This is a genomic window from Flintibacter muris, from assembly GCF_943192995.1.
GTDB lineage: Bacteria > Bacillota > Clostridia > Oscillospirales > Oscillospiraceae > Lawsonibacter > Lawsonibacter muris.
The window spans coordinates 1-57,671 of sequence record NZ_CALPCP010000007.1 but is presented as its reverse complement, the minus strand read 5'-3'; the positions used below and the strand labels follow the sequence as shown (position 1 = coordinate 57,671).

54 protein-coding genes, 1 pseudogene and 1 other annotated feature (1 of these 56 running past the window's edge) are annotated in these 57,671 nt (G+C 58.1%); of the genes and pseudogenes, 36 read left to right on the top strand and 19 right to left on the bottom strand.

Annotated features, from left to right (window positions below; all coding sequences use genetic code 11):
* The 16 genes from rny to ptsP form a co-directional block, all read left to right on the top strand.
* Nucleotides 1-1,500 carry the 3' portion of a ribonuclease Y gene (rny, locus tag NFS22_RS08190; protein ID WP_251317230.1) on the top strand. The gene continues 48 nt to the left of window position 1, outside the view, so 1,500 of the gene's 1,548 nt are visible here — the last part of the coding sequence; the start codon falls outside the window, past its left edge; it ends in the stop codon at nt 1,498-1,500.
* Nucleotides 1,501-1,799: 299 nt separating this feature from the next.
* Complete coding sequence (gene lspA, locus NFS22_RS08185; RefSeq protein WP_251317229.1) at nt 1,800-2,291, top strand: signal peptidase II; 492 nt, start codon at nt 1,800-1,802, stop codon at nt 2,289-2,291.
* Complete coding sequence (locus NFS22_RS08180; RefSeq protein WP_251317228.1) at nt 2,266-3,174, top strand: RluA family pseudouridine synthase; 909 nt, start codon at nt 2,266-2,268, stop codon at nt 3,172-3,174. The genes lspA and NFS22_RS08180 overlap by 26 nt, the downstream gene beginning before the upstream one ends.
* 326 nt (nt 3,175-3,500) lie before the next feature.
* Nucleotides 3,501-3,724: a binding site (T-box leader), on the top strand.
* A 43-nt stretch (nt 3,725-3,767) separates the two neighbouring features.
* Nucleotides 3,768-4,724, top strand: coding sequence for a YwqG family protein (locus NFS22_RS08175; protein ID WP_251317227.1), 957 nt, complete (start codon nt 3,768-3,770; stop codon nt 4,722-4,724).
* Nucleotides 4,725-4,739: 15 nt separating this feature from the next.
* Complete coding sequence (locus tag NFS22_RS08170; RefSeq protein ID WP_251317226.1) at nt 4,740-5,492, top strand: hypothetical protein; 753 nt, start codon at nt 4,740-4,742, stop codon at nt 5,490-5,492.
* A 23-nt stretch (nt 5,493-5,515) separates the two neighbouring features.
* Nucleotides 5,516-5,875, top strand: coding sequence for an Imm51 family immunity protein (locus NFS22_RS08165; RefSeq protein WP_251317225.1), 360 nt, complete (start codon nt 5,516-5,518; stop codon nt 5,873-5,875).
* Between the two features lie 17 nt (nt 5,876-5,892).
* Nucleotides 5,893-6,495: a hypothetical protein gene (locus tag NFS22_RS08160; RefSeq protein ID WP_251317224.1), complete on the top strand. Its 603-nt coding sequence runs from the start codon at nt 5,893-5,895 to the stop codon at nt 6,493-6,495.
* Between the two features lie 14 nt (nt 6,496-6,509).
* Nucleotides 6,510-6,764, top strand: a complete 255-nt coding sequence (locus tag NFS22_RS08155) for a PF20097 family protein (RefSeq protein ID WP_251317223.1) — start codon at nt 6,510-6,512, stop codon at nt 6,762-6,764.
* A gap of 28 nt (nt 6,765-6,792) precedes the next feature.
* The gene (gene ileS / locus NFS22_RS08150) at nt 6,793-9,561 is read left to right on the top strand and encodes an isoleucine--tRNA ligase (protein WP_251317222.1); all 2,769 of its coding nucleotides are present in this window, start codon (nt 6,793-6,795) and stop codon (nt 9,559-9,561) included.
* 252 nt (nt 9,562-9,813) lie between these two features.
* Nucleotides 9,814-10,782: a LacI family DNA-binding transcriptional regulator gene (locus NFS22_RS08145; RefSeq protein ID WP_251317221.1), complete on the top strand. Its 969-nt coding sequence runs from the start codon at nt 9,814-9,816 to the stop codon at nt 10,780-10,782.
* Between the two features lie 114 nt (nt 10,783-10,896).
* Complete coding sequence (locus NFS22_RS08140) at nt 10,897-12,783, top strand: PTS sucrose transporter subunit IIABC (RefSeq protein ID WP_251317220.1); 1,887 nt, start codon at nt 10,897-10,899, stop codon at nt 12,781-12,783.
* A gap of 60 nt (nt 12,784-12,843) precedes the next feature.
* A complete protein-coding gene (locus tag NFS22_RS08135; RefSeq protein ID WP_251317219.1) occupies nt 12,844-13,779 on the top strand; it encodes a carbohydrate kinase family protein in 936 nt (311 codons plus the stop codon).
* A gap of 20 nt (nt 13,780-13,799) precedes the next feature.
* Nucleotides 13,800-15,668 (top strand): alpha-amylase family glycosyl hydrolase, encoded by a 1,869-nt coding sequence (locus NFS22_RS08130; RefSeq protein WP_251317218.1) that lies wholly within the window; start codon nt 13,800-13,802, stop codon nt 15,666-15,668.
* Nucleotides 15,665-16,498 (top strand): MBL fold metallo-hydrolase, encoded by an 834-nt coding sequence (locus NFS22_RS08125; RefSeq protein ID WP_251317217.1) that lies wholly within the window; start codon nt 15,665-15,667, stop codon nt 16,496-16,498. The genes NFS22_RS08130 and NFS22_RS08125 overlap by 4 nt, the downstream gene beginning before the upstream one ends.
* Nucleotides 16,499-16,551: 53 nt before the next feature.
* Complete coding sequence (locus tag NFS22_RS08120; protein WP_251317216.1) at nt 16,552-16,815, top strand: HPr family phosphocarrier protein; 264 nt, start codon at nt 16,552-16,554, stop codon at nt 16,813-16,815.
* Between the two features lie 75 nt (nt 16,816-16,890).
* Nucleotides 16,891-18,546: a phosphoenolpyruvate--protein phosphotransferase gene (gene ptsP, locus NFS22_RS08115; RefSeq protein ID WP_251317214.1), complete on the top strand. Its 1,656-nt coding sequence runs from the start codon at nt 16,891-16,893 to the stop codon at nt 18,544-18,546.
* Between the two features lie 116 nt (nt 18,547-18,662).
* Here ptsP and NFS22_RS08110 read toward each other — a convergent pair whose 3' ends face one another.
* The 4 genes from NFS22_RS08110 to NFS22_RS08095 form a co-directional block, all read right to left on the bottom strand.
* A complete protein-coding gene (locus NFS22_RS08110) occupies nt 18,663-20,108 on the bottom strand; it encodes an alanine/glycine:cation symporter family protein (RefSeq protein ID WP_251317213.1) in 1,446 nt (481 codons plus the stop codon).
* Nucleotides 20,109-20,128: 20 nt separating this feature from the next.
* Nucleotides 20,129-21,079, bottom strand: a complete 951-nt coding sequence (gene glsA / locus NFS22_RS08105) for a glutaminase A (protein ID WP_338147951.1) — start codon at nt 21,077-21,079, stop codon at nt 20,129-20,131.
* A 258-nt stretch (nt 21,080-21,337) separates the two neighbouring features.
* Nucleotides 21,338-22,063, bottom strand: coding sequence for a FadR/GntR family transcriptional regulator (locus tag NFS22_RS08100; protein ID WP_251317212.1), 726 nt, complete (start codon nt 22,061-22,063; stop codon nt 21,338-21,340).
* Between the two features lie 299 nt (nt 22,064-22,362).
* Complete coding sequence (locus NFS22_RS08095; protein ID WP_251317211.1) at nt 22,363-23,754, bottom strand: GntP family permease; 1,392 nt, start codon at nt 23,752-23,754, stop codon at nt 22,363-22,365.
* Between the two features lie 363 nt (nt 23,755-24,117).
* On the opposite strand from NFS22_RS08095, the gene ilvD reads away from it, so the two are divergent.
* From ilvD to NFS22_RS08070, 5 genes are all read left to right on the top strand, one after another.
* Entirely contained in the window at nt 24,118-25,866 is a 1,749-nt protein-coding gene (gene ilvD, locus NFS22_RS08090; protein ID WP_251317210.1) for a dihydroxy-acid dehydratase, read from the top strand.
* A 57-nt stretch (nt 25,867-25,923) separates the two neighbouring features.
* Nucleotides 25,924-26,955 carry a zinc-dependent alcohol dehydrogenase gene (locus NFS22_RS08085; RefSeq protein WP_251317209.1) on the top strand — a complete coding sequence of 344 codons (1,032 nt, stop codon included), beginning with the start codon at nt 25,924-25,926 and terminating at the stop codon, nt 26,953-26,955.
* A 2-nt stretch (nt 26,956-26,957) separates the two neighbouring features.
* Complete coding sequence (locus NFS22_RS08080) at nt 26,958-27,731, top strand: SDR family oxidoreductase (protein ID WP_251317208.1); 774 nt, start codon at nt 26,958-26,960, stop codon at nt 27,729-27,731.
* Between the two features lie 265 nt (nt 27,732-27,996).
* Complete coding sequence (locus NFS22_RS08075) at nt 27,997-29,187, top strand: MalY/PatB family protein (RefSeq protein ID WP_251317207.1); 1,191 nt, start codon at nt 27,997-27,999, stop codon at nt 29,185-29,187.
* Between the two features lie 12 nt (nt 29,188-29,199).
* Nucleotides 29,200-30,012: a 4Fe-4S binding protein gene (locus tag NFS22_RS08070; protein ID WP_251317206.1), complete on the top strand. Its 813-nt coding sequence runs from the start codon at nt 29,200-29,202 to the stop codon at nt 30,010-30,012.
* Nucleotides 30,013-30,157: 145 nt separating this feature from the next.
* Here the strand turns inward: NFS22_RS08070 and NFS22_RS08065 are convergent, their stop codons facing one another.
* Nucleotides 30,158-30,310: a hypothetical protein gene (locus NFS22_RS08065; RefSeq protein ID WP_251317205.1), complete on the bottom strand. Its 153-nt coding sequence runs from the start codon at nt 30,308-30,310 to the stop codon at nt 30,158-30,160.
* 446 nt (nt 30,311-30,756) lie between these two features.
* On the opposite strand from NFS22_RS08065, the gene rpsO reads away from it, so the two are divergent.
* From rpsO to NFS22_RS08050, 4 genes and pseudogenes are all read left to right on the top strand, one after another.
* Entirely contained in the window at nt 30,757-31,023 is a 267-nt protein-coding gene (gene rpsO, locus NFS22_RS08060; RefSeq protein WP_251317204.1) for a 30S ribosomal protein S15, read from the top strand.
* A 279-nt stretch (nt 31,024-31,302) separates the two neighbouring features.
* Nucleotides 31,303-33,453 carry a polyribonucleotide nucleotidyltransferase gene (locus NFS22_RS08055; RefSeq protein WP_251317203.1) on the top strand — a complete coding sequence of 717 codons (2,151 nt, stop codon included), beginning with the start codon at nt 31,303-31,305 and terminating at the stop codon, nt 33,451-33,453.
* 238 nt (nt 33,454-33,691) lie between these two features.
* A pseudogene (locus NFS22_RS24060) lies at nt 33,692-33,865 on the top strand (helix-turn-helix transcriptional regulator); the annotation flags it as partial.
* A gap of 16 nt (nt 33,866-33,881) precedes the next feature.
* Nucleotides 33,882-34,373 (top strand): hypothetical protein, encoded by a 492-nt coding sequence (locus tag NFS22_RS08050; RefSeq protein WP_251317202.1) that lies wholly within the window; start codon nt 33,882-33,884, stop codon nt 34,371-34,373.
* Nucleotides 34,374-34,429: 56 nt separating this feature from the next.
* Here the strand turns inward: NFS22_RS08050 and NFS22_RS08045 are convergent, their stop codons facing one another.
* The 9 genes from NFS22_RS08045 to NFS22_RS08005 form a co-directional block, all read right to left on the bottom strand.
* A complete protein-coding gene (locus NFS22_RS08045) occupies nt 34,430-35,839 on the bottom strand; it encodes an MATE family efflux transporter (RefSeq protein WP_251317201.1) in 1,410 nt (469 codons plus the stop codon).
* Between the two features lie 214 nt (nt 35,840-36,053).
* Nucleotides 36,054-38,054, bottom strand: coding sequence for an ABC-2 transporter permease (locus NFS22_RS08040; protein ID WP_251317200.1), 2,001 nt, complete (start codon nt 38,052-38,054; stop codon nt 36,054-36,056).
* Nucleotides 38,051-39,271 carry an ABC transporter permease gene (locus tag NFS22_RS08035; RefSeq protein ID WP_251317199.1) on the bottom strand — a complete coding sequence of 407 codons (1,221 nt, stop codon included), beginning with the start codon at nt 39,269-39,271 and terminating at the stop codon, nt 38,051-38,053. Before NFS22_RS08035 ends, NFS22_RS08040 begins: the two co-directional genes overlap by 4 nt.
* Complete coding sequence (locus NFS22_RS08030; protein ID WP_251317198.1) at nt 39,249-40,136, bottom strand: ATP-binding cassette domain-containing protein; 888 nt, start codon at nt 40,134-40,136, stop codon at nt 39,249-39,251. The genes NFS22_RS08035 and NFS22_RS08030 overlap by 23 nt, the downstream gene beginning before the upstream one ends.
* Before the next feature lie 248 nt (nt 40,137-40,384).
* Nucleotides 40,385-41,551 (bottom strand): hypothetical protein, encoded by a 1,167-nt coding sequence (locus NFS22_RS08025; protein WP_251317197.1) that lies wholly within the window; start codon nt 41,549-41,551, stop codon nt 40,385-40,387.
* A gap of 2 nt (nt 41,552-41,553) precedes the next feature.
* Nucleotides 41,554-42,588 (bottom strand): hypothetical protein, encoded by a 1,035-nt coding sequence (locus tag NFS22_RS08020; protein WP_251317196.1) that lies wholly within the window; start codon nt 42,586-42,588, stop codon nt 41,554-41,556.
* Between the two features lie 137 nt (nt 42,589-42,725).
* Entirely contained in the window at nt 42,726-43,199 is a 474-nt protein-coding gene (locus NFS22_RS08015) for a GNAT family N-acetyltransferase (protein WP_251317195.1), read from the bottom strand.
* 9 nt (nt 43,200-43,208) lie between these two features.
* Entirely contained in the window at nt 43,209-44,492 is a 1,284-nt protein-coding gene (locus tag NFS22_RS08010) for a sensor histidine kinase (RefSeq protein ID WP_251317194.1), read from the bottom strand.
* The gene (locus NFS22_RS08005) at nt 44,480-45,154 is read right to left on the bottom strand and encodes a response regulator transcription factor (protein ID WP_251317193.1); all 675 of its coding nucleotides are present in this window, start codon (nt 45,152-45,154) and stop codon (nt 44,480-44,482) included. Before NFS22_RS08005 ends, NFS22_RS08010 begins: the two co-directional genes overlap by 13 nt.
* A gap of 272 nt (nt 45,155-45,426) precedes the next feature.
* Here NFS22_RS08005 and NFS22_RS08000 point away from each other — a divergent pair, with 272 nt between their 5' ends.
* The 3 genes from NFS22_RS08000 (at nt 45,427) to NFS22_RS24055 (ending at nt 46,600) form a co-directional block, all read left to right on the top strand.
* On the top strand, nt 45,427-45,873 hold the full coding sequence (locus tag NFS22_RS08000) for a helix-turn-helix domain-containing protein (protein WP_251317192.1): 447 nt from the start codon (nt 45,427-45,429) through the stop codon (nt 45,871-45,873).
* Between the two features lie 65 nt (nt 45,874-45,938).
* Nucleotides 45,939-46,355: a transposase gene (locus NFS22_RS07995; protein WP_251317191.1), complete on the top strand. Its 417-nt coding sequence runs from the start codon at nt 45,939-45,941 to the stop codon at nt 46,353-46,355.
* 5 nt (nt 46,356-46,360) lie between these two features.
* On the top strand, nt 46,361-46,600 hold the full coding sequence (locus NFS22_RS24055) for a transposase (protein ID WP_420908853.1): 240 nt from the start codon (nt 46,361-46,363) through the stop codon (nt 46,598-46,600).
* A gap of 10 nt (nt 46,601-46,610) precedes the next feature.
* On the opposite strand, the gene NFS22_RS07990 is transcribed toward NFS22_RS24055, so the two are convergent.
* Nucleotides 46,611-47,576, bottom strand: a complete 966-nt coding sequence (locus NFS22_RS07990) for a LysR family transcriptional regulator (protein ID WP_251317190.1) — start codon at nt 47,574-47,576, stop codon at nt 46,611-46,613.
* Nucleotides 47,577-47,747: 171 nt separating this feature from the next.
* Here NFS22_RS07990 and NFS22_RS07985 point away from each other — a divergent pair, with 171 nt between their 5' ends.
* The 6 genes from NFS22_RS07985 to NFS22_RS07960 all read left to right on the top strand — a co-directional run bounded on the left by NFS22_RS07985 (nt 47,748) and on the right by NFS22_RS07960 (nt 53,565).
* Nucleotides 47,748-48,746, top strand: a complete 999-nt coding sequence (locus NFS22_RS07985) for a beta/alpha barrel domain-containing protein (protein WP_251317189.1) — start codon at nt 47,748-47,750, stop codon at nt 48,744-48,746.
* 13 nt (nt 48,747-48,759) lie between these two features.
* Nucleotides 48,760-49,737, top strand: coding sequence for a 2-hydroxyacid dehydrogenase (locus NFS22_RS07980; RefSeq protein ID WP_251317188.1), 978 nt, complete (start codon nt 48,760-48,762; stop codon nt 49,735-49,737).
* Between the two features lie 145 nt (nt 49,738-49,882).
* Nucleotides 49,883-50,440, top strand: coding sequence for an HD domain-containing protein (locus tag NFS22_RS07975; protein WP_251317187.1), 558 nt, complete (start codon nt 49,883-49,885; stop codon nt 50,438-50,440).
* A 51-nt stretch (nt 50,441-50,491) separates the two neighbouring features.
* Nucleotides 50,492-51,505: a tripartite tricarboxylate transporter substrate binding protein gene (locus NFS22_RS07970; RefSeq protein ID WP_251317186.1), complete on the top strand. Its 1,014-nt coding sequence runs from the start codon at nt 50,492-50,494 to the stop codon at nt 51,503-51,505.
* Between the two features lie 86 nt (nt 51,506-51,591).
* On the top strand, nt 51,592-52,038 hold the full coding sequence (locus NFS22_RS07965; RefSeq protein ID WP_251317185.1) for a tripartite tricarboxylate transporter TctB family protein: 447 nt from the start codon (nt 51,592-51,594) through the stop codon (nt 52,036-52,038).
* 18 nt (nt 52,039-52,056) lie between these two features.
* Nucleotides 52,057-53,565 carry a tripartite tricarboxylate transporter permease gene (locus tag NFS22_RS07960; protein WP_251317184.1) on the top strand — a complete coding sequence of 503 codons (1,509 nt, stop codon included), beginning with the start codon at nt 52,057-52,059 and terminating at the stop codon, nt 53,563-53,565.
* 27 nt (nt 53,566-53,592) lie between these two features.
* On the opposite strand, the gene NFS22_RS07955 is transcribed toward NFS22_RS07960, so the two are convergent.
* A complete protein-coding gene (locus NFS22_RS07955) occupies nt 53,593-54,549 on the bottom strand; it encodes a LysR family transcriptional regulator (protein ID WP_251317183.1) in 957 nt (318 codons plus the stop codon).
* Nucleotides 54,550-54,688: 139 nt separating this feature from the next.
* Here NFS22_RS07955 and NFS22_RS07950 point away from each other — a divergent pair, with 139 nt between their 5' ends.
* A complete protein-coding gene (locus tag NFS22_RS07950) occupies nt 54,689-55,390 on the top strand; it encodes an RraA family protein (protein WP_251317182.1) in 702 nt (233 codons plus the stop codon).
* A 29-nt stretch (nt 55,391-55,419) separates the two neighbouring features.
* The gene (locus NFS22_RS07945; RefSeq protein ID WP_251317181.1) at nt 55,420-56,379 is read left to right on the top strand and encodes a hydroxyacid dehydrogenase; all 960 of its coding nucleotides are present in this window, start codon (nt 55,420-55,422) and stop codon (nt 56,377-56,379) included.
* A gap of 621 nt (nt 56,380-57,000) precedes the next feature.
* Here the strand turns inward: NFS22_RS07945 and NFS22_RS07940 are convergent.
* The 3 genes from NFS22_RS07940 to NFS22_RS24050 form a co-directional block, all read right to left on the bottom strand.
* Complete coding sequence (locus NFS22_RS07940; RefSeq protein ID WP_251317314.1) at nt 57,001-57,087, bottom strand: hypothetical protein; 87 nt, start codon at nt 57,085-57,087, stop codon at nt 57,001-57,003.
* A gap of 44 nt (nt 57,088-57,131) precedes the next feature.
* Nucleotides 57,132-57,503, bottom strand: a complete 372-nt coding sequence (locus NFS22_RS07935) for a PP2C family protein-serine/threonine phosphatase (protein WP_251317180.1) — start codon at nt 57,501-57,503, stop codon at nt 57,132-57,134.
* 3 nt (nt 57,504-57,506) lie between these two features.
* A partial coding sequence (locus NFS22_RS24050) for an FHA domain-containing protein (protein ID WP_420908854.1) occupies nt 57,507-57,671 on the bottom strand: 165 nt, incomplete at its 5' end.

Genomic DNA, 57,671 nt, shown 5'->3' with positions numbered 1-57,671 from the left:
CTGGGCGGCGCTCTCTTCGGCTGGAACCGCCGCAAGGCCACCGCCGAGCGGGAGATCAAGTCCGCCGAGGATGAGGCCACCCGCATTGTCAACGAGGCCTACAAAAGCGCCGAGAGCAAAAAGCGCGAGGCCCTGGTAGAGGCCAAGGAGGAGATCCTCAAGGCCAAGAACGAGCACGAAAAAGAGGTAAAAGACCGCCGCAGTGAGCTGCAGCGCCAGGAAAACCGTCTGCAGCAAAAGGAAGAGAACCTGGACCGCAAGATGGAGAACATCGAGCGCAAGGAGGAACAGCTGTCCGCCAAGATTGCCAAGCTGGACGCCACCCAGGCCGAGGCCGAACAGCTGAAGCAGCAGCAGGTGACCGAGCTGGAGCGCATCTCCGGCTTTACCTCGGAGGAGGCCAAAAGCTATCTGCTCAACCAGCTGGAGGAGGATGTCACCCACGAGTCCGCCATGAAGATCAAGGAGATTGAGGCCCGGTTCAAGGACGAGGCGGACACCAGGGCCCGTGAGATTATTTCCCTGGCCATCCAGCGCTGCGCCGCCGACCATGTGTCAGAGGCTACCGTATCGGTGGTCCCCCTGCCCAACGACGACATGAAGGGCCGCATTATCGGCCGTGAGGGCCGGAACATCCGCACCCTGGAGACCCTCACGGGAGTGGATCTGATTATCGACGACACCCCTGAGGCCATCACCGTATCCTGCTTCGACCCCGTCCGCCGGGAGATCGCCCGGCTGGCCCTGGAAAAGCTGATCCTGGACGGCCGCATCCACCCCGCCCGCATTGAGGAGATGGTGGAAAAGGCCAAGCGGGAGGTGGACATGGTCATCAAGTCGGAGGGCGAGCGGGCCATCTTCGAGACTAACGTCCACGGCCTGCACCCCGAGCTGGTCAAGCTGCTGGGCCGGATGCGCTACCGCACCAGCTACGGTCAGAATGTGCTCAACCACTCCATTGAGGTGTCCCACGTGGCCGGACTGCTGGCCGCCGAGATCGGCGCCAACGTCACCGAGGCCAAGCGGGCCGGACTGCTCCACGACCTGGGCAAGTCTATCGACCACGAGGTGGAGGGCTCCCATGTGCAGATCGGCGTGGAGCTGGCCCGGAAGTACCGGGAGAGCGAGAACATCATCCATGCCATCCACGCCCATCACAACGATGTAGAGCCCAAAACGGTGGTGGCCTGCCTGGTTCAGGCGGCTGACGCCATCTCCGCCGCCCGCCCCGGCGCCCGGCGGGAGAATCTGGAAAATTATATCAAGCGTCTGGAGACCCTGGAGGAAATTACCTCCTCCTTCAACGGCGTGGAGAAGTCCTTCGCCATCCAGGCCGGCCGTGAGGTCCGGATTATGGTCAAGCCCGAGGTCATCAGCGAGGACCAGATGGTCCTTCTCGCCCGGGATATCGCCAAGAAAATCGAAGATGAGCTGGAGTACCCCGGCCAGATTAAGGTCCACCTCCTGCGTGAGACCAAGGCCATTGAATATGCCAAATAATCAGACAAGCCCCAGGACGCCCCCCAAGCGTCCCGGGGTTTTCTATTGCGCATTTTATAGCAATTTCCAGGGTTGACGCTATTTGCAGGGGCGGCCGTTGGCCTCCCTCTGCAAAAAAACCTTTACAAATTTGAAGCATACAGCTATACTAAAAGAACAAAATGATAACAATTATCAGCTTTGCTGCCATACGTAGGGGCGGCCCGAGAGACACAGGAGCTTGGTACGCCTGCTGAAGGAAACACTCTACGATGGGCCGCAGAAATGCGGTCTCTGGCTTTTTACGGGAGGAACCATCTATGATTTACGGACTGATCGCCGTGGTCCTGGTTGCTGTGGACCAGCTGGTAAAATACCTGGTGATGACCAACATACCTCTGGGGGAGCACGTCCCCTTCATCCCCTACATCCTGGACCTGACCTATGTGACCAACACCGGAGCGGCCTTCTCCATCTTCTCCGAGCACACCTGGGCTTTGGCGGTGGTGTCGCTGGTCATGTCCATCCTGCTGGCGGCGGCCCTGTGGCTCAACCTGTTCCGGCACCCTTTGGGCAAGCTCACCCTCACCCTGCTGCTGGCGGGGGCGGTGGGCAATCTGATCGACCGGGCCTTCCGGGGCTTTGTGGTGGACATGTTCAACGTACTGTTTATGCGCTTTGCTGTGTTCAATGTGGCGGATATCTGCGTGGTGGTGGGAGGGATCGCCGCAGGGCTGTACTATCTGCTTTTGTGGGACAAGCTGGAGAACAAGGGGGAGGAACCCCATGACAACGCTGAAGCTGACCGCTGACCGGGAGGGGGAGCGGGCGGACGCTATGCTGGCCCGGCTGGTCCCGGAGCTGACCCGTTCCGGGGCCCAGAAGCTGCTGGAGCGGGGAGCAGTTACGCTGGAGGGCCGGCCGGCGCGAAAAAACGACCGTCCCTCCCCCGGTCAGACGCTGGAGGTGACCCTGCCCGACCCGGAGCCTGTCAATCTCATTCCCCAAAACATTCCTCTGGATGTGGTCTTTGAGGACAGGGACGTGATTGTGGTCAACAAGCCAGTGGGACTGGTGGTCCACCCCGCGCCGGGCCATCCGGAGGGCACATTGGTCAACGCATTGTTATACCACTGTGGAAATTCACTATCCGGAATCAACGGGGAGCTGCGCCCCGGCATTGTTCACCGCATTGATCGGGACACCTCCGGACTGATTATCGCCGCCAAGAACGACCGTGCCCACCTGGCTCTGGCCGCCCAGCTTCAGGACCACTCTCTGGCCCGGACCTATGAGGCGGTAGCGGTGGGAGGCTTGAAGCAGGACAGCGGCACCGTAAACGCCCCCATTGGCCGCCACCCCGCAGACCGAAAAAAAATGGCCATAGACCGCAGAAATGGCCGGGAGGCCGTCACCCACTGGTCGGTCCTGGCCCGGTATCCCGGGTATATCCATGTGGAATGCCGCCTGGAGACAGGCCGCACCCACCAGATTCGAGTCCACCTGGCCTCCATTGGCCACCCCCTGCTGGGGGACACGGTCTACGGGGCGAAAAAACCCGTCCCCGGCCTGGCGGGGCAGTGCCTCCATGCCCGGCGGCTGCGGTTCATCCACCCCACCACCGGATCGCCTGTTGAACTGGAGTGCCCCCTGCCCGACTGGTTTGAAGCGGTTTTGCGGAAAATTGACCGGTGATGCACCCCATAAGGCTCCCCCTTTACAGGGGAGCTGTCAGCCGCAGGCTGACTGAGGGGGACTCCTCCGGTTGTTTTGCGGCCACCTCCCCCACAAGGAGGGGAGGCTTTTCAGCAGGGAAGTCAATTTTGGCGTTGCAGGGCGCGACGACCCTGGCGCGCCGTCCGCAAAAGCTGCCAATCTGCGGCGGGCCGAGGTCGTCCCGCCCTACAAATATGGCGGGATGTTCCAATATTGATTTCCATGGCGTTTAAAACTTCCATGGCGTTTAAAACTTCCCTCTTGACAACCCTGGGAAAACCGGATAAGATAGTGTCCTGAATACGCAAAACGCTTGGAAAAGGACAAGTACCTGCCCCTGAGACGCGAAGAGAGCCGCCGTTTGGTGCAAGGCGGACGGGAGGGGGTGGTGAAGATCACCTTGGAGCTGAGGGCTGAACATCAGTAAGCCTCTCCGGACGCCCCCGTTACCGGGCAGACTTGAGTGGCCGGGCCATTATGTCCCGGCAAGAAGAGTGGTACCGCAGAGGTTTGCGCCTTTGTCTCTTTATGGAGACAGAGGCGTTTTTATTTTGGGAAAGGAGTGTTATCCTATGACAAATATTGAAAAAATTCAACTTTGTCAGGAAATTGTGGACCAGATTCAGCGGGAAAACAAGCGGCCTGCCTGTTACCTGGAGTTCAGCAAAGAGCCCTTCGGCGTCACTGACAGCCACCTGGGCGGGGTCCCCTACGTCCCCCGGGACGGCGAGATTCCCACCGACGAAAAAGGAAGCCAGCTGTGGCTGTGCGCCCAGATCAACTTTGCCCAGATGCCCCCTCTGGACGGCTTTCCCGACCGGGGGATCTTCCAGCTCTTTGCCTCCGACTTTGACGCCGACGGCGGGTTTGGCTTTTACGCCGGGGAGCTGGAGGAGCAGAACGGCTGGAGGGTGGTCTACCACGCGGAGATGGACGGCTCGGTCACCGAGGCGGAGTGCGCCGCCAAAATGGCCGTCCCCTGGGAGGAGGCCAGCAAGAAAAACATGCCCCGCCCCGCCCACAAGTTCGACCAGAAGGACATTGAGGAGGGCCGGGCCAACCTGTGGCGTATCCCCACGCATCCCCTGAAGGTATCCTTCCGCCCGGTGGTCCAGGACGTGATCGGGGACAACGATTTCCGCTTCGACGATCTCTTTGCCGCCGAGCTGGAGCGCCGCCTGCCGGGGGCCGATCCGGAGGAGTTCATGCCCTACAAGCTGTGGGACGAGACCCCTGAGGAACGTGAGATTTTGTACCATATCTATGACCAGATGAAAACGGGGGGCTGCAAGCTGGGGGGCTACGCCCGGTTTGAGCAGTATGACTTCCGCGAAGACGACGAGGAACAGGCCGCCTGGGACACCCTGCTGTTCCAGCTCCACGACGACTTCATCGACTTTCCGGCGGGAGAATTTCCGGAGATGGACCTGTATCTGGGGGGCTTTGGCTCGCTGAACATCCTGATCCGGCCCAAGGACCTGAAAAACCGGGATTTTTCCCAGGTGCTGGGCTACTGGGCCACGTCGTAAAAGGAGGTAACCGCTATGACTTTGGACGAATGCCGGGAGCATCTGCCCGACGGCTGGACACAGCTCATCCAACAGGACCCGCTTCTCTTGGAGATTTTTGAGGAGCACGAGTACGATTTGGAGATGGAGGCGGTGCCCCCCTTCCTGATTCAGGACCTGCGGGACGGCAATATAGAGCACCTGCGGCCCATTCTGGCCCTCTACGGCCAGCCGGGGCTGGACATGCTCCGGGGACTGCTGGAGATTGACGAGGCCAGCCGCGATACCGCCACCAGCACCACCTCCACCGGTCAGACCGCCTGCGCCGCCTACTTTTTCGCCCGGTTTGACCCGGAGCGCAAGCAGGCCGCCATTGACGCCGCCCGAACCTATATCAAGGCGATCAACCGCATCTATGTGGAGGAATTTGAGGAGGAGCCGCCCCTGGCCGAGGACGGGGAGATTGAATTTCTCTCCGGCCAGGAGGGCCGGGACTTTGAGGAGCAGGTCCGTCAGATGTGGATCACTGGCGAAGGCATCCAGACGGTGGACCTGGACGAGCTGAACGAGTGGTATCGGGAGCTGGAATACCGGAAGGGGTGCGAGGATATCGGGCTGCTGTCCGAGGCCCTGTACCACATCAGCTGCGACTATGACCTGTCCTGCTGCCTCCAATGGCCCATGTACGACACCCAGCGGGAAAACCCCTTCCACGGCTACTTCGACCTGTGGAAGCTGGGTCTGCATATCCACTTCCCGGCCCGGGACCGGGTGGTACTGGTGGACTGATTGTGTTTGAAGGAGGTTTTCCGATGCAGGACTATGTAAAGATGGATGTCACAGACGAGCGGATTTATGTCATGTTCAACAGCGAGGACGACAAACCCTTTGCCGTGGGCGAAAAGATGAACGAGGCCAACGAAGAGGCCTATATGAACGGCTACAACTGGGACGCCCTGTTCAACTGCTATCTGGCCAAGCACGCCCCCGAGCTGCTGGAGGGCCTGGAGCCGGACCCGGAGGCGGGCTCCTATATGGCCTATTACGCCCCGTCCCCGGAGAATGAGGCAAAGGCCAAAAAATTCGTGGAAATCATTGCCTCCCTGGTGGAAAACGAGGAGGAGCTGTGCCGCATCGTCCGGGAAGAGGGCGATGAGATTGAGTGGGACTAACCAGACAGGGGGATTTTATGGAGACAAATATTGTCATGCAGGACACCCCGGAAAAGTTTCAGCCTGCGGCGGAGCAGGCCGTCCAGTCCCTGACCGCCCTGCTGCAGGAGCTGGCGGCCCTGGAAGACAAAAGCTTTGCCCAATACACCCGCCTGTGTAAAAAGGGGCGGGTCATCGAGTTCCAGGACGGCGTGCGGAGGGAGTTCACCGACATTCAGGCCTGGAAAGAGGAAATGAAGCTCCGCTTCGCCGCCCTGCTGAACCCCCACTGCACCCAAAAACTGATTGCCCAGCGGCGGGACTGCCTCCACGCGGATCACTTTCCCTCTTCATTCAACTGCGTGAATACCGGCTGCACACTGTCTGTCACCATGAAAAGCGCCGGAAAGGCTGCGGTGCAGCTGGTCCCCGACGAGGACAGCGTGCCCTTTGATTTGTCCGACCCGGATGTGCGCTATCTGGTGGAGGATGCCAAACGCGGCGGACACAGTGCCCAATGCTATGGCTATTTTCAAAAATACCGCTTTGTCCTCAAACGCGAGGCGGAGGAGTGGCACATTGACGAGGTGTTCTGCGACAGTCTGCACGGAGACCGCTGGCGGCGGGATTATTACTTTTAAGGAGGGATTCTGTGATGAACTGTCCAAACTGTGGGAACGAGATGGAGCCGGGAACCGTATATTCCCCCCGCGGCTACCTGTTTTGGACATCCGAACAGGAAAAACTGAAAAATTTCCAACGGCCAAAGGATGCCGTGCGTCTGCGTCCCGCCGGAGACCACACCAAGTCCGCTTTTTCGCCCCAAGCCCTCTCCGCGCTTCCCCAGTACTCCGGTACGATTTGCCGGAGCTGTGGCACCATACTATTTTCCTTTGAAAACAAAGAATGACCACTTACCATAAAAGGAGGAACACAAAATGGACTACAACAAGACCATCAATCTGCCAAAGACCGACTTCCCCATGCGGGGCGGCCTGCCCAAGCGGGAGCCCGACATGCTGAAACGCTGGGAGGACATGGACCTCTACCATGAGCTGCTGAAAAAGAACGAGGGCAAGCCCCTGTACTCTCTCCACGACGGCCCTCCCTTCTCCAACGGCGCCCTGCACATGGGCCACGCCCTGAACAAGTCCATCAAGGACTTCATCACCCGCACCGCCGCCATGCGCGGCTATCTCACCCCCTATATCCCCGGCTGGGATAACCATGGAATGCCCATTGAGTCGGCCATCATCAAGCAGAACAAGCTCAACCGCAAGGCCATGTCGGTGCCCGAGTTCCGCACCGCCTGCCACGAGTTCGCCCAGCACTATGTAGATGTGCAGCGGGAGGGTTTTAAGCGCATGGGTGTCATCGGCGACTGGGAGAACCCCTACCTCACCATGGCCCCCGGCTTTGAGGCGGAAGAGGTGAAGATTTTCGGGGCCATGTACAAAAACGGCTATATCTACAAGGGCCTCAAGCCGGTGTACTGGTGCCCCCACGACGAGACCGCCCTGGCCGAGGCAGAAATTGAGTACCAGGAGGACCCCTGTACCACCGTCTATGTGAAATTCCAGGTGAAGGACGACCAGGGCAAGCTGGGCCAGTACGGGGACGTGTCCAAGATGTATTTCCTGATCTGGACCACCACCATCTGGACCCTGCCCGGCAACCTGGCTATCGCCCTCCACCCCCGGGACAGCTACGTGCTGGTGAAGGCGGACAACGGCGAGATGTATATCCTGGCCGAGGCCCTCTGTGAAAAGGTCATGAAGGTGGGCGGCATTGAGAATTACGAGACTGTCGCTGCCTTTACCGGCTCTGACTTTGAGTATATGCTGGCCCAGCACCCCTTCCTGGACAAGACCAGTCAGCTGTGTACCGCCGAGTATGTCACCATGGACAGCGGCACCGGCTGCGTCCACACCGCCCCCGGCTTCGGCGCGGACGACTACGAGACCTGCAAGCGCTACAAAATCGACATGGTGGTCCCCGTGGACGACCGGGGCCGCCACACCGACTACGCCGGAAAATACGCCGGGATGAAGACTGAGGAGTCCAACCCGGTGATTCTGGCCGACATGAAGGAGAGCGGGGCGCTGTTTGCCAGCGAGAACATTGTCCACTCCTACCCCCACTGCTGGCGGTGCAAAAAGCCTATCATTTTCCGGGCCACCCCCCAGTGGTTCTGCTCGGTGGAGTCCTTTAAGGAGGCCGCCGTGGCCGCCTGTGACGACGTGCGCTGGGTCCCCGGCTGGGGTATCGACCGGATGAAGTCCATGATTCAGGAGCGGGCCGACTGGTGCATCAGCCGCCAGCGCCGGTGGGGCCTGCCCATCCCGGTGTTCTACTGCGCCGACTGCGGCAAGCCCATCTGCACCGATGAGGCCATTGAGGCCGTAAGCAAGCTCTTTGGCGAGAAGGGCTCCAACGCCTGGTATGAGATGGAGGCCGCTGACATTCTCCCCAAGGACTTCACCTGCCCCCACTGCGGCTGTAAGAGCGGCTTCACCAAGGAGGAGGACACCCTGGACGGCTGGTTTGACTCCGGCTCCACCCACTTCGCCTCCATGCAGAAGGACCAGGGCTTCTGGCCCGCCACCGTCTACATGGAGGGACTGGACCAGTACCGGGGCTGGTTCCAGTCCTCCCTGCTCACCGCTGTGGGCGCCCTGGGCAAGGGCGCGCCCTTCAAGGAGTGCGTCACCCACGGCTGGACGGTGGACGGCGAGGGTAAGGCTATGCACAAGTCCCTGGGCAACGGCGTGGACCCCGCCGACATCTTCAAGAAGTACGGCGCGGACCTGATCCGCCTGTGGGCCGGCTCCGCCGACTACCATGTGGACGTGCGCTGCTCCGACAACATTTTTAAACAGCTGTCTCAGAATTATCTGAAGTTCCGTAACACCGCCCGGTACTGTCTGGGCAACCTGAACGGCTTCGACCCCAACAACCTGGTCACCCCCCAGGAGATGTTGGAGCTGGACCGCTGGGCTATCACCAAGCTGAACGGGCTCATTGAGAAGTGCTTCGCCGCCTACGACAACTTCGAGTACCATGTGGTCTCCCACGCCATCAACGACTTCTGCGTGGTGGAGCTGTCCTCCTTCTATCTGGACATCATCAAGGACCGGCTGTACTGCGACGAGACGGACGGCCTCTCCCGCCGCTCCGCCCAGACCGCTCTGTGGCTCATTCTGGACACCATGACCAAGCTGTTTGCCCCTATCCTGGCCTTCACCTGCGACGAGATCTGGCTGGCCATGCCCCACCGCACCGGCGACGACGAGCGCAACGTTCTGCTCAACGAGATGAACAACCCCTTCCCCTTCTACGCCCTGGACGAGGACGCGATGAAGAAATGGAAAGAAATCATTCAACTCCGGGACGTGGTCAACGCCGAGCTGGAGAAAGCCCGGGCCGAGAAGAAGATCGGCAAGAGCCTGGAAGCCAAGGTTATCTTGGGTCTTCGGAAAGAGGACGCTTTCTTTGCCGAAATGGATCAGGAGGAACTGGCCGACATCCTTATCGTTTCTCAGGTTGAGACGGAGATGGCTGACCTCACCGTTGCCAACGTAGAGCCCGCCCAGGGCCAGAAGTGCGAGCGGTGCTGGAAGGTCCTGCCCACCGTGGGCAGCGATTCCAGCCACCCCACCCTCTGTCCCCGGTGCGCCAAGGTGGTGCCCGCTATCGAGGTGGAATAATTTGTTCAATGGCTGGCCGGATTTCGATCCGGCCAGCCATTTCAGCGTGTCAAATTTTGCTCACTCCAAGCTCGCCACGCAGGGGCGGCCAAAGGCAGCCCCTGCATAGGCCAGCAATCTCCAACGGCCAGGCTCTGGCAATATACACAAAATGGTGACCTAAAATTTGTACAGCATACGAATTGAACCGGAAGACGCTTTGTGCTATAGTTCATTTATCAACCGAGAATACGCATTCGCGTGGTATTTGTTATGATTACAATGACTGAAATCGCAAAATTGACCCATGTATCCCAGCCCACTGTCTCCCGGGTGCTCAACGGCAGCCAGACTGTGGCGCCGGAGATTCGGGAACGGGTTCTGGCCTGCGCCAGGGAGCACGATTACCAGTTCAACGCCCTTGCCAAAGGGCTCCAGGGAAGCAAGACCAAACTGCTGGGGGTGCTGGTGACCGACATCTCCAACGGTTTCTTTGCCGACCTGGCCAAGGAGATCGAAACGGCGGCCCGCAAAAGCGGCTACAGCATTATCCTGTTCAACAGCGACTACAACCCCAGAAGCGAGCAGGAGTATCTGGATGTGGTACGCCGTTACCGGGTGGACGGTGTGCTGGCCGTCCCCATCCGTGAAACCAGCGGGTCGTGGCAGGAGTATGTAAAAAAACTGGATGTGCCCATTGTAGCGGTGACCAGGCAGGCCCAGGGACTGGACTGCGTCTATGTGGACCACATACAGGCCGGGGCCATGGTGGCGGAGCATCTGCTGGAGCGCGGCTTTCGGAGGTTTCTGTTTATCGGCAAGGACTACGACGGAAAATATGCCGGCTTCCGCCGGGCCCTTGAGGAAAAGGGGATGGCGGAGCGGGCTGTCAACGTGGTATATCAGGAGGACGCCCAGCTCAACCGGGCGCTGGCCGCCTGGCTCCGGAGCTCAGACCAACGGGCGGGCATCTTTGCCGGGAACGACATCTACGCCCTGCGGGTGCTGGACGCCCTGCGGACGCTGGAGGTGTCCGTCCCGGAGCAGGCCGGGATCATTGGCTTTGACAACACCTCTATGGGCCGTTACCTCAACCCCAGGCTGAGCAGCGTCTCCCAGCCTATTGCCCGGATGGCCCGGGAGGCTGTGGACCGGCTGCTGGACTGGATCGAGCACCCGGGCCAGCGGGAACCGCTGAACCATCCGCTCTCCGCCGTGCTGGTGCCCCGGGAGAGCACGTAAAAAGGACGACGAGCAGTTGTCCTTTTTTCGGGCCCTTGAAGAATACGTATTCTTCTAAAGACGTACCTCCGCTTCTATGAGGAGCTGAAATAAACAGGAAGGGAAAGAAGCAATATGGATTACAGAAAAACAGCCCAAGAGATCTATGACAAGGTGGGGAAAAAAGAAAACCTGATCTCTGCCGCCCACTGCGCCACCCGGCTGCGTCTGGTGCTGGCGGACAACGCCAAGTGCGACACCAAGGCCGTGGAGGACATTGACGGGGTCAAGGGCGTGTTCAGCGCCTCCGGCCAGCTCCAGATTATCCTGGGCACCGGCACGGTGAACAAGGTCTATGATGAGTTTATCGCCATCTCCGGCCTCACCGCCGCCTCCAAGGAGGAGGTCAAAGCCGCTGCCGCCGCCAAGCAGAACATCTTCAAGCGGGCCATCAAGTGCCTGGGCGACATCTTTGTCCCCATCATCCCCGCCATTGTGGCCAGCGGCTTTCTTATGGGCATTATGGAGGCCCTCACCTTTATGGTGAACAACGAATTCCTCAACATTGACACCTCCGGCTCCATCTACGTCTTTGCCAACCTCTTTGCCAACACCGCCTACACCTTCCTGCCCATCCTTATTGCCTACAGCGCGGGCAAGGCCTTTGGCGGCAACCCCTACCTGGGGGCGGTAATCGGCATGATTATGATCCACCCCCACCTGCAAAACGCCTGGACCGTGGCCACCGAGGGCGTCCTCCAGACCCAGCGGGTATGGTTTGGCCTCTATGAGGTCAATCTGGTGGGCTATCAGGGCAGTGTCATCCCGGTCATCATTGCCGTATGGGTGATGTGCTTCATTGAAAAGCGGCTGCATAAGATCGTCCCCGCCATGTTCGACCTGTTTGTTACCCCTCTGGTCAGCGTCTTTGTCACCGGCTATCTGACCCTGTCCATCATTGGGCCCATCTTCTCCACCATTGAGCACAGCATTATTGGCGGCATCCAGACCCTGATCGCCCTGCCCTTCGGCGTGGGCAGCCTGATTATGGGCGGGCTCTACTCCACCACCGTAGTGGCCGGTATCCACCATATGTACACCGTGATTGACGTGGGGCAGCTGTCCAGCTACGGCGTGACCTACTGGCTTCCCCTGGCCTCCGCCGCCAACATGGCCCAGGGCGCGGCCTGTCTGGCTGTGGCCATGAAGACCAAGACCCAGAAGACAAAATCTGTAGCTCTGCCCTCCGCCTTCTCCTGCTTTATGGGCATCACTGAGCCCGCCATCTTCGGCGTCAACCTGCGCCACTTCAAGCCCTTTGTCTGCGGCGCCATCGGCGGTGCGGCTGGCGCCATGTACGCCTCCCTGGTCAGCCTGGGCGCCAGCGGCACTGGCGTGACCGGCCTGTTCGGCCTGCTGCTGTGCCTCCACGACCCCATTAACTACATCATTATGGCCGCCATCTCCATTGGCGTGGCCTTCGCCCTGACCTGGGTCTTTGGCTATAAGGACGCCGCCCCCGCTGAGGGCAGCAAAACCGTCCAGCCCCAGCCCGCTGTCCCCGCCATCCAGTGCCAGCCCGGCGCGGTGTATGCCCCTGTGGCCGGCACCGTCATCCCCTCCGAGCAGATCCCCGACGAGACCTTTGCCGCCGGCGTACTGGGCCAGGGCGTGGGCATTCAGCCCGAAAACGGCATTGTGGTCGCCCCCTTCGACGGTGAGATCTCATCTGTCACCGATACCAGGCACGCCGTAGGCATCTCCTCCCCCGACGGAATAGAGCTGCTGATCCATGTGGGCGTGGACACAGTGGCCATGGATGGCGACGGGTTTGAGTGCTTTGTCCAGGAGGGCCAGCAGGTAAAGGCGGGCGACAGGCTGATTGCCTTCGACCGGGCAAAAATCGCCGCCGCCAATCACCCCGACGTGGTGGTGGTGCTGGTGACCAACTCTGACGACTATGAAAATCTCACCATTCAAACCGGCGGCTGTAAAGTTCTGGACAAAGTGATTCAGGTTTGATATAGTTTAGGTAAAGCCCTGTCCTGAGGGACGGGCAAATCCAGATCGGGAGGCTGCTTTATGAAGGACATTACCACCATTGGAGAAATTCTCATTGATTTGACACAGACCGGCGTCAGCGAGGTAGGCGTCCCTCTGTTCGCCGCCAACCCTGGGGGCGCCCCGGCCAATGTGGCCGTGGCGGCCTCCCGCCTGGGCGCGTCCACCGCCTTTATCGGCAAAACGGGGGACGACGGCTTTGGCTCCTACCTGCGCGGTGTGTTGGAACAGGACCATGTGGACTGCTCCGGCCTGCGCACCGGCGTTCAGCCCACCACCATGGCCATTGTGTCGGTGGACACTGCCGGGGAGCGCAGCTTCCGCTTTGTGCGGGGGGCCGACTGTGATCTGCCCCCCCAGGAGGTGGACGAGGCGGCGGTCAGCTGCGGCAAATTTCTCCACTTCGGCTCTGTCAGCCTGTCCCAGGGCGTGGTCCGCAGCGGCACCATCTTTGCCGCCCGTACCGCCCGACAGGCCGGTGTGCTGGTCAGCTACGATCCCAACTACCGCCCCGCCCTTTGGAAGGACGAGGCTGAGGCTACAGAGTGGATGCGAATTCCCCTGCCCCTGGTGGACGTCATCAAGCTGTCGGAGGAGGAGCTGCCCCTCATCTCCGGCTCCGGCGACCTGGAGGAGGGCAGCCGCCTGCTGGCCGAGCGGGGCATTTCCCTGGTGCTGGTCACTCTGGGCGGCAAGGGCAGCTTCTGCCGCTGGCAGGGGGAGTGTATCACCGTCCCCGGCGTCAGCGTGAAGGTGGCCGACACCAACGGCGCCGGAGACACCTTCCTGGGGGCGGTGCTCAGCCGGCTGTGCCGCCGGGGCGAGAAGCCCCTGGAGGGCCTGACAATATCCGAGCTGAGAGACATTCTGGACTTTGCCAACCGGGCCGCCGCCCTCACCTGCTCCCGCAGCGGAGCCATCCCCGCCATGCCCACCCTGGCAGAACTCTCTGACTGACAAGGAGGCGTACTACCGCCATGAAATACGCCAAAACAGAATTTACCACCCGCCTGGCCCGGCACTATGACGAGCTGAAATGGCTCTATATGGAGCTGTACCAGGACGAGGAGGCCTTTGATTATTTCACCAAAATGCTCCGGCGCTGCTGGGACCAGCGGAAAAAAGCCCTCCGGGACCAGGACAAGCTGCGGGAGGCCGACCCCGGCTGGTACCGCCGCCGGGACCTGCTGGGCATGATGCTGTATGTCAGCGCCTTCGCGGGGGATTTGAACGGCGTTAAGAAAAAGCTGAGCTATATCAAGGAGTGCGGAGTAAACTACCTCCATCTGATGCCCCTGCTGGAGTCCCCCAAGGGCCGCAGCGACGGCGGGTATGCCGTCTCCGACTTCCGGACCGTCCAGCCCGAGCTGGGCACCATGGACGACCTGGAAAAGCTGGCCGACGCCTGCCGGAAGGCTGGCATAAGCCTGTGCCTGGATTTTGTGATGAACCACACCAGCGAGGACCACGAGTGGGCCAAAAAGGCCCGGGCGGGGGAGCCGGGCTACCGGGAGCGGTACTTCTTCTACAACAGCTGGGATATCCCCCGGGAGTTTGAAAAAACCGTCCCCCAGGTGTTCCCCACCACCGCCCCTGGCAGCTTTACCCAGCTGGAGGACGGCCAGATTGTCATGACCAACTTCTACCCCTACCAGTGGGACCTGAACTACGCCAACCCCACCGTTTTCAACGACATGACGGAAAACCTCCTCTTCCTGACCAACCGGGGCATTGACGTCATCCGCCTGGATGCCATCCCCTACATCTGGAAGGAGCTGGGCACCGACTGCCGCAACCTGCCCCAGGTCCATACCCTGGCCCGGATGCTGCGCATGGTGTGCGAGATTGTCTGCCCCAGCGTTCTGCTGCTGGGGGAGGTGGTGATGGAGCCGGCCAAGGTGGCCCCCTACTTCGGCACCCCGGAAAAACCCGAGTGCCATATGCTCTACAACGTGACCACCATGGCCACCACCTGGCACACCCTGGCCACCAAAGACACCTCCCTGCTCAAGCGCCAGATGGAGATTGTCTGCTCTCTGCCCAAGGATTTTCTGTTTTTGAACTACCTGCGCTGCCACGACGATATCGGCTGGGGGCTGGACTACCCCTGGCTCAGGGACCGCTTCGGCATTGATGAGGTGGCCCACAAGCGCTATCTCAACAACTGGTTCACCGGCAAGTTCCCCGGCAGCGACGCCCGGGGCGAGCTGTACAACGACGATCCCCGCCTGGGTGACGCCCGGCTGTGCGGCACCACCGCCTCTCTGTGCGGGCTGGAGGCCGCCGACTTTGAGGGCGACCTCTTCAAGCTGGAGCGGGCAGTGTCCTGTGACCTGACTCTCCACGCCTGGATGCTGTCCCAAAGCGGCATTCCGGTGATTTACAGCGGGGACGAGATCGGCCAGCTCAACGACTACACCTACCACAACGACCCGGACAAGCGGGAGGACAGCCGGTATATCCACCGGGGTGCCTTCCAGTGGGGCCTGTCTGAGTGCCGGAGCGATCCGGACAGCTACCAGGGCAGGCTGTTCCAGGGCCTGCGGCGTCTGGAGGAGCTCCGGGCCGGTGAGCCCTGCTTCGACGCCGGGGCCGACGTATGGGTAGAGGACAGCGGCGACAGCCGCGTGCTGGCCCTGTGCCGCCGGTCAGGGGGCAGGGAGCTGGTCTGCCTGTTCAATTTCAGCTCCAGCTTTGTCCACGCCGGCGTGGACCGGGAGGGCGGCTACACCGAGCTGATGTATGGGACCCAGTACAGCGATATCCGCTCCATCCAGCTGTGGCCCAACGGCTTTGCCTGGCTGCTCAGAGACGCCGGGGCTCCGGCTGAGGAGGGTGCGCTGTGAAAATACGCTACCTGGGCACCGCCGCCGCCGAGGGCTGGCCCGCCCTGTTCTGCTCCTGCCCCATCTGCACCCACGCCCGGGAACAGGGCGGGAAAAACCTTCGCACCCGTACCCAGGCTATCCTGGACGGCGAGCTGCTGATCGATTTTCCGCCGGACACCTACTGCCACGCCCTGATGCACGGCCTGGAGCTGGCCAAGGTCCACACCCTGCTGGTCACCCACAGCCACATGGACCACTGGTTCCCCACCGACCTGATTCACCGCCATGAGCACTTTGGCCACGGGGCCTCCGGCACCCTGGAGGTCTATGGCAGCCAGGCCGTGAAGGAGGCCTTCGACGCCCACATCCTGATTGACCGCTTCAAGCCCCACCCCATCGACGGCGTGGTCAACTTCCACGTCATCCACGGCGGCGACCGCTTTCAGGTCAACGGCTGGGACATCACCGCCGTCCCCGCCGACCACGACAAGCGGGAGGAGTGCCTGGTCTATATCTGCAAAAAAGACGGCAAAGCCCTCTTCTATGGCCACGATACCGGCATCAATCTGAGCCGGCAGGCCTGGGAGCTTATCACCGCAGAGCGGTATGACCTTGTCAGCCTGGACGCCACTATGGGCAAAAAGACCATCCCCGGCTACCACATGGGCCTGCCTGACGACGAGGCCATGTTCCAAAAGCTCACCCAGCTGGGCTGCGCGGACAGCCGCACCGTCAAGGTTATCAATCATTTCAGCCACAACGGCGAGATGACCCACGACCAGCTGGCGGCCTGGGGCGCCGAACGGGGAATTTTAGCCGCATACGACGGCATGGAGATTGATTTTTAATTCTCCTTGTGGTATTATAAGGGCGATCATTTTTATGAAAGGAAGTATGTCCTATGAAACAGTTCCAATACACCATCAGCGACCCCATTGGCGTCCACGCCCGTCCCGCCGGCCTGCTGGCCAAGGCCGCCAAGGCTCTGGACAGCACCGTGACCATCACCAAGGCTGATGGCAGCAAGTCCGCCGCCGCCACCAAGCTCATGGCCATTATGGGCATGGGCATCAAAACCGGCGAGACCGTCACCGTCACCGTTGAGGGCGGCAATGAGGAAGCCAACTGCGCCGCTATGGAGCAGTTTTTCAAGGAGAATCTGTAACGCCGTTCAGGGGCGTCTGCCTCCAAACGGCAGACGCCCCTGTTCTATTTCTCACAAAAACAGGAGGGAAGTACCATGATTTTAATGCAGGGAAAGGGCGTCTCCAAGGGTGTCGCCAACGGGCCCATCTACTTCTTCCAGCGCCCTGACACCACTATTTCCGACGCCCCCGCCGCCGATATCCAGGTGGAGAAGCAGCGCATTGCCGCCGCCCAGGAGAAGTCCGCAGAGCAGCTCAACGCCCTGGCCGACAAGGCCCGGGAGGAGGCCGGAGACGAGACCGCCATCCTCTTTGAGACCCACGCCATGTTTGTGGAGGACGAGGACTATGTGGACTGCATGATGAACGCCCTGGAGGACCGTGGCTGCACCGCCGAGCGGGCGGTTGAAATTGCCGGCGAGGAGTTTTCCGCCATGCTGGCCGCCATGGACGACGCCTACATGCAGGCCCGGGCCGCCGACATCAAGGACGTGACCCGCCGCATCCTGAACAACCTGATGGGCATTGCCGACGGAGGCATTGACTCTGAGGTGCCTGTGATCCTGGCCGCCGACGACCTGGCCCCCTCCGAGACCCTCCAGCTGGACAAGAGCAAGATTTTGGGCTTTATCACCCAGGGCGGCTCCAGCAACAGCCATACCGCCATTCTGGCCCGCACCATGGGCATTCCCGCCATCTGCGGCCTGGGTGAGGCCCTGAAGCCGGAACAGAACGGCCGCGATGCCTACATTGACGGCGAGACCGGCCAGGTGGCCATTGAGCCTGACGAGATCACCCTGTCCGCCCTCCAGGCCAAGATGGAAAAGCAGCGGGAGATAAAAGAGCTGATGGAGACCATGAAGGGCCAGAAGGACGTCACCCTGGACGGCCGGGAGATGATGGTCTACTGCAACATTGGCTCCCCGGATGATGTGACCGCCGTGCTGACCAACGACGGCCAGGGCATTGGCCTGTTCCGCTCTGAGTTTTTGTATCTGGCCGCCAGCGACTACCCCTCTGAGGAGGACCAGTTCAACGCCTACAAGCAGGTGGCCGCCGCCATGAACGGCAAGCGGGTGGTCATCCGCACCCTGGACATTGGCGCGGACAAACAGGTGGACTACTTTGAGATGCACAAGGAGGAGAACCCCGCCCTGGGCGTCCGGGCCATCCGTATCTGCCTGAACCGGCCCGATGTGTTCCGCACCCAGCTGCGGGCGCTGTACCGGGCCTCCGCCTACGGCAAGGTGGCCATTATGTTCCCCATGATTACCTCTGTATGGGAGGTAAAGGAGTGCAAGCGGGCCTGCCAGAAGGTGATGGCCGAGCTGGACGCCGAGGGTATTCCCTACAACAAGGACACCGAGATCGGCATTATGATCGAAACCCCCGCCTCCGTCCTTGTGGCCGAGGAGCTGGCCCGCGAGGTGGACTTCTTCTCGGTGGGCACCAACGACCTGACCCAGTACACCCTGGCCTGTGACCGCCAGGCCAACGATCTGGGCAAGTTCTTCGATCCCCACCACCCCGCCGTCCTCCGCGCCCTGAAAATCGCCACCGACGCCGCCCACAAGGCGGGCATCTGGATCGGTATCTGCGGCGAGCTGGGGGCCGACCTGGAGCTGCTGGAGACCTTCCTGGCGATCGGTATCGACGAACTGTCTGTCTCCCCCACCTCTGTGCTGCCTCTGCGGGCGGAGATCCGCAAGTCTATCGCCAAGACCTGCACCCTGGAAAAGCTGGAGTGCTGATCTGATCGCAATTTTGACGTTTGCGATAAAACGTACATGATGACAAAACCCGGCGTCCGTCAGCTGACGGGCGCCGGGTTTATGGTCAAAGTGCCTCAAAAAAATCAAAATTTTGTTCAGTTCCAGAAGTCGGTTTTCTCTCCCAGGCCGATAGAAGAGGCCTTGAAAGCGGGGTCCCTGCCGGCGGCGCGCTGGTCGGTGTAGTCCTTCAGCGCCCTCATGGCGGTGCCGCCCAGGATGACAATCACAGGCAGGTTGATAATGGCCATAAAGCCCATGAGCACATCGGCGATGTTCCACACCAGGCCGAACTCCAGCTGAGCGCCGATGAACACCAGCAGAACGGCGACAATATTGAAGATGGACTTGCCGGTTTTGCCCACCTTGTGGCCGGCAATATAATTCATGCAGCCCTCGCAGTAGTACAGGTTGCCCAGCAGGGTGGTGAAGGCAAAGAGCAGCAGGGCGAAGGTGATGAAGTAGGGGCCAATGGGGCCGAAGGTATTGGCCAGGGAGGCCTGCACAAAGGGAGCGCCCTTCAGATCAGGGGAGGGGACGATTCCGGTACACAGGGCCATCAGGGCTGTGGCGGTACAGATCAGGATGGTGTCGATAAACACGGACAGCATCTGGACCAATCCCTGCTTTACGGGGTGGGACACATCAGCGGCGGCGGCGGCGTTGGGGGCGGAGCCGATACCGGCCTCGTTGGAATACAGGCCGCGCTTGATGCCTTCCATCACGCAGGAGCCCATAAAGCCGCCGAAGATAGCCTGGAAGTCGAAGGCGCTGGCGAAAATGTGGCCCAGAACGGCGGGAACATTGGCAATGTTCAGGATGACCACCACCAGGGCAACCAGAATATAGATGACGCCCATGATGGGCACCATCACGCCGGTGACCTTGACAATACGCTTGCCTCCGCCAAAGACGCAGATGCCCACCAGAACAGCCAGCATGGCAGCACCCGCCAGAGCGACCACGCTGAATTCCCTGCCAAACAGAGAGATGGTGCCCGCTGCCTCATAGAAGGAGTAGCTGGTGAAGCTGTCCATCAGGTTGAAGGAACAGACCATATTAAAGCCGCCGGCGTAGGTGGCAATGAGAATGATGGCGAAGATGATGCCAAGGGGACGGCTGTGGAGGGCGGCCTCAATGTAATAGGAGGGGCCGCCGTAGCTGCCGCCCTGGGGGTCCTTTTTCTTGTAGATCTGAGCCAGGGTGCTCTCCACAAAGGCGGAGGCCCCGCCGATAATGGCAATGAGCCACATCCAGAATACGGCGCCGTAGCCGCCGCCGGCAATGGCGGTGGCCACGCCCACGATATTGCCGGTGCCCACCCGGCTGGCGGTGGATACCATCAGGGCCTGGAAGGCGGAGACGGAGTTGTTGTCCTTGGGTTTTTCCGTAACTACCCGAATGGACTCAGGGAGGAGCCGCAGCTGGACCAGCTTGCCCCGGAAGGTGAAGTACAGGCCCACGCCAAGCAGCATGATAATCAGGATATAGCTGTACATGTATGAGCTGATGATGTCAATCAGACCGGAAAAGGCTTCTAACATAAGTTTTCCTCTCTCTTCTCTCAATTTTGTGCCACGGGGACCGTATGACGGACAAAACGGTCCATAATATGGAGCTTTTCTGTGCGGGAGATATACTCCAGCACCTTTTGCCCCGCCACGCTGTTGCCCTTGCTGTCCAGGCTGGGACCGTACACGCCGATTCCCATTTCTCCCGGGACAACCGACAGGATGCCGCCTCCCACGCCGCTCTTGCTGGGAAGCCCCACCCGCACGGCGAACTCGCCGCTGCCGTCGTACATGCCGCAGGTCAGCATCATGGTCAGGGTTGTGCGTACCACCTCCTCTTTCAAAAGTCTGCGTCCGGTCTCCGGCTGAACGCCGCCGTTGGCCAGCACCTGTCCCAAATTGGACAGGCTCTCCGCCGTGACGCTCAGGGAGCACAGCTGGGTATAAAGCAGCAGGGTTTCATCCACATTTCCATCGATCAGCCCCTTGCTCTGGAGCAGGTAGGCCAGAGAGCGGTTGCGGGCGCTGTGGGTCCACTCGGATTTAAACACGTCCTCGTCCAGTGTGATGTACTTGTCGCCGCACAGCCCCCGGACTGTGGACAGCATATGGTCCAGCCCCAGGGGGAGCAGCAGCTCCACAATGGCAATGGCCCCGGAGTTGACCAGGGGGTTGAAGGGGATATCCTCGTTGTCTGAGATGCGGGACATGGCGTTGAAGGAGGCGCCGGAGGGCTCCATCTTGGTCTTGTGGAACACTGCGTCAAAGCCGTAGTGCTCCAGAGCCATGGCAAGGTTGATAACCTTAGAGATGCTCTGGATGGTGAAGCGGCGCTGCCAGTGTCCGCAGCGGTACTCCTCCCCGCCAATGGTCCTGACACAGATGCCCAGTTCCCTCCCGTCCGCCTTGCTCAGCTCCGGGATGTAGCTGGCTACCTCTCCCTTGCCGGTGTAGGGCTTGCCAAATTCCAACGCCTGTTTCAGCAGAGCCTCATCCATAACCATTCACACGTCCTTTCTGTCTTCGCGCGGTTCTGAGGGCGCTTCCACGCCGGCGGAGTATCCGCCGGTGCAAAATGACCGGTCATTTTGAGCGGTTTCCACTGCCATGAAGGCGCGCAGCCCGCGTTCTTTGCCGGTATTATAACATAAAATTTTGCCGCTGAACACCCCTGTTTTGTTAAAAATGATATTTCTGGCAGGATTTATAAACCCCTCTGACTCCATTCGGAATCAGAGGGGTGTTTTGTCTTTTAAAAGTGGTCAGTGCTCTTCCGGTTTCCGCTCTTTCAGGATACGCTCCAGCATGACCCTGTTATACTCAATGTGCTGGGCCATCTCTTTGGCGGCCCGCTCCCCATCCCTGTCGCAGATGGCGTCCAGAATCTCCCGGTGGCCCACCAGCGTCTCGGTTTTCAGGCGGCTCTCCGTCAAAGAGACAAAGAGAGTGACGGCGTAGGTGATGATGGGGATCAACTTGGGCACCACCAGGTTCTGGGTACATTTGGCAATGGCCACATGGAACTGCACATCATGCTCAGAGTGATCCCGCTCAGCCAGAATGTCCTGCTCCACCACAGAGCAGGTCTCCCGCAGGACCTTCAGGTCGTCCTCCCGGGCCCGCTCCGCCGCCGCGCGGGCCACCCAGGGCTCTACCTGGCCCCGGACCTCCAGCAGGTCCATGGCCAGCCGGAACTGGTCCGGGTAATAGGCAAAGCCCAGCGGGTCTGGGACCTCCCCAGGGTTTTGGGCAATGTAGGTGCCCTTGCCCCGGCGGATCTCCAGCACGTTTCGGGCCACCAGCAGCTTGACCCCCTCCCGGACGGTTCCCCGGCCCACGTTCAGCATCTCCGCCAGTTCAAACTCACTGGGGAGCTTGTCCTCGTGGGTCAGCTGGCGCTCCACAATCAGCCTGGATATTTGCTCCGCTGTCCGCTCGGGCAGAGAGGACTCCTTCGTCTGCAGGGTTTCAAAGAAATCTTCATTCACAGCAGGCAGCCCCTTTCATTCAGCGCTTCGACAGTATTATACCCAATTCGCCTTTGGATTGCAAGCGGGATAGAGCGGGCCCAGGGAAATCAATTTATAGCAATCTTCAACATTACGGCCACCGGGCCGCCGAGGGCGGCGGTCCCTACAAATTATCTGTAGAGGCCGGCTTTTACATGATGAAACAAGCCCTATAGAACGGGCCCGCCTGCCCTTCCAAGGAGTGACAGACGGGCCTATTCCATACCAAACTTTATTTCTGTCCTTCAAGAGGAGAAATAACCCGGAAAGTATCCGCCTCAGATCAGTCCGGGCAGGAAGCCCTGGAACAGGCTGAGGATGCAGGCAAAGATCAGGATGGACACACCGGCCACAAAGCCGCCCAGGGTCCAGCCCCGGATGGTGTCGATCTCATTGAGGTGGAAGAAGCGGGAGATGGCCCAGAAGCCGGAGTCGTTGGGCAGGGACAGGCCGATACCGCCGGCACACACCGCAATGGCGCACAGGATGGGGGACACGCCGGATGCGGCCGCCGCAGTGGACACAATGGCGGCGGTGGTGGTCAGGGCCACAGTGGTGGAACCGGTAGCGATACTCAGCACCTGGGCAATGACAAAGCACATCACCAGGATGGGCATGTGGAAGCCCTGGAGGCCGTCGGTAATGACGTTGGCGATACCGCAGGCCTTGAGCACGCCGCCGTAAGCGCCGCCCGCACCGGTAATCAGAAGAATCAGACCCACCTTGTCAGCGCCGTCGGTCATAATCTCGGTGATGGAGCGGTTCAGATGGGGCCGGGAGATGAACGCGCCGTAGAGTACGCCGATGGTCATAGCCACATTCTTATCGCCCAGGAAGGCCAGCACGGGCAGGATGGAGCTGTTGGGAATCAGAAGGGCAGAGAAAGAGCCCACCAGAATCAGCAGGATGGGTACCAGCAGGATGGACATGGCCATTCCGGCCCCCATTTTGGGCCTGTCAGAGGCCTTGGCGGCGTTTTCCGCCAGCTCGGCGTCCAGGTCGGAGAAATCCCACTTTTTGCCCGCCTTCTGGTCCTGCTTGTTGACAATGCCGCCATAGACGATACCGCCTGCAAACATGCCCACAAAAGCGGAGATGAGGGCATAGAAGAAGAAAATGCCCACATTGATGTCCATGGCGCCAGCTACAGCCAGAGGGGGCGCGGTGGGGAGAACCAGGGCAAAGGTACAGGTGGTGGCCACAGAGATGGCGCAGCCGTAAGCGGCCATGGAGTAGCCCGTCTTGCGGGACAGCACCCGGAGCATGGGGGCGAACATGATGTAGACCACGTCGCCAAAGACGGGGATACCGGTGATAAAGCCGGCCACGGACACCGCGTACTGGGAGCGCTTGGGGCCCACGGCCTTGAGCACCTTGTCCACGATATTGTCAATGCCCCCGGACTCATACATGAACATACCCAGCATTACGCCCAGACCGGTGACAATGCCGATAGAGCCCAGAGTGGAACCGAAGTTGTTGGTGATACAGGCGGTCACATTGGCGATAGAGGCAAAGCCCTCCGGGGCCGTCCCTCCCGCGTAGGTGGCCAGGGCCAGCAGTCCGGTGCCGTAGGCGCAGACCAGAAGGGCCACAAAGGCGTTCAGTTTAATTTTGATGATACAGAGCAATAATACCGCTATGGAAATCAGAAAGACCAGCAGCAACATAGAAATACCTCCCATTTTGATCGAAAACGTCCTGCCGCCGCTCCCACACAGCGGATAGGCTCTTCACAGCCAAAACATACCACGTCACACATCATATGTCAAATAGAAAAGAATATCCCATTCATTTTTTGGATAGATAACCAATTTCTCCTTTGCCGTTTTGTGCAGATCATCATGGAAAAATGTTCCTTCCCGAATTGCAGTTGCTATTTTAGACAAAACAGGTGGTCAATTCTTAGTCAATATCCCCTCTTGAAAGGTATGACGTCGCATGTTAAAATCGTCCCATCAGACGAAACACCTGCCGCTTTTCACAGGGCTTTTCTCCCAACCCAATCTGCTATGAAAGGAATGACGCGACCTATGTTAACAAGTCAAAAAATGCGTCAGCTGGCCCCCGAACTGGACCCCCTGCGCCTGGGCACCGGCTGGAAGCCGGAGGACCTGTCCAAACCCCAGATTTTTATTGAGAGTACCTTTGGTGACAGCCACCCCGGCTCTGGCCATCTGGACAAGCTGGTGGAGGCCGCCCGGGAGGGGGTGGCCCAGGCCGGCGGCCACGGCGCCCGGTACTTCTGCACCGACATGTGCGACGGCGAGAGCCAGGGCACCGACGGCATCAACTACTCCCTGGCCAGCCGGGAGATGATCGCCAACATGATTGAGATCCAGGCCAACGCCACCCCCTTTGACGCCGGGGTCTATATGGCCAGCTGCGACAAGGGTATGCCCGGCAACCTGATAGGTCTGGCCCGGGTGAACATCCCCGCTGTGGTGGTCACCGGCGGCACCATGGCCGCCGGACCCGATCTGCTTACCCTGGAGCAGCTGGGCATGTACTCCGCCAAATTTGAGCGGGGGGAGATCGACGAGGACAGGCTGAACTGGGCCAAGTGCAACGCCTGTCCCAGCTGCGGGGCCTGCTCCTTTATCGGCACCGCCTCCACCATGCAGATCATGGCCGAGGCCCTGGGCCTGGCTCTGCCCGGCTCCGCCCTCCTCCCCGCCACCAGCCCGGACCTCATTGAGTACGCCCGCCGGGCAGGCGAGCTGGCGGTGAAGCTCACCGGTATGGAGCATATGCGGCCCTCCGACATTGTCACCATGGACAGCTTTGAAAACGCCATCATGGTCCACGCCGCCATCTCCGGCTCCACCAACACCCTGCTCCATCTACCCGCTATCGCCCACGAGTTCGGCATTGAGATTGACGGCGACACCTTCGACCGGCTCCACCGCGGGGCCCGCTATCTGCTGGACATCCGCCCCGCCGGACGCTGGCCCGCCGAGTTCTTCTACTACGCCGGGGGCGTGCCCGCCATTATGGAGGAGATCAAGAGCGTCCTCCACCTGGACGCCTTGACCGTCACCGGCAAGACCCTGGGGGAGAACCTGGAGGAGCTGAAGGCCAGCGGCTTCTACGACCGCTGCCAGAAGTGGCTGGACCAGGCCAACAAAAAGTACAACCTGTCCCTCACCCGGGCGGACATCATCCGCCCCTACGATCAGGCCATCGGCACCGACGGCTCTATCGCCGTTCTCCGGGGTAATCTGGCCCCCGAGGGGGCGGTTATCAAGCACACCGCCTGCCCCAAGGAGATGTTCTCCGCCGTCCTCAACGCCCGCCCCTTCGACAGTGAGGAGGAGTGTATCGACGCCGTCCTCCACCACAAGGTCAAGCCGGGCGACGCGGTGTTCATCCGCTACGAGGGCCCCAAGGGCTCCGGTATGCCCGAGATGTTCTACACCAGCGAGGCCATCTCCTCTGACAAGGAGCTGGGCAAATCTATCGCCCTCATCACCGACGGCCGCTTCTCCGGGGCCTCCACCGGCCCGGTGATTGGCCACTGCTCCCCCGAGGCCCAGGCCGGCGGCCCCATTGCCCTGGTGGAGGAGGGCGACCTGATCCAGCTGGACGTGAAGGAGCGCATACTGGCCATTGTGGGGGTGAAGGGGGAGCGGAAGACCCCCGAGGAGATGGAGGCCATCCTGGCCGAGCGGAAAAAGCACTGGCAGCCCAAGCCCTCCAAGTATCCCAGGGGGGTGCTGCGGCTGTTCTCCGACCTGGCCGCCTCCCCCATGAAGGGCGCGTATCTGGAGTATGACCAATAACAACAAAACGGGCGGCCGCAGGCCGCCCCTACATACCAACAGTAAGGAGAAATTGATATGAAAGGTATTCAAGTTCAAGGCGCCGGTCAGGCGGCGGTGGTAGATCTGCCCCAGCCGGAGCGAAAGGAAGGCTATGCCATTGTCAAGGTGATGGCGGCCAGCATCTGCGGCACCGACGTGTCCACCTTCCGGGGGACCAACGTGAACGTCTCCTCCTACCCCATTGTCATTGGCCACGAGACAGCCGGAATTGTGGAGGACGTGGACGAGAACAACCAGTACGGCATTAAAAAGGGCGACCACGTGGTGCTGGACCCCTACCTCTACTGCGGGGAGTGCTACCCCTGCTCCCAAGGGAAGACCAACTGCTGTGAGACCCTCCACTGTCTGGGCGTCCACTGTGACGGCTCCATGTGCGAATACTTCTCCCACCCTGTCCACATGCTGCGAAAGGTGCCCCAGGACATGCCCTGGGAGCGGGTGCCCCTGGCCGAGCCCCTGGTCATCTCCATGCACGGCCTGCACACCTGTCAGTTGAAAGCGGGGGAGCATATCGCCATTATCGGCGCGGGGGCCATTGGCCTGCTGGCCGGTATGGGGGCGCTGGCCTATCACGCCGTCCCCATCCTGGTGGACGTGGTGGACGAGCGGCTGGAGCTGGCAAAGTCCTTCGGCATCCCCCACACCGTCAACCCCGCCAAGGAGGACGCCGCGGCTAAAATTATGGAGATCACCAAGGGCCGGGGAGTGGAGTGCTGCATGGAGGCCTCCGGCTCCGACGCCGGGGTGCGCAGCACGCTGGATTACGCCGCCTATACCGGGCGCATTGCCCTCACCGGCTGGCCCAAACACGATATCACCCTGCCCACCAACCTGATTACCAAAAAAGAGCTGCAAATCCGGGGCTCCCGCAACGGAGCCGGGGAGTTTGAGGAGGCCATCGACCTGATTTACACCGGAAAGGTCCCGGCGGAGAAGATCATCTCCAAGGTGGTCCCCTATGACCAGCTGCCCCACATGCTGGGCGAGCTGGACCGGAATCCCGGCGACTATTTGAAGGTTGTGGGTCTGTTTCACAAGGAGGGTTGAAGATGACAAATCCGTTGTTTGATATTGAGGGCCGCAAGGCCATTGTCACCGGGGCCACCCGGGGCCTGGGCTGGGGTATGGCCGAGGGGCTGATGGAGTCCGGTGCGGAGGTGGTCATCTGGGGCACCTCCGAAAAGGTGAACGGTGTGGCGGAGGAGTTCCGGAGCCGGGGCTTTGCCTGTCAGGGGGTGGTGGCCGACCTGGCCGACCGGGCCAGTCTGAACGCCGCTTTCTCCCGCTCCCTGGAGCTGCTGGGGGGCAGGATCGACATTCTGGTCAACTGCGCCGGCATCCAGCGCCGCCACCCCAGCGAGGAGTTCCCCATGTCCGACTGGGACGCGGTGCTGGAGGTCAACCTCACCGCCCCCTTTGAGCTGTGCCAGCTGGCCGGGCGGGAGATGCTGAAGGCGGGCTATGGCAAGATTATCAACATTGCCTCCATGCAGTCCTTTTTCGGCGGCTTCACCATCCCCGCCTACGCCTCCGCCAAGGGAGGCATTGCCCTGCTGACCAAGGCTTTGTGCAATGAGTGGGCCGGACGGGGAATCAACGTCAACGCTATCGCCCCCGGCTACATGGCCACCGAGATGAACACCGCTCTGCTGGACCCGGCCAACCCCCGATATAAGGAGATCACCGACCGTATCCCCGCCCACCGCTGGGGCAGAGCCAAGGGGGAAGACATGAAGGGCACCTGCATCTTCCTGGCCAGCCACGCCTCTGACTACCTAAACGGCGCGGTTATCCCCGTAGACGGCGGCTACGCCAGCAAGTAGACCGGCCTCCCAGACCGAAAAGCCCAAAGCCGCTCACCCAATTTGGGTGAGCGGCTGTTCAGTGTGTCCAAAAACTCGCGTTTTCCTTTTACAGCAAGCTTCAAACTTGCTGACATCGCCCCTACATATGACGGCAAATCTGATCATTGCTATAGGCTCCCTCAGAGAGGGAGGCTGTTTTCTTTCCTGATTGGCCCTGTTTGGAGAAATTGGCCTTGAAAACGGCCCTGTTATGGACTATTCTATAGAGAGAGGAGGGACCGATATGAAATACAACTTTGAGACTATTGGAAAACGGTACTACACCGGCTCAGGCAAGTGGGACGAGCTGCTGGAGCACGGCGTAGGGGAGGGGGAGGACATTATCCCCTTCTCCGTAGCCGACATGGAGTTTGAGACCGCACCAGAGATTGTGGCCGCTTTGAAGGAAGAGCTGGACCGCTATGTCCTGGGCTATGCCAACCCCACCCCGGAATATCTGGACACCGTGTGCCGCTGGATGAAGGAGCGCCATGGCTGGGACGCCCGGCCTGAGTGGATTCTGCCTGAGCACGGCATTGTGGAGGCTTTTTTTCACGCTGTTCAGATCTTTACCCGGGAGGGGGAGGGCGTGATGCTGCTGACGCCGGTGTACTACCCCATGTACCAGGCTGTTCAAAACAACAACCGGGTGCTGGTGGACTGCCCCCTGATACACCGGGCCGGACGCTATGAAATCGACTTTGAGGACTTTGAGCGCAAGGCCGCCGACAAAAACACCAAGCTTTTCATCCTGTGCAGCCCTCACAACCCTGTGGGACGGATCTGGCTGCGGGAGGAGCTGGAGCGCATCTCTGAGATCTGCCTGAAGCACCATGTGCTGGTGCTCTCCGACGAGATTCACTTTGACCTGGTGATGCCTGGATACCGCCACACCGTCTTCGCCTCCCTGTCGGAGGAGGCGGCCAACAACTGCGTGGTGTGCACCGCCCCCAGCAAGACCTTTAACCTGGCAGGATTGCAGACCTCCAACATCTTTATCCCCAACCCCGGCCTGCGCAAGCAGTTTCTGGACCACCTGCTGCGCTCCTCCACCAACCCCAAGTGCAACATTCTGGGCTACCGCGCGTGTGAAGCCGCCTATAAACACTGCACCCCCTGGCTGGAGCAGGCCATCCAGGTGATCGACACCAACCGGAAGCTGATAACCGGTTTTCTTGCCCAAACGCTTCCCCAGATCAAAGTGACCCGGCTGGAGGCCACCTATCTGCTCTGGCTGGACTGCCGGGGTCTGGGACTGGACAGCAGGGAGCTGGAGCGGATCAACCATCAGCAGGCCAGGCTGTTCTTTGACGAGGGCTATATCTTCGGCCCCCAGGGCGCCGGCTTTGAGCGGTGGAATCTGGCCTGTCCCACCCGCTACATCCAGGAGGCCCTGGAGCGGATGGCGGAAGTTTACCCCAAATATATCAAATAAGGAGCCTGTGACATGAATATCAAGCGAATCTGCGTTCTCTGTTTCAGCCCCACCGGGGGTACGGAGAAGATCGCCCGCCTTGTGGCCGGGGAGCTGGCCGGTCCGCTGGGCCTGGAGCCGGTTTACTTCGACTTCACCAAGCCCCAGGGCCGGAGGGACGAATACCGCTTCGGGGCGGACGATCTGCTGGTGATGGCCTCCCCGGTGTACGCCGGCCGGCTGCCCAACAAGCTGATGCCTGAGTATCAGGCCAAAATCTTCGGCAGCTCCACCCCCGCTATCCCCATCTGTGTCTTTGGCAACCGGAGCCCGGATGAGGCGCTGCGGGAGCTGGTCCTGCTGCTGGAGGGCAATGGCTTTCAGATTGCCGCAGGGGCCGCCTTCGCCGGGCGGCATGCCTTCTCTGACCGGGTGGGAGAGGGCCGGCCCGACCAGTCCGATTTGGATGAAATACGCAGTTTTGCCGCCAAAGCGGCGGAAAAGCTGTCCATGGACGCACTGCCCCCCCTGGACATGGACCGCAGTGAGATCGGCCCCTACTATACTCCGCTGAAAGAGGACGGCACCCCCGCAAAATTCCTCAAGGCCAGGCCGCTGACCCGTTGGGAGAAGTGCTCCCGCTGCGGAGCCTGCGCCAGGGCCTGTCCCATGGGCAGTATCGATCCTCAGACCATGGACGCCGTTGGATTGTGCATCAAGTGCCAGGCCTGTGTCCGCCGCTGCACCGTCCAGGCCAAGTACTTTGAAGACCCCGATTTTCTCTCCCATGTGGCTATGCTGGAACAAAACTACACCAGCCGGGCAGAAAATGTGATTTTGATCTGAGGAAATGGATTTTCATGGAAATCAATTTTAGCACTGTAGGGCGCGACGACCTCGGCGCGCCGTCCGCAAAACTGCCAGCCAGCGGCGGGCCGAGTCGTCCCGCCCTGCAAATGCGGCGGGATGTTCTAAACATTGATTTTTCTTTTCACTTTTCCGTCTCTTTTTCATTCAAATAATCTTCCATTACAATACGAACCATGCTGGCAACACTACGGCGCTCCTTCCGTGCCTGTGCCTCCAAACGGTCTTTGAACTCGTTGGTTACACGAAAACTGATCTGTGCCTCAGTTTTTTCCATATCAGCGCCTCCTTTTGAATGTCATTGTATATCAAAGACGGTCAATTTTATTGACATTCTTTTAGTGTCTTTGGTGTTATATGAATGTCAATCAAAAATACCAGGAGGAATCTATATGGAAAATGAACATATTTTGCTGACCACCCAACAATATCATACGCTTTCACCAAGGCCTTTGCGAGGCTGGCGGACATTTCAGCGCAGGCGGAGCAGGCCATGAGGGAACTGGAGGAGCTTCAGCTGGCTATGGGAGACAAATAAAAAATTTTCTCAAAAACCCGGAATTTTCCCTTTACATCAGGAAAAAACTATGATATATTATCCGGGCACAGCAACGTGCGCCGTCCATCGCTTGGCTTTCGGGATACGGCCCGCGCAGGTGCGCGGGGACACACCCGCCCGCTGCCCGGCCTTTGGACAGAACAGTTTGAAAGGTGGAATTTCCTATGATCCGCAAGGACGAAAAAACCGCAGTGATCGAGGCCAACCGCACCCACGAGACCGACACCGGCTCTCCCGAGGTGCAGATTGCCATCCTCACCGCCCGCATCAACGAGCTGACCCAGCACCTGAAGGTGCATATCCACGACAACCACAGCCGCCGCGGCCTGTACAAGATGATCGGTAAGCGCCGCAAGCTGCTGGACTACCTGATGGCCAAGGATATCGAGCGCTACCGTGCCATCATTGCCAAGCTGGGCATCCGGAAGTAAGATTGTGAAATGTAGGGCGGGCGTCTTTGCGCTCCGCCCTATGTTCGCATATGGACCCGGCGTTTTCGCTGGTCTTTTAGCAGTTGAATATGGGGTTGACACGGGTTTTGTATTGGCTGTAGGGCGCGGCCACCGGGCGCGCCGCCATCATGCAGAGGCGCTCCAAACGCCGCGCCCAGGTCGTCGCGCCCTACAGACGGCTGCCCAATTTCGACCACGTATTCAAGTGCTAAGGGGCAGTTGAAACGCCGAAGCTGCAACAAGAAAAGGAGTATCAACATGTCAACAATCATCAAGCACAAGCAATTCGACAAATTCAAGAGCTGGACCATGGACCTGTGCGGCCGGCCCCTCACCATTGAGGTGGGCAAGGTGGCCGAGCTGGCCTCCGCCTCCGCCCTGGTGAAGTACGGTGAGACCACCGTGATGGTGGCGGTCACCGTCTCCCCCCGTCCCCGGGACGGCATCGATTTCTTCCCCCTGAGCGTGGAGTTTGAAGAGAAGCTGTACGCCGTGGGGAGAATCCCCGGCTCCTTCATGCGCCGTGAGGGCCGGCCCTCTCTGCCCGCCGTACTGGCCAGCCGCCTGATCGACCGGCCCATGCGTCCCCTGTTCCCCTACGACTTCCGCAACGACGTGTGCATCCAGTGCACCGTTATGAGCGTGGACTACGACTGCTCCCCCGAGGTGGCCGCCATGATCGGCGCCTCCGCCTGTGTGAGCTACTCCGAGATCCCCTTTGCCGGCCCCATTGGCTGCCTGGAGGTGGGCTTCTGTGGCGGTCAGATCGTCCTCAACCCCAACCAGGAGCAGCGCAAGACCAGCCGTATGGACGTGACCGTGGCCGCCACCCGGGAGAAGGTGGTTATGATCGAGGCTGGGGCCGACGAGATCCCCGATGAGGTTATGTACGCCGGTATCGTCAAGGCCCACGAGGAGATCCGCAAACAGATTGACTTTATCGACCAGATTGTCCGGGAGATTGGCAAGCCCAAGATGGAGTACGACCACGCCCAGTTCAATCAGGAGCTCTTTGACGACATTGTGGCCAACTTTATGGATGAGGCCAAGGCCGCCATGGACACCGACGACAAAACCGTCCGGGAGAAGCGCTGGAACGAGATGATCGAGCACTGGCACGAGAAGTATCTGGAGGAGTATCCGGATATGGACCAGTACCTGGAGGAGTTCACCTACAAGTTCCAGAAGAAGATTGTCAAGGCCTGGCTGCTGGAGGGCCACCGGGTGGACGGCCGGGCTCAGAATGAGATCCGTCCCCTGGCCGCCGAGGTGGGCATCCTGCCCCGGGTCCACGGTTCCGGCCTGTTCACCCGGGGACAGACTCAGGTGCTGTCCGTATGTACTCTGAACACCCTGGCCGCCTCCCAGAAGTTGGACACCATCTGGGAGGAGACCGAGAAGCGGTATATGCATCACTACAACTTCCCGCCCTACTCCGTGGGTGAGGCCCGGCCTCCCCGCTCCACCAACCGCCGGGAGTACGGCCACGGCTACCTGGCCGAGCGGGCCCTGGCCCCTGTACTGCCCAGCGAGGAGGAGTTCCCCTACGCCATCCGGGTAGTCAGCGAGGTGCTGTCCTCCAACGGCTCCACCTCTCAGGGCTCCATCTGCGGCTCCACCCTGGCCCTGATGGATGCCGGCGTGCCCATTAAGGCCCCGGTTGCCGGCATCTCCTGCGGCCTGATTCAGGACGACAACGGCGGTTTTACCACCTTTATCGACATCCAGGGTGTGGAGGACTTCCACGGTGAGATGGACTTTAAGGTGGCCGGCACCAAGGCGGGTATTACCGCCATCCAGATGGACCTGAAAAACGACGGCCTGACCCATGAGATTATCAAGGAGGCCCTGGACATCACCCGTGACGCCCGGTTTGCCATCCTGGACGAGGTCATGCTGCCCTGCATCTCCGCCCCCCGCCCCGAGGTGTGCAAGTGGGCACCCAAGATGATCTCCATGAAGATCGACCCGGACAAGATCCGTGAGGTTATCGGCAAGGGCGGCTCCGTCATCCAGAAGATCACCGCCGAGTCGGGCGCCCAGATCGACATTGAGGACGACGGCACCATCCACATCGCCTCCCCCGACGCTGCCTCCTGCGACGCCGCCAAGAAGATGATTGAGACGATCGTGTTCGTTCCCCAGGTGGGTGAGCTGTACTACGGTAAGGTGGTGCGCATCCTCCAGTTCGGCGCCTTTGTGGAGCTGGCCCCCGGCAAGGACGGCATGGTCCACATCTCCAAGCTGGCCGAGCGCCGGGTGGAGAAGGTGGAGGACGTGGTCAATATCGGCGACATGATCTGGGTCAAGGTCACCGAGATCGACGAGAAGGGCCGGGTCAACCTTTCCTACAAGGACGCCCTCCGGGAGATCAAGGCCAAAAAAGAGGCCGGTCTGCCCATCAAATAAACATTTTTTAAGCGGGACGGTTCGCCGTCCCGCTTTTATCGTTCCTGCATATGGCGACAAATCTAATGATTGTTATCATTTATGCCGGGCTGACAAGCAACCAATTTAAGGCTATTGTTCCCAATAAGTCCATCCGATATATATAAAAACGCCCAGGCAACTAACAGTTTCCTGGGCGCAACAGATAATTGGTTTACAGGCTAAGGCGTATATCTTACACTGGATGAGGTGAGATTGAATGGGTATAAATGAAAAACTGGCTGAGCTGAGAAGGGCCAAGGGCCTGACTCAGAAAGAACTGGCCGAGGCTCTGCACGTCTCCCGTCAAGCCATATCAAGATGGGAGGTGGGAACGGCAGTGCCGTCGCTGGATAATCTGACCTATCTAAGCCGGCTGTACGGTGTGCCGCTGGACGATCTGGTCAGCAATGAGAACACAGCTTCTGAAATGGAGGAAGCTGCGTTGCCCCATGTTCCGGAGGACCTGGTGCTCCCTCCGGTTCCCGCTTCGGCGCGCGTTGTCCGGCCCCGACTACTTTTCCAATCTGCTGGCCAGGCAGTCAGAGCTGGCCAAGAGTGGGGAAAGCCAACTGACGCAGCAGGAAATCGAGGCACTTTCGGGAAAGTGCGACATAAGCCAGATGTCCTTCCAGGAGTACAGGGACTTTATCAACCATTTGGCTGACAAGGGCGTGATAGACCGCCCGGAGCCCTTGATCTTCGACCCTGGGGAACCGATCTACATCAGGGGAGGTCAGGCGTGGCTGGAATCTGCGGGAATAACGAGGAATACAGACACACCAGGCGTTGCGCAGTTTCTGCATCCCCGTTTGACAGAACGATACAACAGGCTGCTCGCTGAACAGGCTGCCGCCAAGGTGCTTCAAAGCACCGGTCGAATGAATTCTATGCGTGTTTAGGGGGGGGAGTTTCCTCGCTTTGCTTAACCTCATGACATTGGCCGGGGTTCTTATTTTTATCGATGGGCTCCCGCCCTGAGGGGGACCGGCTGGGGAACAGGCTCCTCCTCGCTGGGGTTGTTGGGATAGAGCCGGCGCAGCCGGGCAATGCAGGCCATGCTGGCGGGTATCAAAAACAGGTCGGCGCACACCCAGGCGGAGGGGGAGGCGAAGCAGGCGGCGGTGTAGCCAAAGGCGGGCACCAGAATCAGGCCCACACTGGTCCGCGCGGCCATCTCCAAAACCCCGGCCAGGATGGCGAAGGGGCTGAACCCCATGCCCTGGATAGAGAACCGGACAATATTCACCAGGGACAGCGGGAAGAAGAAGGCAGACTGAATGACAATATACCGGGTGGTCAGCTGGGTCAGCAAAACCACATCCAGCTCCTTGGGGTCCAGAAACAGCATGGCGCACTGGGGGGCGAAACGGAGCATGGCGCAAAATGCGATGACCGAGTAGCCCAGTCCCAGCAGGGAACAGGCGCGGATACCCTGGCCCAGCCGGTCCAGCTTGCAGGCCCCCACATTCTGGCCGCTGTAGGTGGCCATGGTGGCCCCCATAGCGTCGAAGGGGCAGGCAAGCAGCTGATACACCTTTCCCCCCGCCGCCACAGCGGCCACATACAGGCTGCCCAGGGCGTTTACCGAGGACTGAAGGACAATGGAGCCAATGGCGGTGATGGAGTATTGCAGCCCCATGGGAATGCCCATAGAGCACAGCACCCAGCAGGAGTGGCGGTCGAGCCGACGCTCCTGCTTTGTCATGCGGAGGATGGGGTATTTTTTCATCATGTAGAGCAGGCAGGCCACCCCGGACACCGCCTGGGAGGTGACAGTGGCAACAGCCGCCCCTGCCACCCCGGCATTGGCGCCCAGAATCAGGGCAAAGTCCAGAACAATGTTCAGCATGGAGGACAGGGCCAGAAAGTATACCGGCGTTTTGCTGTCCCCCAGGGAGCGGATAATCCCGGCCAGCAGATTGTAAAGAAAGGTGGCGGGGATACCCATGAAGATGACAAAGATATAGAGACAGGCGTTGTCAAAGATATCCTCCGGGGTAAGCATCAGGGTGAGGATTTTCCGGCACAGCAGGCCGGTGGTCACGGTGAGCACCAGGGCAAAGGCCGCCGCCAGATAGGCGGCGTTGGCCACGTAGCGGCGCATTTTGGAGGGCTCGTTGGCCCCCATCCGCTGGGCCACCGGGATGGCAAAGCCGTTGCACACCCCCATGCAGAAGCCGATCACAAAGAAGTTGATGGAGCCGGTGGAACCCACAGCCGCCAATGCGGAGGCCCCCAGCAGCTTGCCTACGATCATGGTGTCCACCAGGTTGTACATCTGCTGAAACAGCATCCCGAACAGGGTGGGCAGGGCAAAACCAATAATCAGCCGCATGGGGCTGCCAGTGGTAAGGTCTTTGGTCATGGATATACCTTCCTTCAAAGAATCTCGAACTATTATAGTCACCGGACCGTGCTCTGACTAGCGGCTTTTTGACGGTTTTGTCCTCCAGTCCATGGGATTTTTTCATCAAAATACCCCGTCCCACCCCAGGGCAAAGGGCCCCTTTGGAAAGGGGCCTCACATCTGCCGCGTTTTTTTCGCCTTGCTCTGACGGATACCTGGCGCTCCCGTACCGTCACGGTTCAAAAACCACCTCCTTCCCGTCCGATTTTAGAATCATGGTAACTTTCTCACCGTCATAATCAACCGATAGGGCTGGGTCATTTGAAATCTTCAGACTGCCAACGCCATCCTTGCCACACAGATAAACGCAATCGGAATCCAGGCGGTTGACAAAGTACAGCCCCTGCTCGGTCAGGCAGAAGTCAGAGGCAACCATATTCCGAAACGGTCTTTCTTTGTGGGTTTTTGTGTCATACGCTGTCAGCAGAGAATTTTCGTTGATGAAGTAAATCGTCCGCCCATCAAACGCTACATTCCCCCTGGTGGGGATGTCCAGCACTTGCGTTCGCTGGATCGTCCTGCTCACTTCCGTAATCCCATCATTCGTAATGAAAAAGAGACTGTCGTTGTTCAGGAAAAAGCCATAGCAGTATTGCAGAAACATCCAGGTATCCCCCACGGTATAGTCAATTCCCAGCAGAGAGCGCCCACTGTCCGTTATTTTCTCGAAAATAACCTGTTCCTCAAAGGTTTCTGTATTAAGCTGGACGATGGACACCTGGGTAACTGTGCTGTTATAGCTGCCGACGCGATCCACATACTGTTCTGTGCGGGAGGTCATATAATAAATGTACGGAGCATCCATATAGACAGCTTTAATGGATTCGCCATCCGAAAAGGCCCCGAACAGCGGACAGAGAGCCAAATCCGTCAAAGCGCCGGTTGCCCGGTTTTCCAGAGCGTATGTCCGCGTCTGGTCATCGTAGATCACGCTGTAAGTTTCCGACACACTTTGCGAAGATGAATTGAATATCCCGTTTGTGGATTCTGCGGCAGAGCAGCCGGACAGTGAGAGCAAAATTAGCAGTCCCAACACTGTGGCCCCGCGCCGTCTGACGAATTTTTTTCCAGACTGCCAGCAGTTTGTGTTTTGCCGCAGCACCCACCATACCATGAGGGCACAGCACATAGCAGACAGGCACAGCAGGGCCAGAAGCTCCTGGGGGGAACGCTCTGAAAAAATCACGATGGGTTCACCTGTCAGCGAATCCTCCGCGGAGGAAGCCCCCTCCAGAAAGCCGGTTGCCAGCAGGAACGGCAGGGGCAACGGCAAGCGGTAGCAAATCTGCCTGGACAGTCCGATGTACGGGATTAAGGTGGATGCCACCCCGATCACCACAGTTAAAGCGTATTTCTTCACTAAAACGGAGGTAAAGAGCAGCAGGGCGGCGAGATACACTGAGCCAAAACAGCGCAGGATGGTTAGAATCAGATACGCGGCCAGCAAAGAGATATTTTTTGTGCTGCCTCCGAAACTGGCGATACTCTGGACAGGGTACTCCCCGTGGGGCAGGCCATATTTCATCCCGAAGAATACAAAACGAATCAGGGCCAGCCCTCCGCAGAGAGCGAACACGGCGCAGAGGGTCATCACGGCTTTGCTTCTGGCGCTCTTGCGGCTCTGAGGCGCAGTCCGCAAAAGCGCGTCCATCTGGCAGCTATACTCCGAGCAAAAAACCGCAGCTGCCAAAATCAAAATGACAAGGAACAGTGGGAAGTCCAGCGTTTGGGCGGAAAACAACCCCGCCCAGCCGTTTGTTTTCAGAAAGTAACGATTGCCGGTGTTCTCGCAGATATATAAGTATTGCTGATACACAGCTTCAAAGCCATGCTCATGGGCCAAAACCGTGTTGACCTCCGCGATCTGCCGCTCATACTGTTCCTCTGTGATCTGGCCGCTGTAATAGCTTTCCTGAGATTGAGAGCGGGTGTAGCGGGCCTCCGTGATGGCCTGGGCCTCCTGCTCCAACCAAGCAGCTTTTTCCTCTGTGCAGGCTCCGTCCAGCCGTTCCAGATACCACTCATATTCCTTGCGGTACTCTTCCATCGCGCTGTTCTGCGGCCTGTCGGCTGCGGCCAGCCAAACCATACTGACCAGGAGCGCGGCCAGGATATAGCATAGGCCCCGCTGGTAAATCATCAGTTTTTTCCATTCATAAGAGAAAACGCTCATCTTGCCCTCCGAACACAGCGGTGACAGTTTTCCGCTGACAGAAAATAAATCACAACAGCAACCGCAAGGCCCGCGATCAGGGCAAACCATATTGCGGCCTGCCAAGTCAGGACGGGAAATCCGTCCAGGTTTACAAACTCCGTTTTGCCCAGAAGAACACGGTTTGTCAGCAGAGAATAAGGGTTCAGCACTTTTGTCCAGACGAAATTGGAGTAGGCACAGGCGGCTCCGCTGACGGTCAGCGCCATACAGAGGGCAAAGTCGATGACAAAGGGGAGCAGGGCATTTTTCCAGAACATCGAAACCAACAGCCAGAGCATCCCGATCACCCATGTACCGGCGCATTTGAGGGCAGCAGACAGGAGGACATACTGAAAAATGCTGAGATTGACGGATGCCTCCGCAAAGTTCGGAATTGCGAACACCGGCAAGGCCAGCCCTTCAAAGGTCTGAAAGGAGGCCGCAAAGCCAATCAGGTCAAGGAAAGAAAACCACAGCGATGTCAGGAGCAGAAACAGGGTGGCCGCAATGATTTTCGCCAGGGCTGTTTTTCTGCCGCCGTTGGGACTTACCAGCAGCAGCATATCCATCTGCGTCTCCCTCTCGCTCACAAAGGTTCCGATGATCCCATAGAGGCAGAGCAGGAGGGTCAGGACGATGGAAAAATCATAATTCAGATAGTAATTGCACATTTCCCGATAGGCAAAGGCGGGGATGGTGCGGCCAGCATAAAGATTATAGATCGCGCCGCTCTCCCTCTGCTGGTAAACCGCCCCCTGTTCCCCATAGAGCGCGGCGCTTTGCCGCGCTCTATTCGCCACTTGCTCCGACCGGCCGCTGTACTCATAGGAATACTGCATGGGTTGCACAAAATACTTGTCCAGCAGATTCCTGTCGCTATACAGATTCCCGGTCATCGTGTTGGGGTCATCGGTAGCTGTGCTTGCGGTCATATCCGATGTGGCCTCCACGAGAGGCACATACACGGCAAGCAACCGTTCCACCTTTTCCGGGGTGATCTCGCCCCGGTATTCCTCATAGAGCTGCCAATGAAGCGTGTGCCAGCTCCGCTCTCCGTTCCCGTCTGTCAGATAGGAGTAGGATTTGTATTCGCCATAGATTTTGAACAGGTTGGCGAGGCTGAACACCACAAAGAGCGCCAGGATGGAGCGTTTGCAGAACTGCTTGATAAACTCATACCGTATCAGACGTATCATGGCTCTCTCCTCTGCAATAGTACAAGAACACATCCTCCAGGTTGGGCTGGACAGGCTGTGCGGTCTTGATCGGGCATCCATCCTCAACAATGCGGAGGGTAAACCGTCCGTCCTCCTGCTTCATGTTGCTGACACAGTACATATCGGTCAGCAGCGCGGCATCCTCGGCCCCGGCGGTCACATTCCACACCTTGCCCTCAATGTTCCGCTCCAGCGCGGCGGGCGTCCCCTGCATAAGCAGCGTCCCCTGCTTCAGCAGCAGGATTTCCCGCGCGATGCACTCAACATCAGAAACAATGTGGGTTGCCAGCAGGATCGTCCGGCCCTGGGCAAACCGGGAGATCAGGTTCCGAAACCGTATCCTCTCACTGGGGTCAAGACCGGCGGTAGGCTCGTCCAAAATCAGAATTTTAGGGTCAGACAGCATGGCCTGCACAATACCAACGCGCTGACGCATACCGCCGGAGAGCGCACCGATTTTCTTGTCCTGCGCATCCGTCAGGTTCACCGTGGCAAGCAGCTCCGCAACCCGGTCTTGCGCTCCGCAGGTGGAAATGTCTTTCAGAGCGCACATATAGAGCAGAAAATCCTTGACGGTAAAATCCCGGTAAAAAATGGGGTACTGAGGCATATAGCCGATTTGGGACAGGAACGCTTTGCCCAGCGTCCTCACATTCTGGCCGTCCACCCGGATCGTGCCGCTGTCCCCGCGCAGGATACCTACAAAAGTATTGATAAGCGTGGTTTTCCCGGCCCCGTTTTCACCCAGCAGGCCATACACGCCCTCGCTCAAGGTGGCGGTAAAGTTTTTCAGCGCATACTTGCTTTTGTATTGTTTCGATACGCTTTCAAATGTGATTTCCATGTTATTCTCCAAATTCGAGTAATGAATATAGGTTGCTTACAATGCCCTACATAAACCGAAATCCGTTCTCTACCAGGGCAAAGGTATATATCATAAATTGCTCACGGCTGTAACAGCAAAAATGGCTTGGCCCAGCATCAGTGAAAGGATGAAACGACGCGATTTTTTGTTCCGTATCAAGCCAGATGCGGGAAATAGGCTGGCATTTTGTTTCCATTCCACGCACGTTTCCACCTGCGATCTCCATGTTACGCTCCAAACTCAAATGTGGATACCAGCGTATCAACTTCGCTGATACTGCCTCCGAGAACGACTACGGCGGTTTTGGCCCCGTCCAAAAGGTAAACCCTGGGGATGCGGTTGAAATACGTGGGGTCGGAGTTCTCAATCACTTCGGTGGCAACCAATGCGCCGGAGGCCACGTCATAGACGCGAACAGTCAGATTGCTGCCAAGAACAGCGGTAGCGACATAGTTCCCCTGCTCCGAGCCGTACACGCCATCTTTGCCTTCACCGCTGGCAGAAAAAGAAAGGGTATTGGCGCTGCCTGTTGCCCGGTCGATCCAAAGCAGTGTGCCGTTGGCCTGGGTGAAGGTCTGCGGGAAAAACAACCGGCTGACGCTGCTCTGCATTTCTTCCATTTCATAGCCGGACGGTTTTGTGAGCTTCAGACCGCTGCCATCCACGGCGATGCTCCCGTAGATGGAAAAACCTTCCTCGCCGTCTGCCGCGGGAATTGAGCTGCCGCTGCCATAGAATACGATCTGGCTGTTGTCCTGGGCAAAGGCAGCACCGTTCAGCATGGAAATACTGATGCTGGCTGTTCCGGCATTTTGGGCCATGTCCAGGAGAGTAGTCAGGCTCCCGCTTTCCAGGTCATACAGATACAGCCCGCCCAAGGCGGCGAAGGCCAGCTTTTTCCCGTCTGTGGAGGCCGCAACGCCCCCGGATTCGCTGAAAACAAAATCCCCCTGTAAAAGCTCATTCACCGCAATCTCCTTGTTCAGAGAGAGGGAGCTGTCGTAGATGTACGCCATCATGCCGTTATCGCCCATGCCGGACAGGACGTAACCCCCGTCAATGGCCTGCGCTTCAAAGTCGCCCAGGGGCGCTTCTGCGGTGGCCAGCACCGAGGAAGCCCCTGTGTCATAGAGGTACAGCTTGTCCGCCAGCACGAAAAGTGTTCCGTTCCCGGCATAGGCGCAGCTCTGGAGCTTGCCGCCAAACAGGGCGGGGTCGAAGGTGCAGGAGGAAGGGGACTGCCCCGGCTGACCGCCAGGGGTCGGAACAGAAACCACAGGAGTGTCGGAGGGGGTGCTTCCCGAAACCGCAGGGGCAGGGACATCCGTCTTGCCGCAGGCGGACAATGCCAGTGTGAAAAGCAGCGCCAATGTCATGCAGAATGTCTTTTTCATGTTCAGTTCTCCTTATACAATAAAATAGAATTTGTCTTAAAGAACGGGCCAGAGGCTCCGTCCTGGGGGACGGCCACACAGTAGAAGGTGTTAAACTGCCCCACCCTGTCCGGGTCGATTACGGCTTCAAGCTCCATAACGCCGCCTTTGCTCAATGTAATGGAGCAGGAGGTGCTTTCGTCAAATTTCACCGGCTGATGATCCAGGAAAAAAGCAATGCTGTAACTTGTTCCGGCTGTGCCGCACATGGTAAATCGCAGGGTGACGGGAGCGGAGACGCACAGGTTGTCATAAATGAGCTCGCCGTCACAGGAAAATGTATAATAGATCCCGCTATCCAGCGTGTCCATGCTCACACCGCCCCAGCCGTATTTGGGAAGCTCGTTTTCCACATACTGCGCTGCGACCTTTTCCTCCCGCACTTCGCTTTTTGAAAAGATTTCCCGGACGGGCGGAAGGTTTGAATGGGCGGCTGGCGCGTCCGCGTTGAACTTCAATTCAATATGGGAATCCAGCGTTTTATGATACCAGCCATAGCTGGAGGTGGATTCCATATCCGGCTGGAAGTCCGGGTTCGTGATGCTCACCACGGTCAGGGCCAGCGTATCTCCGGCGCTGCCGGTCACAGGCTCAAAGAGGAAGGAGAAGCTTTGATCCTCCTTTGCGGGGAAACTGTGACAATACTCATACTCCGCTGTGGGTTCGTTCACCTTGTAGGGCTGGGGCTGGCCGTCCAGAAACAGGAGAAATCCAACAGTATCCATCTTGCCGGAGAGGGAAAATCGGTAGTCCAGCCGAAACTCGCCGCCGTCATAGGGGAAGGGCAGGCGCTCCCCACTCTCGGAGAAATCAGCCGAAGCTGCTTCGTGGGTGAGCATTGCCAGAAATCCGGCGTCCTCCTCCGCCGCCTCAAACGGGTTTGCGGCGACAGCCTGTGACGGCGGGGGCGTGCTGTCTGGAATGGCATAGTTCCCGCAGGCGGCAATGGATAAAAGCGCGCCGCACAGCAGGGGAACGGCAATCAATCGTTTTCGCATACATGGCCTCCTTTGCTTTGATGGGTCGAGTATAACGGGCAAAGGTCAAAATTCGGTCAAGAAAAGCGAAATGCCGCCCAACTTTTTTGGGCGGCATCCGGGAGATGGTTTTCAAAGGGAAACGGGATATTGTAGCATCACAAGCGGCATAGCATGATATATTCTTCCTCGTTTTCATCTACAATCTCAAATCCCGTTTTTCGATACATCCTCACAGCATAGTTTGTTTTTTGTACGGCAAGCGATGCTTGTTTATACCCTCTGTCTTTGAGAATACGGAGCATTTCTTTCATCAACGCAGTACCTATTCCCAAGCCCCGATAATCTTTGTGCAGGGATATTGCAAAGGATGGAGTATCATTGTCTATATGTCCATAATCATTCATAATGCGTACCCAAACAGCTCCAATAGGCTTATTATCAATTTCCGCAACCAAACCAATGTCGTCTTTTTTCGTCCCGAAGCCGGTTATATACACCTGCAATTCAGGCTGATTGATAATTGATTTTGGAGGTGCAGGCAATCCCTCCGGCACAAAGATCGCTTCATATAAAAAATCTTGAAGTAATCTTACTTCTCCCGCTGATATTGGCCTAATCTTGTAGTCCATAATTACCTCTCATTCTTGCATGACCGCGATAGAGGCTTTCACACAGGCCCCGTGGGGCGGTTGGTTTGAAAGCTCTATGGTTCCCCCATGCTTCTGGCACAGCACCCGGCTCACCGCAAGCCCCAGCCCCAGGTGCTTGCCGGAGGTATCTTCAGAGTAAAACAGGGCGGTTTTCTTTTGCAGCAGCTTGTCCGAAAAGCCCGTCCCGTCATCGGTCACGGTGGCCGACAGGATTCCATGCTCCAGACAAAAAGCAAGCCCGATTTCCCGCTCCGCGAAACGGAGGGCATTGGAGATCAGATTTTCCAGAACGCGGTACAGCAGCTCCCCGTCAAGGATGGCCCTGCCCTTCGGCACACGGAGATCACAGGAAAAAAGCACCTCGGTATTCTGAAACAGGATGGATAGAGAATCCGCCATGTGCTGTAAAAAATCAGGAAGTTCCACCTCTCTGCGGTGGATTTCTGTTTCTTCGATAGCCCCCAGGTCGCGCATGGTATCGGTATAGCGGCCCATACGCTCTACGGTCATGCCGAGATTGGAGAGCGCCTTCTCCAGTTTTTCCTCCGTCAGGGTCCCGCCCTGGCTGTTCTCCTGCAAATATTCTACATAGCCGGTCATAATGGCGATGGGGTTGCGCAGATCGTGGGCCACGGATGCCTGCAACGCCCGGCGTTCCTCCAGCATACTCCACATCTGGCGGTTATTCTCATATAGGGTCTGCCGCATTTTCTCAAAGGCGGCACAGAGCCGGCCCAATTCATCCTGCCCGTCAAAGTTGATCTGGAAGCTCAAATCCCGGTCTTGAATGTGTGTGGTGGCATCCATCAGAACAGTGATCGGCGGCTCCAGTATCCTGCGATAAAACCACCACGCGCACAAAGTAATTCCAATGACTGCAAACAGGAACGGCAGCAGCACCATACATACCTGTGAAATGCGGTAGGCCATTTTTGCTTTGGAGGAAAGCATAGAGTAGCTGGATTCAATGCGCTCTATCATGTAGCTCGTCTGTCCCTGGCTCTCGTTGTGTTCCTGGCCGTCCGCTACCAGTTGACCGAATGGCGCTGGTGAGCCGTCAAGGACATACCTCATCTTTGCCTCTGTGACCGTACCATCCGGGGCGGTTGTCTGCTGCGTCAGCCAGACCTCATTGGAATCAGGGAGAATATGTTTTTGAAAGCGGTAACAGCCGAAAATCGCAAGGGCGCTGCAAAAGAACACAATCAGCATTGTGACCGCCACAGCCTTCATAAAAGAGCGTTTCAATGACTGCCTTTTTACTTTTTCCATCGGTAGCCCATCCCCCAAACTGTTTCGATGTACTCACTTCCGCTGGCCTGCATGAGCTTTGCGCGGATTTTGCGGATATGCTCTTTAATCACGTTGCTGTCGCCCTCCGCGTCATAGCCCCATACCGCCTCATAAATGCGCTCCTTGTCAAAGACCTGATTGGGGTTAGAGGACAGAAATTCGATGATGTCAAATTCCCTCTTGGAAAAGGAAAGCTCCTGCTCATTCCAAAATACTTTTCTATCAGAGAGATTGATAATCAGCCCCTGAGAGGTCACGACCTCCGGCGGGCGGTTATTCCGCTCGTCCCGGCGCAGATGGGCCTCAATGCGGGCAATCAGTTCCTGCAAGCCGAACGGCTTGGTGATATAGTCGTCCCCTCCGGCCCGCAGGCCGTTGACCTTATCCTGCTCTGTGATCCGCGCCGTCAGGAACAGGATGGGGCAGACGATATGATTCCGAATGACCTTGCACAGCTCCAGCCCGTCCATCCCCGGCATATTGATGTCCAGCAGAATGAGATTTGGCTTTGTAGTCAGCTTTGCCAGGGCTTCATCGCTGCTGTTGGCTACGGAAACCATATAGCCGTGATCCTGCAAATGGGTGGAAAGCAGTTCGGTCAGGATAAGTTCATCATCAACGATCAAAACTCTGTATGCCATGTGAACACCTCCAGTCTTTTTCATCATATAGGGAGAAAGTCAAAATTTGGTCAAGAATAAAACTCAGCGGCATATTTCAATTATATACTGTGGAGCGTCGAGTATCAATCGTATAAGGGGATGACCGATTTGAATTATATTCCTGCCCCCCGAAATAGTGCTCGGTTTCGCGCCCTCTGTTACTCCTTCGCTTCCGGTTCTCAAAATCGGCAACAGGCTCGTGGTGCCCAAAGAGAAATTCGTGGAGTGGGTGTCGCGGCACACCCAGGGAGGTGCGGGGTGAAGTACCACCATGTCCAAAGCGTGATCCAGTCAAGAACTACTTCCAGCTGCCCAACGAGATATTCCTGCTGGGCCTATCACCGGGCGCACTGGCGGTCTACTCGTACCTACTCTGCTGCGAGAACAGGAGCACCTACCAGTGCTGGCCCAGCTACAAGATTATCGGCAGAGCGGTGAGGATGAGTGCCAACACCGTCCGTAAGTATGTGTGTGAGTTGGAAGATTGCCAACTCATCAGTACAGAGAACACGACCGTCACCACCAAGGTCGGTCTGAAGCGCAACAGCAATCTGCTCTACACCATCCGTCCGATTCAACTGGCGCTCGACCAGTTCTACGAACAGCAACTGGCGCAGATGGATACGACGGCTGAGCGTCAGCAGGTCGCAACAGCACCCGCACTCCACAGCAACAGTGCGCACTCAGAGCCTGTTTAAAAACTTTAGACAAGAGGGGGAGAGAAGTAGATAATAAGGGAAAACAGGCGGGAGATGAGGATAGGATGCATCAATATCCAAGCGATATCAGCCGGGAAGAATATGATTTGATTCGAGAGGATTTGGAAGGAGCACGAAAAAGAACGCGTCCAAGACAGTACGATTTGTACGATGTGTTTTGTGCAGTGCTGTATGTGGTGCAGGGTGGAATACAATGGCGAATGCTGCCCAGCGATTATCCCGAATGGCAGAGCGTGTACTATTATTTCCGGGTATGGGCCGAAAAAGATGCGACAGGCGTCAGTGTTCTTGACAAGGTTCTGCACAAATTGGTAAAGCGGATACGGAATGAGGACCTGCGGCAGGATAAGACCACTTTTGGAATTGTTGATGCGCAAAGTGTGCAGAATGCTGACACAGCGGAAGAAAAAGGGTATGACGCGGGAAAAAAGTATGTGGAATCAAACGCCATGTTGTCGTAGATACGATGGGGCTGCCCCATGCCATAGCCGTAACAACCGCTGATGTGACTGACCGGGATGGAGCCGCTCAGATGATCCTTTTTAACCGGGACAATCTTTCCTGTGTAAAGAAGTTTCTGGTAGATGGGGGATACTCCGGCGCACGCTTTGCCAATCAGGTCAAGGAGATTTGCGGCGCGCAGGACAGAAAATACGGGACCGACCTGCACGGCCGATCCCGCTTTTTTCGTATTGCCACTGTTTGACGAGATTGCGCTACAATGAAAATCGATTTAGAAACTCTATATAATAGTCAAATTCTTCTACGATGGCGTCAACCATCCCCATCATGTATTTTGTTTTTTCCGCATCTTTTCGGTAAGCAAGTGAAACAGAACGCTTTGGCATTCCCTGCAATAAAAAGCTGTGACATTCCTTCGGCGGGAGTCCCCTGAGTCTGATTTGTTCATACAGACTCAGGGGATTTGCGATTGCGACTCCACTCCCGTGGCAGCCCAACTGATAGAGCAGGCTGTGAGAGGCGGTTTCCAGAGCGATGTTGGGGATCGCATTATGCTTTCGGAATAGCTGATCAACAGGCTGCCGCAGGCGGTTGGGAGGGGAGAGCAAGATGAGCGGCATTTCTTTTAGCTCCATGAGGTCAACGCCGTCTTGGGCATACTGCTCCAGCATGTCCTGCCAGCTTTCCGGAAAGTATTCTTTCAAAAGCACTTCGTTCATAATACAGCGCATCTGCTCCTGAGCCAGAAGAACAGTTTCCAGGCCGGACAGAGGGGGAATATCCACTCCCACCATGATATCAATATCTCCGGCCAACAGATCTTCCAGAAGAGGAGTAGTCAGTTTTTCCTGCAATCGAACAGAAATATTTTTATATTCGGGGTGGTAGCGGCTCCAGATTCCCGGAAAAAAGGCGCTGCTGCGCTGATGGGACAATCCGAGGCGGAGAATCCCGACAGACCGTTGAGATAAATCCGCGAATCGGGCGACCATAGCATGTTCCGATTCCAAAATGTGTCTTGAATAAAAAACCATAGCTTCTCCCGCCGGAGTCAGGCACAGCCGGGGCCGGCGCTGAAAAAGTTTCACATGGTAATGTTCCTCCAGCCGCTTGATATGTCCGGACAGGCTTTGCTGTGTGATATACAGGCGGTTTGCGGCGCGTGAAAAATTCATTTCCTCAACTACGGTCAAAAAAATATGGAATGAATTCAGTTCCATTTCCTCGCCTCCCTTTAAGGTCTGCCCCATTATATCATAGTTTGTGGCTATTTAACAGCTTTGAGACTGTGAAAAACACGAAAAAATAACTGTTTGAAATTGTGTAGCACTTCTGATAAGCTGAATATACCCAGAAACTGATTGGATCGAGTACAGCAAAGGAGGAAGATTATGATAACCTTAATGGACTGTACCCTGCGCGACGGTGCGAACGTGGTAGGGAAAGGCTTCTCCGCCGAAATTACAGACATGGTGCTGGACGGGCTGACCAGCTGCCATGTGCCTATCATTGAATTTGGCAACGCCGGCGGGATCGGTGCCTATGAGGTGGCGGGCTTTACCAACGCAGAGACCGACCAGACCTACTTGGACATAGCCCAAAAATATTTAAACCGGGGTTCCCAGCTGGGCATGTTTCTCAATGCCAAGCGGTATCGGGAGAAAAATGTGGCCCTGGCCAAAGAGAGCGGTCTATCTTTCCTGCGGGTCGGAGCAGACGCCGGTGACGGAGATATCTCCATTCCGGCCGTCCGGGACATCAAGAAAGCGGGGCTGAAAGCTTTTTACTCCGAGATGAAAGCCTATCTGCTCACTGCCGACCAACTGGCCGAGGAGGCCAAAAAGCTGGAGGACGCTGGGCTGGATGAGATCACCATTATGGATTCCGCCGGCACCATGCTCCCCGGCCAGGTGGCGGAGTACACCGAGAAACTGACTCAGACTGTCTCCATCCCTGTGGCTTTCCACTGCCACAACAACCTGGGGCTGTCCGCCGCCAACGCGGTGGCCGCCTATGAGAACGGGGCCGCCATCCTGGACTGCGGACTGATGGGGATGGCCCGCAGCGCAGGCAACCTAGCCACCGAGATGTGCGTGGCCATCATGCGGCGGTACGGCCAGATGAAAGAGATTGACCTGTACGGGATGCTGGACTTTATCGACAAGCGCCTACAGCCCGCTATGGATGCTCACAGCTACCACAACCCTGTCCCCCCTCTGGACCTGGTACTGGGACTGTCCGGCTGCCACTCCAGTTTCCTGAAGAAGTTCAAGGCCGCCGCTCAGGAGCATCAGGTAAACCTCTACCGGTTGATTGTCGAGGTATCCGCCGTCGATCAGAAAGCCCCGTCCGACGAGTTGATCGCCAGGACCGCCGCCGCTTTGAAATGAGGGGGAAGAACCGATGGTAAATGTTGTTTTAGCGGGCCAGTATCCCGCCGGGACCTATGAGAAACTCCGGGCCATGCTGCCTGAGGAGCAGTTCGGATTGAAAGCGGTAGATACCCCGGAGGCCTACGACGCCATGACCGACGCGGAGGTCATGATCCTGCGCATCTTCAAGGCCCCCAAGGAAGTGATCGGGCGCAATCCCAAGCTGAAGATGATCCTGCGCTGGGGGGCTGGCTACGACTCCGTAGACATTGAAGCCGCCGGCCAGCGGGGCATCCTGGTGACCAACACCCCCGGCGCCAACGCCGGGGCGGTGTCCGAGCTGGCGGTGATGCTGATGCTGGCGGTAGGGCGCAAGCTTCTGTGCCATACCTGGAGCCTGACCCAGGGAGAGTGGAGCAAAAATACCTATCTGAACAGCTCCTTCTGTCTGAACAACAAGCTGGTGGGTATCGTGGGTGGAGGCAACATTGGCCGTCAGGTGGCCGCCAAGGTTCAGGCCTTTGGCGCTCAGGTGCAGTACTACGACCCCTGCCGCCTCCCCGCCGACCTGGAGGAGCAGTGCCGCATGATCTATGTGCCCCTGGAGACCTTGATCGAGACCTCTGACATTATCACCTTCCATGTGCCCCTGCTGGACTCCACCCGCCACATGCTGGGTGCGGAGCAGATGAAACGGATGAAAGACGGGGCCATCGTCATCAACACCGCCCGGGGCGGGCTGGTGGACGACGACGCTCTGGTACAGGCAGTACGCTCAGGCAAGCTGGCCGGGGCCGGCCTGGACGGCGTGGAGCGGGAGCCCCTCCCCGTCGACGACCCGCTACTCACCGAGCCTAACATCATCGTCACCCCCCACATCGGCGGCGGGACAGCGGACATCGGTGACATAATCATGCCCATGCTGGCTCAGGACATCCGGGACTTCGCGGCGGGAAAAGAACCGGCACACCTTGTAAACAAAGCGTTTCTGCCCGCTGAGAAGGAATAGAATCACAAAAATATTTTGTGAAGAAGCCTAAAAAACTCTGTTTGCCATTGGGGTGGGGCTATATTAAAATAGGTAGCAGCCAGACAGAAACGACAATAAACGCCGGGAGGAGAAACGATAATAAACGCTGGGAGGAGAAATGATGGTGGATCGAAATTATTTGGAGCAAGTGTTTTCGGCTTTTTTAGAAATTGAGGACAAGGAACTGCGCGAACGCTCAGAGAAAGCGATGGCCATGGCCATGGAGCAGGGGGGCTGGAACGAGGCCAACCTGGCCGGCGCGCCGGTAACCCTGAGCTGGAAGGGGTGTGATGTGAGCTGGATCGAGCACGTGACCGATGTGACCCAGATGTGCATCCTGGAGTTTGACCAGATGAAAAAATATTACCTCCGACACGGAATTCCCTTTGATCGGGACGTGGTGGTGGCGGGCGCCCTGCTTCACGACATCGGCAAGCTGACCGAGTTTGTGCCGGACGGAAAGGGCGGGGCCGTTCACAGCGAGAATTTCCAGCTGATGCGCCACCCGCTCTCCGGCGCGCTGATTGCCGGCAAAGCCGGACTTCCGGACAATGTCGTCCACCTGATTGCCACCCACTCCTTTGAGGGGGAACGGTCCTACCAGACGCTGGAATCCGATTTTGTGCGCACGGTGGACATCTTTGTATTCAATTGCTCAGTCAAAGGGCTTGAAAAGTATTGATTGAAAGCAAACGTTTTTTAAATCAAATTACAGTAAAAAGGAGAAATTACCATGAAAAAACTCAGCGCTCTGATCCTTGCGGCCGCCATGTGCGTCAGCCTGCTGGCTGGCTGCGGAAATTCCTCCACACCCGGCGGCGGCAGCAACCCCAGTGCCGCCAACGGTAACGGCGGTAGCTGGCCTAACGGGACCGTCACCCTGCTGTGCGGCTTCGGCGCCGGCGGTTCCTCCGACCTGGAGGTCCGTTCCCTGGCCACCTATCTTGAGAAGAAGACCGGGGGCACCTTTGTGATTCAGAACGTGACTGGCGCCAACGGCTGGATGGCCTGGGACCAGCTGCTTCACGCCGACAAGGACGGCCAGACCATCGCTATGGTCAACACCCCCGCCCTGTTCTATGACTATCTGGACCCCTCCCAGGGTCATAAGGAAACCATGGACGACTTCGACTTCATCTGCAACGAGGTGATTGACTACGGAGTCCTGGTCTGCGCCAAGGGTGCCTATGCGGACATCGGCGCCTTTATGGAGGCCGCCAAGAGCTCCGGCGGTGTGACAGTGGGCGACGTGGGCGCCAACGGAAACAAGCACATCGCTGTGATTGAGACCGGCATCGCCAACCCGGACGCCACCCTCACCTCCGTCCACCAGAACGGCTGGTCTGACAACTACGCCGCTCTGCTGGGCGGCACGGTGGACGCTGTCTCCGCCACCTACGACGACATTGCCTCCGTCCTGGCCGACGATGAGCTGGACGTGCTGTGTGTGTTCAATGACAAGCGGATCGATGTGCTGCCTGATGTGCCCACCCTGGAGGAGGCCGGCTTCGGTGCCGTCTATTCCGCCCCCTCCCGCGGCTATTTCCTCCCCTCCGGCGTGGACGCCGCTACCAAGGAGGCCATTGTCAAGGCGTTTAACGAGGCCATCAACGACGCCGACCACATCGCTGAGCTGGAGGCGCTGGGCCTGATGGTCAGCTATATGGACGGCGAAGATTACCTCTCTTTCCTGCGGGGTCAGGAGTCCGATGTGGTTGCGCTGAAGCCTGAGCTGGGCTGGGAATAAGATTCGGAACGGACACCGCGAAGCGCCGCCGTATGTCGCATTGCCCCTGCGGCGGCGCTGTTGATTAAGAAAGGTGGGTCTCCTTTATGAAGAAAAAAAGCTGGAGCCAAGACATTATCATTGCGATTCTTCTTTTGGCCCTGAGCGCGTTTCTGATCTTCCATGCGCTCACAGTGCAGAGCGCTGAGGCCAGGCAGTTTCCCATCCTGATTCTTCTGATTTTCGCTGCGTTGGCAACAGCCATGCTGGTCAACGGAATCCGGGACTCCCGGGCGGCAGAGAAAGGGGAGGCCCGCTTCAAAAATATGAAGTGGGAAGAGATTAAGTATCCTCTTTTGGTATTTGTGTTCATCGTTATTTATGTCATCGCGGTGGATCTTGTTGGCTTCATCATTCCGTCTCTGCTGTTTACCGCCGGCCTGATGTGGTTTAACTACGCACGCAATAAGCTGGCGATGATTTTAGTCCCCTGCGGGCTGGTAGGGTTCCTGTATGTGCTGTTTACCTTCATTCTGAAGACAAAAATGCCGTAAGCGGGAGGTGTAAATCAAATGTGGACGACTGTATTTTCAAATTTCTTCTCCCTTGAGTCCCTGATTGCTCTGGTGGTCGGCGTTGTGGGCGGAATGGTCATCGGCGCGCTGCCCGGCCTGAATGCCACCATGGCGATTTCCCTGCTGATCCCCATTACTTATACCATGTCTCCCTATGCGGCGTTTACTATGATGATGGCGGTCTACACCTCTGCGTTCTACGGCGGCTCCCTGACAGCCATTCTGATTCACACCCCCGGCACGCCCTCCTCCGCGGCCACCGCCGGGGACGGCTATGCGCTGACCCAGAAGGGCCGGGGACTGGAGGCCATGGGCATGTCCACAGTGGCCTCCATGATCGGCGGCGCGCTGTCCGGTGTGGCGCTGCTGACGCTGGCCCCCTTGCTGGGGAAGGTTACGCTGCTGTTCAGCGCCCCGGAGTATTTTCTGATTGTGATCCTGGGCCTGTCCATCATCGGAGGCTTGGGAGGCGGTTCCGCCGTCAAGGGCTACCTGATGGGCGTGTTCGGCCTGATCCTGGGCACCATCGGCACGGATACTATCACTGGTCAGCTGCGCTTTACCTTCGGCTATATGGGCCTGTACTCCGGCATTTCCACTGTTCCGGCGCTGATTGGCCTGTTTTCCATCTCCCAGGCCATGGTGCTGTGTGAGCAGCACGCCGCATTCCGGCGGGGTGAGCACCGGACCGTGGATGAGTCCGCCCTGCACGGTAAATTCCTGCCTGCTGCCAAGGAGATGATACTCCACCTGCCCAATTTCATCCGCTCCGCCATCATCGGTATTGTGGTGGGAATCCTGCCCGGCGCCGGCGGTGACATTGGCGCGTGGTTCGCCTACAGCCAGGCCAAAAAGGCCTCCAAAAAACCCGAGGAATTTGGTAACGGCTCCATTGAGGCGATTTGCGCCTCTGAAACGGCCAACAACGCCGTCACCGGTGGCTCCATTATCCCGCTGATTACCCTGGGCATCCCCGGTTCCACCGTTGCGGCTGTCCTGCTGGGCGCATTGATCATGCACGGCCTGACGCCGGGCCAGTCCATGTTCGGCAAAAACGTGACCACGACCTATACGATCATCATCGGCTTTATTGCGGCGAATATCCTGATGGGCTTGATCGGTATGCTCATCTGCCGCCAGGTAATCAAAATCACCAAGGTCTCCGACGCAATCCTGATCCCGGTCATCGTGGTGCTGTCCACCATCGGGTCTTACTCCATCAACAACCGGATCTCCGATGTCTATATGATGCTGGTCTTTGGCCTGATCGGCTATCTCTGTAAAAAAGCTGATTTGCCCACCGCTCCCGTTATTTTGGGCCTGCTGCTGGAATCTACTGGTGAGCAGGGATTCAAGAACGCCATTTTGATGGCAAAGGATACGCCCATTCTGCTCTACTACCTGCAGCGTCCGGCCAGCCTGGTGTTGATCCTCCTTATCGTTGCCACTGTGGTGGTTCCCGCGATCCAGAGTGCCATAAAGGCTGTAAAGGGCCGCAAGGCGTAACGAAAAGCGGAGCGTGACACAGTTGTGCTACACGATTTGATTCAAACGGATATGCTCCACACCATCAAAGTATTGAAACATCAGCTCTAAAAAGAATTTGGAGTAATGGGACAGATAGCGGTCCTTCATCCGAATCAGGGACAGCCTCTGGGTCAGGGGCTGTCCTTTGTAATGCAAAGGAAAGATATTGATATCCGAGGGGATATCCTTTTGCTGGCTGACAAGGCTCATCTGAGAGATAAAGCAGGCGGCTAATCTCTGAAAGCAGGCCGTGGTCCCGATCTGGGTATAGGTGCTGGTGATGTAGGCGCGGGGGATAATGTTGGCCGCCTCGAAGCATTGATTGATCTGCCGGCCCATGCGGTTATTAAAAATGCAGAAGGGAAGCCGGGAGAATTCCCGGACGTCGGTCCCGTGGAGCGCCTGCTCTTTCAGCGCCGCAGCCGTCTCCCCATAATGCCTTTGGAGGAGAGAGTCGGCTACACAGAGATAGACCTGGTCGTCCATCAGATGGTGAGTGACCAGCTTGGGGTATTCCTCATCGTTGAGCGTAATGGCAAAATCCAGGGAGCCGTCCAGCACCAGCGGCTCCAATTGTTTGGTGACAGCGTCTGTGATCCGGATATCTACATTGGGGTACCGGGAGGAAAACTGAGGCAAAATGGCGGGCAGGCACATATTCAGCCGCAAGCTGCTGGCCCCGAAGCGGAGAACACCCCGTTCCTGCTGGGCGATATCGGACAGAATATCCTTTAAATTAATTTCCTCCTTGCTGACCACGCTGGCAAAGCCCAGCACAAACTCCCCGGCGGTGGTCAGGGAGAGCGAGGGCTTGCGGTAGAGCAGCTTGGTGCCGTAGTAGTCCTCCAGCCGCTGAATGTGGTTGCTCAGGGTCTGTTGGGAGATGAACAGCCGGTTGGCGGTGCGGGTCATGTGCAGGTCTTTGGCCAGCTCGGAAAAGTAGTACAGACTGGTGAGATCCATGGGAACACCCCCACAAATTTCTTTTGTTAACAATCTAAAAAAACGCTGTTTTACTTTTGGATTGTTTTATATTAATATGAAATCGCAGAAAACACAAGAGGTTTCATCAAAACCGATCAGATTTGAGGAGGAATTACATATGTCCGTTGGGAAAAGAATCTATCTCAAGCGTGAGATGCCCAATCCTGAGATTATGGCCCAGTTCAAGACCATCCCGGCCTCCAACACCGCCGACGTGATGAACCGCAGCTGCGCCATGAATCCCCGCATTCATCTGGTGAGCAGCCCCAAGGAGCAGATGATGGTGGGACCCGCCTATACCGTCAAGGGCCGGGCCGGGGACAACCTGACCCTCCATGCCGCCCTGAACCTGTGCAGTGAAGGGGATGTGCTGGTGGTCTCCAATGAGGAGGATACCACCCGGGCCCTGATGGGCGAGGTGATGATGGCCTACCTGCGCTACACCAAGAAGATCGCCGGCATCATCCTGGACGGTCCTATCCGCGACATCGACGAAATCGGCAAGTGGGACTTCCCCGTCTACTGCACCGGCACTACCCCCGGCGGCCCCTACAAGGAGGGTCCCGGCGAGATCAACGTGCCCATTTCCTGCGGCGGAATCAGCGTCAACCCCGGCGACATTATCCTGGCCGATCCGGACGGCATCATCGTCATCCCCCGGCAGGATGCCGCGACCATCCTGGAGGACGCCAAAAAGTTCCAGGCCGCCGACGAGAAGAAGCTGGCCGCCGCCAAGAACGGCACCGCCAACCGCGCCTGGGTGGAGAAAGCTCTGGAGGAGAAGGGCTACGAGATCATTGATGACGTGTACCGGCCCTGATCGCCGGAGCAGAAAGGAGTATGACTGCTATGAGCTATAAAGTTCTTTTGCCTCAGCCTATTCTGCCCGAGGGCTACGCCTATCTCCGGGACCACGGCTTTGAGGTTGTGGACGGTCAGGGCTTTACTGAGGAGGCCATTCTGGCCGATATCCCCGACTGCGACGCCATGATTGTCCGTACCGCCAAAATTACCGGCAAGATTCTGGACGCCGCCCCCAAGCTGAAGATCATTGCCCGCCACGGCGCCGGCTATGACGGCGTGGACCTGGAGGGAGCCCAGCGCAACAAGGTGCTGGTCACCACCGCTGGCGGTGCCAACGCCATCTCGGTGGCGGAGCTGGCCATCTTCTATATGCTCTACTGCTCCCGGCGCTTTAAGGCGGTCATGGCCCAATGCAAAGAGGACTACCGTTACGCCAAAATGGGTATCCAAAAGACTGAGTTGGAGGGCAAGACCTTAGGGCTGATTGGCACAGGCAACATCGGCAAGCTGGTGGCAAAAAAAGCGGCCTACGGCTTTGACATGAAGGTACTAGCCTACGACCCCTTTGCCAGGGAGGTCCCGGAGTACATTCAGCTGGTAGAGGACCGGGACCGGATTTTTAAAGAGAGCGACTATGTTTCCCTCCACGTCCCCGCTACCAAGGAGACCACCCACTCGGTGAGCGACCGGGAGTTCGACCTGATGAAGGAGACCGCCTTCCTCATCAACACCGCCCGGGGAGCCATCGTGGACGAGCCTGCCCTGATCCGGGCCCTGGAGGCCAAAAAGATCGCCGGCGCCGGACTGGACACGGTGGAGCAGGAGCCCTTCGACCTGAACAATCCCCTGCTGAATATGGAGAACGTCCTGGTGGCCCCCCACATCGGCGGCGCCACAAAGGAGGCCTCCACCCGCTCTTCCATTGTCTGCGCCCAGGCTATCGACGACTACTTCTCCGGGCGTACTCCTAAGTTTATTGTTCCTGAACTGCGGGACCTGGTTTAATTCTTACCGTCTCTTTCTTGTTTACAGCGTATCAATTTCTGTATGAGATGTTTGTTGCGGAAGGCGGTGAAACAGCTTATAAAGGGGCGATAGCAGAGAGGACAGTTTTGTCCTCTCTGCTATCGCTGTTTTGGATAGAATCGCTTTATTTATCCCTTTCGTCTGTCCATCAAAGGCGTTTACCCTCTGACCACATATTTGCCCACAGACAGAGAAAACCAGCCCGCCGGGAGTATCCCAGCGGGCTATGTGCTGTTCAGCTTGCCTTATTCTCTGTCCTCAGCCGCTCCTTTTCAGCGGCCACCTCCGCTTTCAAATCTGCTATCATTGCCGCCAGTAGCCTTTCGCATTCCTACTTAGTGTCGGCATGGACCTTTCGTGTTTCCAACCTTCCATCTGGCAATGTGATCGTATAGCGTCCAACCCATTGACCGTTTTGATTTCTACTGAGAGACCCGGTTCCCCATCGGCGCTTTCGCTCCCTGATAGGCCGAAAATCGGTCATCGTGGGCATGGATTTTGCTATCGATGTGGACTCCGCTACTTCCACCTTGCTGATACCCCGGTCGATTTTTGTGGCAGCTTGCCTCTGCATATCATCGGTGACATGGGCGTAGACATTCAGCGTTGTGCGCTGGAGACGTGCCCGATGACGGAGGACAGAGTCTTGATGTCCATCCCGTGCTCCAGAGCATTGGCAGCGAACACATGCCGCAGGTCGTGGAAACGTACCTTTTTGCATCCGGCGTGTTTTAGAATCTCAGAGCCCCGCCGGAAAAACGGTAGAGCCGGGAGTCCCCCACATGGCCCCACACCGCCCGGTCCCCGCCGATGGACAGGGCCACGGCGGTGGTTTTCATCTCCTCCTGGCCGGGGACCTTCTGGCCCTCTATCACCGCCTCGTTGGCCTTCTGGAACAGCTCAATCAACTCTTCGGGGCTGGGGTGGACGGCGCAGCCCTCAAAGAGGACATCCGCCGCCAGTGCGGAGGCCACCTCCCCCCTTCCGTGGCCCCCCAGGCCGTCGGCCAGGACAAAAATTCCCTGTTCGGCGCAGCAGCGCACGCTGTCCTCGTTGTGATCCCGGCCCCCCTGATTGGTATAGCAGTAAGCAGATAGTCTCATGGCTTACTCCAGATCTACATAGACGGTGTTGTCCGCCTCACCCAGGTAGAAGGAGCTCTTGGGGGGCAGGCGCACCGGGCTGTTGGGGGCTACCCGCTGGCCGTTGGACAGGAAGGTGCCGTAGGTAGAGTTCAGGTCGGTGAGGACAAACTGTCCCTGTTCAAAGGA

Coding starts and splice junctions, on each gene's coding strand:
- NFS22_RS08075 (WP_251317207.1), top strand. CDS start 27,997: ATGAAATACAACTTTGAGACTATTGGAAAACGGTACTACACCGGCTCA.
- rpsO (WP_251317204.1), top strand. CDS start 30,757: ATGATCCGCAAGGACGAAAAAACCGCAGTGATCGAGGCCAACCGCACC.
- NFS22_RS08095 (WP_251317211.1), bottom strand. CDS start 23,754: ATGTTGCTGCTGGTCTTTCTGATTTCCATAGCGGTATTATTGCTCTGT.
- NFS22_RS08155 (WP_251317223.1), top strand. CDS start 6,510: ATGAACTGTCCAAACTGTGGGAACGAGATGGAGCCGGGAACCGTATAT.
- NFS22_RS07985 (WP_251317189.1), top strand. CDS start 47,748: ATGATAACCTTAATGGACTGTACCCTGCGCGACGGTGCGAACGTGGTA.
- NFS22_RS08140 (WP_251317220.1), top strand. CDS start 10,897: ATGGATTACAGAAAAACAGCCCAAGAGATCTATGACAAGGTGGGGAAA.
- ileS (WP_251317222.1), top strand. CDS start 6,793: ATGGACTACAACAAGACCATCAATCTGCCAAAGACCGACTTCCCCATG.
- NFS22_RS08175 (WP_251317227.1), top strand. CDS start 3,768: ATGACAAATATTGAAAAAATTCAACTTTGTCAGGAAATTGTGGACCAG.
- NFS22_RS07935 (WP_251317180.1), bottom strand. CDS start 57,503: ATGAGACTATCTGCTTACTGCTATACCAATCAGGGGGGCCGGGATCAC.
- NFS22_RS07995 (WP_251317191.1), top strand. CDS start 45,939: ATGCATCAATATCCAAGCGATATCAGCCGGGAAGAATATGATTTGATT.
- NFS22_RS08110 (WP_251317213.1), bottom strand. CDS start 20,108: ATGTTAGAAGCCTTTTCCGGTCTGATTGACATCATCAGCTCATACATG.
- NFS22_RS07965 (WP_251317185.1), top strand. CDS start 51,592: ATGAAGAAAAAAAGCTGGAGCCAAGACATTATCATTGCGATTCTTCTT.
- NFS22_RS08010 (WP_251317194.1), bottom strand. CDS start 44,492: ATGGAAAAAGTAAAAAGGCAGTCATTGAAACGCTCTTTTATGAAGGCT.
- NFS22_RS07950 (WP_251317182.1), top strand. CDS start 54,689: ATGTCCGTTGGGAAAAGAATCTATCTCAAGCGTGAGATGCCCAATCCT.
- NFS22_RS08065 (WP_251317205.1), bottom strand. CDS start 30,310: ATGGAAAAAACTGAGGCACAGATCAGTTTTCGTGTAACCAACGAGTTC.
- glsA (WP_338147951.1), bottom strand. CDS start 21,079: ATGGTTATGGATGAGGCTCTGCTGAAACAGGCGTTGGAATTTGGCAAG.
- NFS22_RS08135 (WP_251317219.1), top strand. CDS start 12,844: ATGAAGGACATTACCACCATTGGAGAAATTCTCATTGATTTGACACAG.
- NFS22_RS08120 (WP_251317216.1), top strand. CDS start 16,552: ATGAAACAGTTCCAATACACCATCAGCGACCCCATTGGCGTCCACGCC.
- NFS22_RS08130 (WP_251317218.1), top strand. CDS start 13,800: ATGAAATACGCCAAAACAGAATTTACCACCCGCCTGGCCCGGCACTAT.
- NFS22_RS08085 (WP_251317209.1), top strand. CDS start 25,924: ATGAAAGGTATTCAAGTTCAAGGCGCCGGTCAGGCGGCGGTGGTAGAT.
- NFS22_RS07945 (WP_251317181.1), top strand. CDS start 55,420: ATGAGCTATAAAGTTCTTTTGCCTCAGCCTATTCTGCCCGAGGGCTAC.
- NFS22_RS08030 (WP_251317198.1), bottom strand. CDS start 40,136: ATGGAAATCACATTTGAAAGCGTATCGAAACAATACAAAAGCAAGTAT.
- NFS22_RS08015 (WP_251317195.1), bottom strand. CDS start 43,199: ATGGACTACAAGATTAGGCCAATATCAGCGGGAGAAGTAAGATTACTT.
- ptsP (WP_251317214.1), top strand. CDS start 16,891: ATGATTTTAATGCAGGGAAAGGGCGTCTCCAAGGGTGTCGCCAACGGG.
- NFS22_RS08160 (WP_251317224.1), top strand. CDS start 5,893: ATGGAGACAAATATTGTCATGCAGGACACCCCGGAAAAGTTTCAGCCT.
- NFS22_RS24055 (WP_420908853.1), top strand. CDS start 46,361: ATGGGGCTGCCCCATGCCATAGCCGTAACAACCGCTGATGTGACTGAC.
- NFS22_RS07955 (WP_251317183.1), bottom strand. CDS start 54,549: ATGGATCTCACCAGTCTGTACTACTTTTCCGAGCTGGCCAAAGACCTG.
- NFS22_RS08055 (WP_251317203.1), top strand. CDS start 31,303: ATGTCAACAATCATCAAGCACAAGCAATTCGACAAATTCAAGAGCTGG.
- NFS22_RS08145 (WP_251317221.1), top strand. CDS start 9,814: ATGATTACAATGACTGAAATCGCAAAATTGACCCATGTATCCCAGCCC.
- NFS22_RS07990 (WP_251317190.1), bottom strand. CDS start 47,576: ATGGAACTGAATTCATTCCATATTTTTTTGACCGTAGTTGAGGAAATG.
- NFS22_RS08040 (WP_251317200.1), bottom strand. CDS start 38,054: ATGAGCGTTTTCTCTTATGAATGGAAAAAACTGATGATTTACCAGCGG.
- NFS22_RS08070 (WP_251317206.1), top strand. CDS start 29,200: ATGAATATCAAGCGAATCTGCGTTCTCTGTTTCAGCCCCACCGGGGGT.
- NFS22_RS08035 (WP_251317199.1), bottom strand. CDS start 39,271: ATGATACGTCTGATACGGTATGAGTTTATCAAGCAGTTCTGCAAACGC.
- NFS22_RS08020 (WP_251317196.1), bottom strand. CDS start 42,588: ATGCGAAAACGATTGATTGCCGTTCCCCTGCTGTGCGGCGCGCTTTTA.
- NFS22_RS08170 (WP_251317226.1), top strand. CDS start 4,740: ATGACTTTGGACGAATGCCGGGAGCATCTGCCCGACGGCTGGACACAG.
- NFS22_RS08050 (WP_251317202.1), top strand. CDS start 33,882: ATGAGAACACAGCTTCTGAAATGGAGGAAGCTGCGTTGCCCCATGTTC.
- NFS22_RS07980 (WP_251317188.1), top strand. CDS start 48,760: ATGGTAAATGTTGTTTTAGCGGGCCAGTATCCCGCCGGGACCTATGAG.
- ilvD (WP_251317210.1), top strand. CDS start 24,118: ATGTTAACAAGTCAAAAAATGCGTCAGCTGGCCCCCGAACTGGACCCC.
- NFS22_RS08080 (WP_251317208.1), top strand. CDS start 26,958: ATGACAAATCCGTTGTTTGATATTGAGGGCCGCAAGGCCATTGTCACC.
- NFS22_RS08025 (WP_251317197.1), bottom strand. CDS start 41,551: ATGAAAAAGACATTCTGCATGACATTGGCGCTGCTTTTCACACTGGCA.
- NFS22_RS07970 (WP_251317186.1), top strand. CDS start 50,492: ATGAAAAAACTCAGCGCTCTGATCCTTGCGGCCGCCATGTGCGTCAGC.
- NFS22_RS08005 (WP_251317193.1), bottom strand. CDS start 45,154: ATGGCATACAGAGTTTTGATCGTTGATGATGAACTTATCCTGACCGAA.
- NFS22_RS08180 (WP_251317228.1), top strand. CDS start 2,266: ATGACAACGCTGAAGCTGACCGCTGACCGGGAGGGGGAGCGGGCGGAC.
- NFS22_RS07960 (WP_251317184.1), top strand. CDS start 52,057: ATGTGGACGACTGTATTTTCAAATTTCTTCTCCCTTGAGTCCCTGATT.
- NFS22_RS08165 (WP_251317225.1), top strand. CDS start 5,516: ATGCAGGACTATGTAAAGATGGATGTCACAGACGAGCGGATTTATGTC.
- NFS22_RS08045 (WP_251317201.1), bottom strand. CDS start 35,839: ATGACCAAAGACCTTACCACTGGCAGCCCCATGCGGCTGATTATTGGT.
- lspA (WP_251317229.1), top strand. CDS start 1,800: ATGATTTACGGACTGATCGCCGTGGTCCTGGTTGCTGTGGACCAGCTG.